General features: G+C 65.6%; 40 protein-coding genes, 3 pseudogenes and 1 riboswitch (1 of these 44 running past the window's edge). Of the genes and pseudogenes, 22 read left to right on the top strand and 21 right to left on the bottom strand.

What is annotated here, in order from left to right; genetic code table 11:
- Positions 1 to 551 precede the first annotated feature (551 nt).
- From ttcA to J7367_RS16695, 3 genes are all read left to right on the top strand, one after another.
- Complete coding sequence (ttcA, locus tag J7367_RS16685; RefSeq protein WP_022560380.1) at positions 552 to 1,472, top strand: tRNA 2-thiocytidine(32) synthetase TtcA; 921 nt, start codon at positions 552 to 554, stop codon at positions 1,470 to 1,472.
- A 63-nt stretch (positions 1,473 to 1,535) separates the two neighbouring features.
- On the top strand, positions 1,536 to 2,441 hold the full coding sequence (locus J7367_RS16690; RefSeq protein WP_057659274.1) for a recombination-associated protein RdgC: 906 nt from the start codon (positions 1,536 to 1,538) through the stop codon (positions 2,439 to 2,441).
- 191 nt (positions 2,442 to 2,632) lie between these two features.
- Positions 2,633 to 3,418: a SprT family zinc-dependent metalloprotease gene (locus J7367_RS16695; RefSeq protein WP_007963323.1), complete on the top strand. Its 786-nt coding sequence runs from the start codon at positions 2,633 to 2,635 to the stop codon at positions 3,416 to 3,418.
- A 448-nt stretch (positions 3,419 to 3,866) separates the two neighbouring features.
- Here the strand turns inward: J7367_RS16695 and J7367_RS16700 are convergent, their stop codons facing one another.
- Together J7367_RS16700 and hemH are read right to left on the bottom strand one after the other, a co-directional pair.
- The gene (locus J7367_RS16700) at positions 3,867 to 4,727 is read right to left on the bottom strand and encodes an alpha/beta hydrolase (RefSeq protein WP_042806195.1); all 861 of its coding nucleotides are present in this window, start codon (positions 4,725 to 4,727) and stop codon (positions 3,867 to 3,869) included.
- Positions 4,728 to 4,729: 2 nt separating this feature from the next.
- Positions 4,730 to 5,695 carry a ferrochelatase gene (gene hemH / locus J7367_RS16705; RefSeq protein WP_057659271.1) on the bottom strand — a complete coding sequence of 322 codons (966 nt, stop codon included), beginning with the start codon at positions 5,693 to 5,695 and terminating at the stop codon, positions 4,730 to 4,732.
- Between the two features lie 153 nt (positions 5,696 to 5,848).
- Between hemH and J7367_RS16710 the strand changes: the two genes are divergently transcribed.
- From J7367_RS16710 to tatC, 4 genes are all read left to right on the top strand, one after another.
- Positions 5,849 to 6,757 carry a YSC84-related protein gene (locus J7367_RS16710; protein ID WP_057659269.1) on the top strand — a complete coding sequence of 303 codons (909 nt, stop codon included), beginning with the start codon at positions 5,849 to 5,851 and terminating at the stop codon, positions 6,755 to 6,757.
- Positions 6,758 to 6,829: 72 nt separating this feature from the next.
- Positions 6,830 to 7,057: a Sec-independent protein translocase subunit TatA gene (gene tatA, locus J7367_RS16715; RefSeq protein WP_023905698.1), complete on the top strand. Its 228-nt coding sequence runs from the start codon at positions 6,830 to 6,832 to the stop codon at positions 7,055 to 7,057.
- Positions 7,058 to 7,072: 15 nt separating this feature from the next.
- On the top strand, positions 7,073 to 7,699 hold the full coding sequence (tatB, locus tag J7367_RS16720; RefSeq protein ID WP_007963317.1) for a Sec-independent protein translocase protein TatB: 627 nt from the start codon (positions 7,073 to 7,075) through the stop codon (positions 7,697 to 7,699).
- Positions 7,696 to 8,433: a twin-arginine translocase subunit TatC gene (gene tatC / locus J7367_RS16725; RefSeq protein WP_007963315.1), complete on the top strand. Its 738-nt coding sequence runs from the start codon at positions 7,696 to 7,698 to the stop codon at positions 8,431 to 8,433. The genes tatB and tatC overlap by 4 nt, the downstream gene beginning before the upstream one ends.
- A gap of 243 nt (positions 8,434 to 8,676) precedes the next feature.
- Here the strand turns inward: tatC and J7367_RS16730 are convergent, their stop codons facing one another.
- The 3 genes from J7367_RS16730 to J7367_RS16740 all read right to left on the bottom strand — a co-directional run bounded on the left by J7367_RS16730 (position 8,677) and on the right by J7367_RS16740 (position 13,147).
- Positions 8,677 to 9,576 carry a BPSS1780 family membrane protein gene (locus J7367_RS16730; protein WP_057659267.1) on the bottom strand — a complete coding sequence of 300 codons (900 nt, stop codon included), beginning with the start codon at positions 9,574 to 9,576 and terminating at the stop codon, positions 8,677 to 8,679.
- Positions 9,577 to 9,635: 59 nt separating this feature from the next.
- Complete coding sequence (locus J7367_RS16735) at positions 9,636 to 10,388, bottom strand: glutamine amidotransferase (RefSeq protein WP_003484963.1); 753 nt, start codon at positions 10,386 to 10,388, stop codon at positions 9,636 to 9,638.
- A gap of 944 nt (positions 10,389 to 11,332) precedes the next feature.
- Positions 11,333 to 13,147 carry a GspE/PulE family protein gene (locus J7367_RS16740; RefSeq protein ID WP_057659265.1) on the bottom strand — a complete coding sequence of 605 codons (1,815 nt, stop codon included), beginning with the start codon at positions 13,145 to 13,147 and terminating at the stop codon, positions 11,333 to 11,335.
- A 90-nt stretch (positions 13,148 to 13,237) separates the two neighbouring features.
- Between J7367_RS16740 and glyQ the strand changes: the two genes are divergently transcribed.
- From glyQ to J7367_RS16755, 3 genes are all read left to right on the top strand, one after another.
- Positions 13,238 to 14,146 (top strand): glycine--tRNA ligase subunit alpha, encoded by a 909-nt coding sequence (glyQ, locus tag J7367_RS16745; protein WP_057659262.1) that lies wholly within the window; start codon positions 13,238 to 13,240, stop codon positions 14,144 to 14,146.
- Positions 14,147 to 14,327: 181 nt separating this feature from the next.
- Positions 14,328 to 16,523 (top strand): glycine--tRNA ligase subunit beta, encoded by a 2,196-nt coding sequence (gene glyS / locus J7367_RS16750; RefSeq protein ID WP_057659261.1) that lies wholly within the window; start codon positions 14,328 to 14,330, stop codon positions 16,521 to 16,523.
- Positions 16,523 to 18,112, top strand: a complete 1,590-nt coding sequence (locus J7367_RS16755; RefSeq protein ID WP_057659259.1) for a sulfotransferase — start codon at positions 16,523 to 16,525, stop codon at positions 18,110 to 18,112. The genes glyS and J7367_RS16755 overlap by 1 nt, the downstream gene beginning before the upstream one ends.
- 224 nt (positions 18,113 to 18,336) lie before the next feature.
- On the opposite strand, the pseudogene J7367_RS16760 reads toward J7367_RS16755, so the two are convergent.
- A pseudogene (locus tag J7367_RS16760) lies at positions 18,337 to 20,677 on the bottom strand (TonB-dependent receptor).
- Between the two features lie 235 nt (positions 20,678 to 20,912).
- Between J7367_RS16760 and J7367_RS16765 the strand changes: the two are divergent.
- The 5 genes from J7367_RS16765 to J7367_RS16785 all read left to right on the top strand — a co-directional run bounded on the left by J7367_RS16765 (position 20,913) and on the right by J7367_RS16785 (position 27,902).
- Positions 20,913 to 22,694 carry an autotransporter assembly complex family protein gene (locus J7367_RS16765; protein ID WP_017156060.1) on the top strand — a complete coding sequence of 594 codons (1,782 nt, stop codon included), beginning with the start codon at positions 20,913 to 20,915 and terminating at the stop codon, positions 22,692 to 22,694.
- Positions 22,691 to 26,545 (top strand): translocation/assembly module TamB domain-containing protein, encoded by a 3,855-nt coding sequence (locus J7367_RS16770; RefSeq protein ID WP_057659256.1) that lies wholly within the window; start codon positions 22,691 to 22,693, stop codon positions 26,543 to 26,545. Before J7367_RS16765 ends, J7367_RS16770 begins: the two co-directional genes overlap by 4 nt.
- A 260-nt stretch (positions 26,546 to 26,805) precedes the next feature.
- Entirely contained in the window at positions 26,806 to 27,234 is a 429-nt protein-coding gene (locus tag J7367_RS16775) for a hypothetical protein (protein WP_057659254.1), read from the top strand.
- A gap of 10 nt (positions 27,235 to 27,244) precedes the next feature.
- Positions 27,245 to 27,694, top strand: a complete 450-nt coding sequence (locus J7367_RS16780; protein ID WP_057659252.1) for a 3-dehydroquinate dehydratase — start codon at positions 27,245 to 27,247, stop codon at positions 27,692 to 27,694.
- Positions 27,675 to 27,902: a hypothetical protein gene (locus tag J7367_RS16785; protein ID WP_005914565.1), complete on the top strand. Its 228-nt coding sequence runs from the start codon at positions 27,675 to 27,677 to the stop codon at positions 27,900 to 27,902. The genes J7367_RS16780 and J7367_RS16785 overlap by 20 nt, the downstream gene beginning before the upstream one ends.
- Before the next feature lie 387 nt (positions 27,903 to 28,289).
- On the opposite strand, the pseudogene J7367_RS16790 reads toward J7367_RS16785, so the two are convergent.
- Both J7367_RS16790 and J7367_RS16795 read right to left on the bottom strand, forming a co-directional pair.
- Positions 28,290 to 30,020: pseudogene (locus J7367_RS16790) on the bottom strand (PQQ-binding-like beta-propeller repeat protein).
- A gap of 835 nt (positions 30,021 to 30,855) precedes the next feature.
- A complete protein-coding gene (locus tag J7367_RS16795; RefSeq protein WP_057659250.1) occupies positions 30,856 to 31,440 on the bottom strand; it encodes a gluconokinase, GntK/IdnK-type in 585 nt (194 codons plus the stop codon).
- 157 nt (positions 31,441 to 31,597) lie between these two features.
- On the opposite strand from J7367_RS16795, the gene J7367_RS16800 reads away from it, so the two are divergent.
- Positions 31,598 to 32,980, top strand: a complete 1,383-nt coding sequence (locus J7367_RS16800; protein ID WP_057659248.1) for an MFS transporter — start codon at positions 31,598 to 31,600, stop codon at positions 32,978 to 32,980.
- 2 nt (positions 32,981 to 32,982) lie between these two features.
- Complete coding sequence (locus tag J7367_RS16805; RefSeq protein WP_057659246.1) at positions 32,983 to 35,382, top strand: NdvB protein; 2,400 nt, start codon at positions 32,983 to 32,985, stop codon at positions 35,380 to 35,382.
- Between the two features lie 91 nt (positions 35,383 to 35,473).
- On the opposite strand, the gene J7367_RS16810 is transcribed toward J7367_RS16805, so the two are convergent.
- Positions 35,474 to 38,116: a glycosyl hydrolase 115 family protein gene (locus J7367_RS16810; RefSeq protein WP_057659244.1), complete on the bottom strand. Its 2,643-nt coding sequence runs from the start codon at positions 38,114 to 38,116 to the stop codon at positions 35,474 to 35,476.
- Between the two features lie 724 nt (positions 38,117 to 38,840).
- Between J7367_RS16810 and J7367_RS16815 the strand changes: the two genes are divergently transcribed.
- Positions 38,841 to 42,293, top strand: coding sequence for a PAS domain-containing hybrid sensor histidine kinase/response regulator (locus J7367_RS16815; RefSeq protein WP_176214956.1), 3,453 nt, complete (start codon positions 38,841 to 38,843; stop codon positions 42,291 to 42,293).
- Between the two features lie 166 nt (positions 42,294 to 42,459).
- Here the strand turns inward: J7367_RS16815 and J7367_RS16820 are convergent, their stop codons facing one another.
- The gene (locus J7367_RS16820; protein ID WP_057659275.1) at positions 42,460 to 43,044 is read right to left on the bottom strand and encodes a manganese efflux pump MntP family protein; all 585 of its coding nucleotides are present in this window, start codon (positions 43,042 to 43,044) and stop codon (positions 42,460 to 42,462) included.
- Between the two features lie 12 nt (positions 43,045 to 43,056).
- Positions 43,057 to 43,217: riboswitch (yybP-ykoY riboswitch) on the bottom strand.
- Between the two features lie 270 nt (positions 43,218 to 43,487).
- The gene (locus tag J7367_RS16825) at positions 43,488 to 44,237 is read right to left on the bottom strand and encodes a helix-turn-helix domain-containing protein (protein WP_022560352.1); all 750 of its coding nucleotides are present in this window, start codon (positions 44,235 to 44,237) and stop codon (positions 43,488 to 43,490) included.
- Positions 44,238 to 44,417: 180 nt separating this feature from the next.
- Here J7367_RS16825 and J7367_RS16830 point away from each other — a divergent pair.
- Positions 44,418 to 45,592: pseudogene (locus tag J7367_RS16830) on the top strand (sugar MFS transporter).
- Positions 45,593 to 45,594: 2 nt separating this feature from the next.
- On the top strand, positions 45,595 to 45,954 hold the full coding sequence (locus tag J7367_RS16835) for an L-fucose mutarotase (RefSeq protein WP_057659242.1): 360 nt from the start codon (positions 45,595 to 45,597) through the stop codon (positions 45,952 to 45,954).
- Positions 45,955 to 46,219: 265 nt separating this feature from the next.
- On the opposite strand, the gene J7367_RS16840 is transcribed toward J7367_RS16835, so the two are convergent.
- The 6 genes from J7367_RS16840 to J7367_RS16865 form a co-directional block, all read right to left on the bottom strand.
- Complete coding sequence (locus J7367_RS16840) at positions 46,220 to 47,542, bottom strand: L-fuconate dehydratase (protein ID WP_057659240.1); 1,323 nt, start codon at positions 47,540 to 47,542, stop codon at positions 46,220 to 46,222.
- Between the two features lie 209 nt (positions 47,543 to 47,751).
- Positions 47,752 to 48,609: a fumarylacetoacetate hydrolase family protein gene (locus J7367_RS16845; protein ID WP_007966483.1), complete on the bottom strand. Its 858-nt coding sequence runs from the start codon at positions 48,607 to 48,609 to the stop codon at positions 47,752 to 47,754.
- A 128-nt stretch (positions 48,610 to 48,737) separates the two neighbouring features.
- Entirely contained in the window at positions 48,738 to 49,508 is a 771-nt protein-coding gene (locus J7367_RS16850) for an SDR family oxidoreductase (RefSeq protein WP_057659238.1), read from the bottom strand.
- Positions 49,505 to 50,377: an amidohydrolase family protein gene (locus J7367_RS16855; protein WP_022560348.1), complete on the bottom strand. Its 873-nt coding sequence runs from the start codon at positions 50,375 to 50,377 to the stop codon at positions 49,505 to 49,507. Before J7367_RS16855 ends, J7367_RS16850 begins: the two co-directional genes overlap by 4 nt.
- Positions 50,374 to 51,381, bottom strand: a complete 1,008-nt coding sequence (locus J7367_RS16860; RefSeq protein WP_057659236.1) for an aldo/keto reductase — start codon at positions 51,379 to 51,381, stop codon at positions 50,374 to 50,376. The genes J7367_RS16855 and J7367_RS16860 overlap by 4 nt, the downstream gene beginning before the upstream one ends.
- Positions 51,378 to 51,599, bottom strand: a complete 222-nt coding sequence (locus J7367_RS16865) for a hypothetical protein (protein WP_057659234.1) — start codon at positions 51,597 to 51,599, stop codon at positions 51,378 to 51,380. The genes J7367_RS16860 and J7367_RS16865 overlap by 4 nt, the downstream gene beginning before the upstream one ends.
- A gap of 90 nt (positions 51,600 to 51,689) precedes the next feature.
- Between J7367_RS16865 and J7367_RS16870 the strand changes: the two genes are divergently transcribed.
- Positions 51,690 to 53,309, top strand: a complete 1,620-nt coding sequence (locus J7367_RS16870; RefSeq protein WP_057659233.1) for a family 43 glycosylhydrolase — start codon at positions 51,690 to 51,692, stop codon at positions 53,307 to 53,309.
- A 205-nt stretch (positions 53,310 to 53,514) separates the two neighbouring features.
- On the opposite strand, the gene J7367_RS16875 is transcribed toward J7367_RS16870, so the two are convergent.
- Together J7367_RS16875 and J7367_RS16880 are read right to left on the bottom strand one after the other, a co-directional pair.
- Positions 53,515 to 53,718 (bottom strand): hypothetical protein, encoded by a 204-nt coding sequence (locus J7367_RS16875; protein WP_005922076.1) that lies wholly within the window; start codon positions 53,716 to 53,718, stop codon positions 53,515 to 53,517.
- Between the two features lie 3 nt (positions 53,719 to 53,721).
- Complete coding sequence (locus J7367_RS16880) at positions 53,722 to 54,285, bottom strand: TlpA disulfide reductase family protein (RefSeq protein ID WP_176214957.1); 564 nt, start codon at positions 54,283 to 54,285, stop codon at positions 53,722 to 53,724.
- Positions 54,286 to 54,846: 561 nt separating this feature from the next.
- On the opposite strand from J7367_RS16880, the gene J7367_RS16885 reads away from it, so the two are divergent.
- A complete protein-coding gene (locus J7367_RS16885; protein ID WP_176214955.1) occupies positions 54,847 to 55,755 on the top strand; it encodes a DUF4424 domain-containing protein in 909 nt (302 codons plus the stop codon).
- Between the two features lie 301 nt (positions 55,756 to 56,056).
- Here the strand turns inward: J7367_RS16885 and J7367_RS16890 are convergent, their stop codons facing one another.
- On the bottom strand, positions 56,057 to 56,725 hold the full coding sequence (locus J7367_RS16890) for a response regulator transcription factor (RefSeq protein WP_005914583.1): 669 nt from the start codon (positions 56,723 to 56,725) through the stop codon (positions 56,057 to 56,059).
- Between the two features lie 174 nt (positions 56,726 to 56,899).
- On the bottom strand, positions 56,900 to 57,671 hold the end of the coding sequence (gene acs / locus J7367_RS16895; RefSeq protein ID WP_057659227.1) for an acetate--CoA ligase. 1,172 nt of this gene lie beyond the right edge of the window; 772 of the gene's 1,944 nt are visible here — the last part of the coding sequence; the start codon falls outside the window, past its right edge — the gene reads right to left on this strand; it ends in the stop codon at positions 56,900 to 56,902.

Genomic DNA, 57,671 nt, shown 5'->3' on the forward strand with positions numbered 1-57,671 from the left:
ACACGGTGTTGCTCATGGGGTGAAGCTCCTGCGTCAAGGGGAGGGGAACAGTGGAAGGCGTCGCCACCGAGCGCCTGCAGCCACGCACTGCGGCGCGCGCGCAACCAGCACAGGCGGCATGCTTGCGCGCTGTACCGCACGCGCGCGACGGGAAATGTTAGCGCTACCACAATTGCGGCCGAAAAAAGTCACGCCATGGAGCGAAGCTGGAGATGCCATGCCTATCCGAGGGAACACTGTCTTTGCGACTTTACCCAGCCCGGCGCGGAAAGGCTTGCTGCGCTGCGAGATACGAACTGGTCTGTGGTCGCCGGATGGCGGGATGCCGGTGATGCGCCTGGCGTGCTGCCTTCTCCCGCCCTTCGGACACCTTCCCAGCGTGCGGGAGAGGGAACTGCGTGGAATAGGCGCGCGCGCTTCCCGTCAACAGGGCTTGCTCTCTTCTCCCGTTCACGGGGGAAGGTGCCCGAAGGGCGGATGGGGGAGGGGCCGCGCCGTCACACCGCACCCCCCCTCATCGCACCGGCCACGGCAGCTACAATGGAGGGCTTATGACCGCTGTCCTGCCGCTGCCGCAACCCCTGTCCGACCCCGCGCCGCGCGACCCGCGTCAGCGGTTGCAGCGCGAACAGCTGCGCCTGGGCAAACGCCTGCAGCGCCAGGTAGGCCAGGCGATTGCCGATTTCGGCATGATCGCGCCCGGCGACAAGATCATGGTCTGCCTGTCCGGCGGCAAGGACAGCTATACCTTGCTGGATATGCTGCTGCGGTTGCAGCGCAAGGCGCCGGTGCCGTTCAGCCTGGTGGCGGTCAATCTGGACCAGAAACAGCCCGACTTTCCCGCCCATGTGCTGCCGGCCTACCTGCGCGGGCTGGGTGTGCCGTTCGATATCGTCGAGCAGGACACCTATTCGGTGGTCAGCCGGGTGATTCCGGCCGGCAAGACGATGTGTTCGCTGTGCTCGCGGCTGCGGCGCGGCGCGCTGTATGCCTATGCCCAGACGCATGGCGTGACCAAGATCGCGCTCGGCCACCATCGCGACGACATCGTGGCCACCTTCTTCATGAACCTGTTTCACCACGCGCGGCTGGCGGCGATGGCGCCCAAGCTGCGCAGCGACGACGGCGCGCATGTGGTGATCCGCCCGCTGGCCTACGTGCGCGAGGCCGACATCGCGGCGTACGCGCAGGCGCGGCAGTTTCCGATCATTCCGTGCAATTTGTGCGGCAGCCAGGAAAACCTGCAGCGCCAGCAGGTTGGCAAGATGTTGCAGCAATGGGACCGCGAGCAGCCTGGGCGCGTGGAGCAGATCGCCCGCGCCTTGGGCGACGTCCGCCCCGAACAACTGGCCGACCGCACACTGTTCGATTTCCTGGCGCTGGGCCGTAACGGCGACGCAGCGCCGGCCGGTCTTGCGCCTGATCCCAGCGCGTGGCTGTCGGCCAGCGACGCCACCCACGATAGCGACTGACGCTGCCTCTCCGGCTGCCGGCAGTCTTCCACCCTCCACGTTTTTCTTCATTCGGTCCAACGCATGTTCTTTCGCAACCTCACCCTGTTCCGCTTTCCCACCACCCTGGATCTCTCCGAGATCGACACATTGCTGCCGCAAGTGCAGCTCAAGCCGGTCGGCCCGCTGGAAATGAGCTCGCGCGGTTTCATCTCTCCGTTCGGCCGCGACGAGCAGGAAGTGCTCTCGCATCGCCTGGAAGATTTTCTGTGGCTCACCGTCGGCGGCGAGGACAAGATCCTGCCCGGCGCGGTGGTCAACGACCTGCTCGAGCGCAAGGTGGCCGAAATCGAGGAAAAGGAAGGCCGTCGCCCCGGTGGCAAGGCACGCAAGCGCCTCAAGGACGACCTGATCCATGAGCTGCTGCCGCGCGCCTTCGTCAAGAGTTCGCGCACCGACTCCATCCTGGACCTGCAGCACGGCTACATCGCGGTCAACAGCTCCAGCCGCAAGAGCGGCGAGAACGTGATGAGCGAGATCCGTGGCGCGCTCGGCAGCTTCCCGGCGCTGCCGCTCAATGCCGAAGTGGCTCCGCGCGCCATCCTCACCGGCTGGATCGCCGGCGAGCCCTTGCCCGAAGGCCTCAGCCTGGGCGAAGAGTGCGAAATGAAGGACCCGATCGAAGGCGGCGCGGTGGTCAAGTGCCAGCACCAGGAACTGCGCGGCGACGAGATCGACAAGCACCTGGAGGCCGGCAAGCAGGTCACCAAGCTGGCGCTGGTGCTGGACGACAATCTGTCGTTCGTGCTCGGCGACGATCTGGTGATCCGCAAGCTCAAGTTCCTCGACGGCGCCCTGGATCAGCTCGAACACAGCGAGGACGACGGCGCACGCGCCGAACTCGACGCACGCTTTGCGTTGATGAGCGCCGAGATCCGCCGCTTGTTCCTGTTGCTGGAAACCGCGCTGAAGTTGAGCAAGGCCGAGTAACCGGAACGTCGAACGGTGGCGTCGTTGAGGCGCGATTTGAGGCGAGCAACGCCGCAGATCAGCCGCTCTACAACTGCCCCATCGGGTGTCCAATCGCTTCCTGGGACGACACCGATCACGGTCTGGCAGTCACCGAGTGCGGCAATCAACGCGTCTCACCGGCTGACACATCGTGGCGGTATCCTGTGCGCATGTTCAAGCCCGTCCGCCGCCTGATTGCACCGCCCTCGCAGGTTGTCGAACGCGACTGCGTGCGCGTGCAGCTGGACGGCCGCGACATCGCGGTGCTGCGCGTGCGCGACCCGCGCGCGCGACGCATCAAGCTGAGCGTCGACGAACGTGGCGCACGGCTGACCTTGCCGCTGCGCGCGAGCCTGATTTCCGGCGAACGGTTTCTGCATGCGCATCTGGACTGGCTGACCACGCAGCTGTCGCGGTATCAGCAGGTCGATGCGTTTCCTGCCCTCGAGCGTGGCGTGCCCGGGCAACTGCCGTTGCGCGGTGCGTTGCTGCCGTTGAGCTGGCACGAAGGGCGCTATGCACGCATCGATATCACCGACGACGGGGCGCAGTTCCATGTGCCTACCCGCCTGGGCGATGCCGGCCTACGTCGCACCCTGAAGGAATTCTACGAAGCACAGGCGCGCGCCGATGTCGGCCGCTGGTTGCCGAGTTATCTGCCCGGCCTGCCGCGCGCACCGGCACGACTGCGGCTGAAGGTGATGTCCTCGCAGTGGGGCTCGCTCGCACCGGATGGCTCGATGGCGTTGGACCTGGCGCTGGTGCTTGGTCGCCCTTCCGCGTTCGAATACGTGCTGGTGCACGAGCTCTGCCATCTGGTGCAGGCCAACCACTCGCCCGCATTCTGGGCCGAAGTGGAGCAACGTTTTCCTGCCTGGCGCGAGGAGCGCAGTTACTTCCACGAACATGGCCGCCAGCTCAAGGCGCAGCTGCGTCGGTTGCTGCACGCGCAGTGACGCAGGCGTAGCGCGCACGGCTGCGGTGAGGCCCCGTTCGCGACAGTGATACGGATGCGGCAACAGCACCAGGCGATCGGTACGGCCAGCGCCAGCGAGTGGTCAGAGCTGCAGCGAAGAGGCCGCTAGCGCCACGCGTAGGAGGCAGCCCGGGCAAGGTGCCGGCAGGCCAGCAGCGACAACCAGGCAAAGCGTGTTGACAGGGCGTGTTCTGCAGCCGCAGCGCCCGCGTCCAGGGTGCGCGCCGACATTCAGTGGTCGGCGTGACACGCCGCTGCCCACGCCTGGTCCAACAGGACGCGATCGCCTGCATCCAAGTGGTCGGCGGTGCGCACCGCCTGGATGAAGGTCCACGGCCCATGCCACCGATCGAAGGATTCAAGTGCGCCTACGAGGCGGGCGGCATCTGCCATGGATCTAGTTCACCTGCGCGATTCGCATCTGCCCATCACGCGTGACGCACACCATCCAAAAAGGCGTTGATCACCGCCGCGACTGCTTCCGGTGCTTCCATATGCACGTGGTGCGTGCCGGGCAGCAGCTGCAGGCGTGCATCGCGCATCATCGCCACGCGGTGGTCGCGCAATGCGTCCGGGAAATACGGCTGTGCGGGCGTGGCGAAGATCGCCTGGGTGGGGCAGACGATGGAGGCCAGCAGCACGTCGATCTGCGCTTCGGTCATGCGGACGGCCGTGGGCAGGGTCAGGCGCGGATCGCTGCACCAGCTGTAGCCACCTTCCACCACGCGCACGCCGCGTTCGACCAGCAGCCGTGCTGCCGGTTCGGTGAGCTGATTGACCATCATGCGTGCGCGTATCGGCATCTCCATCGACGGAAACACCCGCAGTGGCCGCTCTGCCAGGGTGCGTGCCGACGCGACTGCATCGCGCAGGCGTGCCGCGGTGTTTTCCACGGGCTCGGCCAGGGCGCCCAGCGCTTCGATGGCGATCAAGGCTTCCACGCGCTCGGGCGCAGCGGCAGCCAGCAGGCTGGCAACGCCGCCGCCCAGCGAGTGGCCGAGCAGGGTGAAGCGCTCCCAGCCCAGAGCGTCGGCAACCTGCAACAGCTGCTGGATGGTGGTGCTCAGCGTGTACTCGGCGCCGATCGGCAGCCATCCACTGTGGCCGTGGCCGGGCAGATCCAGCAGCACCAGATCCAACTCCTGCGCGTGCAGATGCGCGCTCAGCGGCACGAAGCTGGCCGCGTTATCCAGCCAGCCATGCAAGGCCATCACCCGACGCGGGCCGCGCTCCGGGTTGCGTAATCCGGTGATGCTGCCAATGGCCACCTCGCACGCAAACGGCTCCAACCTCACGCGCGGCGCGCCAGTGCGGCCAATGCCTGCGCATGCGCATCGCTGGCGTTGAGGCAGGGGATATAGCTCAGCGTGGCACCACGCTCGGCCAGCGTTTCGGCAAAGCCCAGCGCGACTTCTTCCAGCGTTTCCAGACAGTCGGTGGCAAAGCCCGGGCAGACCAGGTCGAAGCTGCGCACGCCGCCTTCAGCCAGTTTCCACAGCGTGGGTTCGGCGTACGGCTGCAGCCAGCGCTCGGAGCCGAAGCGCGACTGGTAGCCCATCTGCCACTCGTCCGCGCCCAGCCCCAGCGCTGCCACGATTGCCTGCGCGCTGCGTTCGCACTGCTGCGGATACGGGTCGCCGGCATTGGCCACGCGCTGCGGCAGGCCGTGGAAGGAGAACATCAGCTTTTCGCTGCGCCCATGCACCTGCCAGTGCGCGCGGATCGACTCGGCGATCGCTGCCACCCAGCCGGTGTCCTCGCAGTAGTCCTGGATCACCTCCACCGCAATCTCCGGCGCGCTAGTGCGCCATGCATCCACCACGTCCTGGATCGAAGCGGTGGTGGTGGTGGAATACTGCGGATACAGCGGCAGCACCACGATGCGCTTGATGCCGCGTGCGCGCAGCCGGTCCAGCGTCTTGCGCAACGCCGGCTCGCCGTAGCGCATGGCCCATTCCACATGCCAGTCGGGCATGACCGCTTGCAGGCCGCCGGCCAGGCGGCGCGTGTAGACCGCCAGCGGCGAGCCCTCCGGCAACCACACCTTGGCGTATTTTTCGGCCGACTTCGGCCCGCGGATCGGCAGGATCACCCCGTACAGCAGCGGCTTCCAGAACAACGGTGGAATCGCGACCACGCGGCGGTCGCTCAGGAACTCGGCCAGGTAGCGGCGCACGGCCGGGGCGGTCGGCGATTCGGGGGTGCCGAGGTTGACGACCAGCAGGGCGGTATCGGGTGTCGTGTTCATGCGCACCATTCTGGCAGAGCCGGGCACCGCTGCCGACAACAGCGCGACGATCGCTGCGATCGGCCGCCTCTTCCATGCCGGTTGCGCTCACCACCGATTCATTGCGCCGGCACTAACGTCGCGGCATTGCTATCTTTAACGGATTCTTCCTTGGAGCTTGTCATGCCTCGTTTGTCGCGCCTGGCCCTGTTGTTGTCGCTGACGTTGGCCGCCGGCCATGCCGTCGCCGGCCCGGAAGAAGACCAGCGCGCACGCAATGCGGTGCGTGTGCTCACCGAGATCATGAAGATCCCCGAGCAGGCCATTCCGGACAAACTGCTCGACGAGGCGCGCGCCATCGTGGTCATTCCCGACACGCTGAAGGCCGGCCTGGTGATCGGCGGCCGGCGCGGCCATGGACTGATGTCGATGAAGAATGCCGATGGCAGCTGGTCGCAACCGGTGTTCGTCAAGCTCACCGGCGGCAGCATCGGCTTCCAGGCCGGCGTGCAGTCGTCCGACGTGGTGCTGGTGTTCCGCAACGACCGCAGCCTGGACAACATCGTCAACGGCAAGTTCACCCTTGGCGCCGACGCCGGCGTGGCCGCAGGCCCGGTCGGGCGCAATGCCGCTGCAGCCACCGATGGTCAGCTCAAGGCCGAAATCTGGTCCTGGTCGCGTGCCCGTGGCCTGTTCGCCGGGGTCGCGCTGGACGGTGCGGTCCTGCAGATCGACGATGCCGCCGATCTCAATGCCTATGGCGGTGGCGCGACCCCGCGCATGATTTTCGAAGGCCGCACCAGCGAACGCCCGTCCACCGATGTGATCGCCTTCCGCGACCGGCTGGAAGAGGCCACCTACACCGCGCGCGCCAATCGCGGCACCGATGCCGCCGCCGATGACGCGCCGCCGGCACCGCGTCCGCAAACCCCGCCGCCGGCGCAGGCACGGCAACCGGCCACTGTGCCGCCGCCGGCCAGCGAAGCCAGCACCGTGCCGATGCAGCCCAGCGCCACGCCGCCGGCCCAGCAAGGTTTCCAGCCGGTATCGGAAGGCGAAATCCGCACCGAATCACTAGACGGCAACCGCTAACGCACTGTCATCCCCCTGCGCGGTGCGCTGGGGTATCCTGCGTCTTCCTTCTTTTCAGCAAGCGAGCAGATCATGGGCGGTTTCAGCATTTGGCACTGGCTGATCGTGCTGGTGATCGTGTTGCTGGTGTTCGGTACCAAGCGGCTCACCAGCGGTGCCAAGGATCTCGGCAGCGCGGTCAAGGAATTCAAGAAAGGCATGCACGACGACGACAAGCCGGCCGGCAAGCTCGGCGACGACGCCCGCACTGCCGAGCAGGCGCGTGAGGCGCAGGCCGAACGCGACCGCGACGCGCGCTGATCCGGAGCGGCGTCGGTGTTTGACATAGGTGTTGGCGAACTGACGCTCATTGCGGTCGTCGCCCTGGTGGTGCTCGGCCCCGAGCGTTTGCCCAAGGCGGCCCGATTTGCCGGATTGTGGGTGCGCCGTGCGCGCATGCAGTGGGACTCGGTCAAGCAGGAACTCGAACGCGAACTCGAGGCCGAAGAGCTCAAGCGCAGCCTGCAGGACGTGCAAGCCTCGCTGCGCGAGGCCGAAGACCAGCTGCGCAACAAGCAACAGCAAGTCGAGCAGGGTGCCCGCGCGCTGCACGACGACGTCAGCCGCGATATCGACATCCGCGCCAGCGCCACGCCGGTGGCAACGCCGCTGGAACTGGCGCATGCGGATTTGTCTGCCGGCCCCGATGTCGATACGGCAGCAGGCGCAACCGATACGGCTGGAGCTGCACACACCGCGCCGGTCATTGCGCAAGCTCAACCCATTGCGCCAGCGCCGCATCACACCCTGGTTCCGGCTCCCCACGACACGAGAGTGCCAGCGCCGCACGCCGCGCATCTGGCCAGCGCGCCTGAGCCGGTCGCCGTCGCGCCAGTCGATGCGGGCACACCGGACGCGTCGATGCCGAGCGCGCCCGCCAGGATCCAGGAGAAACAGCCGTGAGCCTGTTCGACGACGCACAGGCCGAAAGCAGTCTGATCGAGCATCTGGTCGAATTACGCGCCCGCCTGGTCCGCGCGCTGATCGGGCTGGGCGTGGTGTTGCTGGCCCTGCTGCCGTTTTCGCGGGCGATCTATTCGTGGCTGGCCGCACCGCTGATCTCGCAGCTGCCGCTGGGGCAGACGATGATCGCGATGAACCCGGCCGGCGCGTTCTTCGCCCCGCTCAAGCTGACCTTCTTCGTGGCGGTGTTCTTCAGCGTGCCGTGGCTGCTGTATCAGGCCTGGGCCTTCGTGGCGCCGGGGTTGTACCAGCGCGAAAAGAAACTGGCATTTCCGCTGCTGGCGTCTGCGGTGGCACTGTTCTATATCGGCTGCGCGTTCGCCTATTTCCTGGTGTTGCCGGCGGTGTTCCACTTCCTGACCACGTTCAAGCCGGACGTGATCGCCATTACCCCGGACGCCAATTCCTATCTGGATTTCGTACTGGCGATCTTCTTCGCCTTCGGTGCCAGTTTCGAACTGCCGGTGGCGCTGGTGATCTTGGTGCTGCTGGGCTGGGTCACGCCGAAACAGCTCAGCGAAGGCCGCGGCTACGCCATCGTCGGCATCTTCATCCTGGCCGCCGTGCTGACCCCGCCAGACGTGGTGTCGCAGCTGATGCTGGCCATCCCCATGTGCCTGCTCTACGAGCTGGGCATCATGGCCTCGCGTGCTGTGGCTCCAAAGCCGGCTTAGTGCCGTCGCTGCACCGAGGCGCGCGCGGCAGTGATCGAACGGGCCGATCAGGGCATCGAAGCGGCGCCGTCGCATGCAGGTGGGCGGTTCGGTCGTCTTCGGGCACACACCAGGTCGCTGCGCAGCATTGCCCCGGATGCCATCGTCCACGTAGGAGCGCACCCGGGCGCGACGAAGCCTACGCCGAGAACGCCCAGGCCGCGCCCAGGCCGCGCCCAGGTGCGCTCCTACGGCTGCGCGACCTCAAGCAACAAAGACATCCGGCCGCGATGGCGGAGCTGGCCGGGCGACAGCGCCTTCGTGGGTAAACATCTGCTTCCATGCCGCATACACCGAGCCGGCGAACACCGGCATCAGCACCGCCATCAGCAGCAGCTGGGCCAGCCACGCCGCCGCGACCTGGCCGGCGACCAGGCCGACGATCAGCGCCACGATCATCACCGCGAAATAGATCGCAAAGATGGCGATGAAGGCCAGCACGAAGAACACCAGCATCGCCGGCAGGTTGTGCAGGCTGGCGCGCAGGCTTTCGCGCAGCGCGTGACCGCCGGTGCTGCGGTCGAACATGACCTGCGGCGGCATCACGAACAGCGCCAGCGTCATCGCGGCGAAGGTGGCGATGGTCAGCAGCAGCCACAGCAGGATGCGCCCGGCCGGCAGGCTGGCCGCCAGTTGCTCGATCTGCACCGGATCCGGCTGCGCGCCGGACTGGCTGATCTGGTTGATCTTGACCATCACCTCGGACAACTGCTGCAGCCCACTGGCGCCGATCATCGCCAGCAGCAGCACACCCAGCAGCAGGCCGGCAATCAGCTGCGGCAGCAGCGACACCAGCAGATGCGGCGCACGACCGTCCTGCAGGCCATGCAGCAAATGCGACGGTTTGGCGATGCGGCCTTCGTCCACTTCGCGGATGGCCCACAGCAGGCCGCCCATGAACAACGGGCCGGCCAGCACCAGCAGGAACTGCAGAGCCGGGCCCAACAGCGGCACCAGGACCGACAGCGACACCACCAACGAGGCGGCCACGCTCCAGATCACCCCCAGCGAGCCAAGCGCCAGCGGCGCCCGCTTCAACAGCGAGAAACCGGTCAACAGCCATTCTGCGCCGGCAGATGCCGGCACCTTACGAATTTCGCTCATTCCCATTCCGGATCGATACGCGCGCCGGACCATCCGGCGTCGCGCGATTATCGCTGCTTTTACGTGTGCGCGGCGGGACGAGCGCTCACTGTCTGCAGCCGGCGTGCGTGATGCACGAAGCGGCGCAACAGCTTGCGGGCGATGGGGGCGGCGGTGACCTCGCGGGCGACCGTGCGGGCGCAACGTCCGTGGCGGGCGATGCAGTCGGCACGCGCCTGCACATAGCCGCGCATGTGGTGGGTGGCGAATTCGGGGTGGAACTGGACGCCCCAGGTGGCCCGGCCCCAGCGGAAGGCATGGCAGCGGTCCTGCCGGGAGTGCGCCAGCACGATGGCGCCGTCGGGGGCACGCACGACTGTCTGCAGATGGGTGGCATGGGCCGGGAACTGCGGCGGAAGGCCTGCGAATAAAGGATCCTGCTCGGCCGGCGGATGCAGCTCCAGCGCGATGGTGCCGGATTCGCGCCCGGCCGGGTTGTAGTCGACCTCGCCGCCCAGCGCGTGCGCCAGCAACTGGTGCCCGTAGCAGATGCCCAGCAGCGGCATGCCTTGATGGGCGGCATGGCGCAGCCATTCGGCACTGCGTTCGCTCCAGTCGGCACGGTCGGTGACGAAGGCAGCCGAACCGCTGACGATGATGCCGGCAAAGTCGGCCGGGTCGGGCAGCGCGTCGCCATTGGCGACGTCGATGGCCACCGTTTCCTGCTCGGCCAGCCCGGCCGCCACGCGGATCCAGTGCGGAAAACGGCCGTATCGCTTCATCTCCGGCACGGGCTGCCCGGTTTCGATGATCAGGAACGGCAAAACGGACATGCGCGAAGATCCGGACACAACAGATGCACCCGATTGTAGGCGGCAGCGACGCGTTTTTTTCAAGCGGCACTCCAGGACGCGCGCTGCGGGTCATTGCCGAATGACATGTCCTGATTCCCTCCAAGCGGGATTGACGGGGTAACCACGGCGGTGGCACGCCATGGATATCGGCAGCGATCCACGCGACTGGACTGCCCGCGCGTGGGTTGCGTTGCGGTCTGAGAATGCCGCTGCCTGCTTGAACGGGAGCAGGCAGGGCTGGAGTGACCAGTTGCCCGCGTGTGGCTTTGGCTGCCGAGCCGTGGGTCTGGGCATCTAGGGGTGTCGGGTGCTGCGCTTTGCTGGCGTTGGACTTGGCTCGGCTGACAGCACTTAGCGAGCTGCCGTCGTTTTGGCAGCCGCCCTTAGCGCGGCAAACAAAAAGTCTTCAAGTCCTGTCTATTGCAGAACGGCTGATCTGGGGCTTTGTTGCAGGGCCCTTGCCCGCCCACCATCGCAGGACACGCTGCAAGTACGTCCCTGTCAGCTCCTTGGCGGCATCCATGCCGCCAAGGGTCCTGCGATGGCGAGCGGACAAGGACCAATCGAGATGGTCGGTGTGTCAGTGCAGGCCACAGGCGATGTTCGCTGGCTATATGAGTTGGACGCGACCAGCTTGCAGCGCCCGAGCGCTAAGCCGCACCTCCTTCGCACCATGAGCTGCTTTTATAAAACCGCCGACCGGCGATCCGGTGCGGTGTCCTTGCCGCTTGCTGGGCCGTTGGCGGCATGCATGCCGCCATCGAGCCCCAGCGGCGAGCTCACGCTGTGTCCCGCGAGCGGTGAGGGCGCAGCGTACTCGACCTCTTTGCGCAGGCTTCTGTTTGCCTTCAAGCGGATGCGGCGAATACAGCCGCTGCGCTCCCCAAGCCGGACGCGCGCTGCGTTGTGTCAGCTGCTCTGGGCTACTCGCGCGGCGGCAACACCGACAGCACTTCTTCGATGGTGGTCAACCCCGCGGCGACCTTCTCCAGGCCGGTGCGGCGCAGCGTGCGGAGGCCTTCGCCGCGGGCAGCCTGGCTGAAGCCGGCAAGTTCGGTGTCGGGGCGGATGAGGGTGCGCAGGCGCGGGGTGACCGGCAGCAGTTCGTACAGGCCCACCCGGCCCAGGTAACCGGTGCGGCGGCATTCCAGGCAACCGACCGGGGCGTGCACGTTGAGCGGTTCCGGCAGCGCCTCGCCTGGCTCGCGGATGGCCGCCCAGTCGGCATCGCTGAGCGTGTGCGGGCGCTTGCAATGCACGCACAGCGTGCGCACCAGCCGCTGCGCCAGCACGCCGTTGAGGGTGGAGGCCACCAGGTAATGCGGCACGCCCAGGTCGAGCAGGCGGGTGATCGCCGAGGCGGCATCGTTGGTGTGCAGCGTGGACAGCACCAGATGCCCGGTGAGCGAAGCCTGCACCGCCATCTGCGCGGTTTCCAGGTCGCGGATTTCGCCGATCATGATGATGTCCGGGTCCTGGCGCAGCAGCGTGCGCACGCCGCTGGCGAAATCCAGGTCGATGTTCTGCTGCACCTGCATCTGGTTGAATTCCGGAGCGATCATCTCGATCGGGTCTTCCACGCTGCACACGTTCACATCCGGCGTGGCCAGGCGCTTGAGCGTGGAATACAGCGTGGTGGTCTTACCCGAGCCGGTGGGGCCGGTGACCAGCACGATGCCGTGCGGGCGCTCGACCAGCGCGCTCCAGCCGGTGGCTTCTTCGGGGCTGAAACCCAGCTGTTCGATGCTCTTGAACGCCGAATCCGGGTCGAAGATGCGCATCACGCACTTCTCGCCGAAGGCGGTGGGCATCGTGGACAGGCGCATTTCCACCTCGCGCCCACCCGGCGAGCGGGTCTTGATGCGGCCATCCTGCGGGCGGCGGCGTTCGGCCAGGTCCATGCGCCCGAGCACCTTGATGCGGCTGACCACTGCGGTCATCACCGACGGCGGCACTTCCAGCACCTTGTGCAGCACCCCGTCGATGCGGAAGCGCATGCGCCCGGCCTCGCGCCGCGGTTCCAGATGGATGTCGCTGGCCCGCTGTTCGTAGGCGTACTGCAGCAGCCAGTCGACGATATGCACGATGTGGTGGTCGTCGGCATTGACGTCGCCGGCACGGCCCAGTTCCACCAGCTGTTCGAAGCTGGGCAGGCCGGCATTGGGTTCGGTGCTGCGCGCATCGCTGCGCGCGCCGCGCACCGATTGGGTCACGCCGAAGAACTCCATCGTGTAGCGATGCAGGTCCAGCGGGTTGATCAGCGCCAGCTCGATACGGCGCCGGCTCAGGTGTTGCACGTCGGCCAGCCACTCCAGCGCCAGCGGCTCGCTGGTGGCGATCAGCACGCGCTCGGCATCCAGCGCCAGCGGCAGGATGCGATGGCGTCGCGCATACGCATGCGAGACCACGCCGGTGACCGCGGCCACATCGATGCGGGTGGGGTCGATGCGCAGATAGCGCAGCCCGGTGCGGGTGGCCAGCCATTCGGTCAGCCGTTCCAGGCCCAGCTCGCCGGCCGGCGGCTGGGCGGCATGCAGTTTCAGATTGGCCAGCAGCACCAGCGGATGCACATCGCTGGCGGTGCGCGCGCCGCCAGCGGAGAACTGCACGCGCTCGTGTTCGTGCGGTACCACCATGCCGTCGGCCAGCAGGGCCGCGGCCACCGGGTCGAACATCAGCCGACCGCGCGGCAGCAGTGCCACGGCGTTGTCCGGATCGGCGGTGCGCCGCTGTTCCATGCGTGTTCTTCCCCAGCAGCGGTGCTGCGCGGCAAAGCGCCGCGGGTCGGCCGGTATACTAGCGCACCCCTCCCGTACGGCCCTTGCTGCATGTCCGATTCCCGGCGCGTCCCAATCACTTTCCAGGGCCTGATCCAGACCCTCAACCAGTACTGGGCCGAGCAAGGCTGCGTGCTGATCCAGCCGCTGGACCTGGAAGTGGGCGCGGGCACGTTCCACCCGGCCACCTTCCTGCGCGCGCTGGGGCCGGAGCCGTGGAATGCCGCCTATGTGCAGCCCTCGCGCCGCCCCACCGACGGCCGCTACGGCGAAAATCCCAACCGCCTGCAGCGTTATTACCAGTACCAGGTGGCGATGAAGCCCAACCCGGACAACATCCAGGACCTGTACCTGGGCTCGCTCAAGGCGCTGGGCATCGACCCGTTGGTGCACGACCTGCGCTTTGTCGAAGACAACTGGGAATCGCCCACGCTCGGCGCCTGGGGCCTGGGCTGGGAGGTCTGGCTCAACGGCATGGAAGTCACCCAGTTCACCTACTTCCAGCAGGCCGGCGGGCTGGAGTGCAAGCCGGTGCTGGGCGAGATCACCTACGGGCTGGAACGGCTGTGCATGTATCTGCAGAGCTGCGACAACGTCTACGAGCTGGTGTGGACCTACGGCCCGGACGGCGCCGCAGTGACCTACGGCGATGTGTACCACCAGAACGAGGTGGAGCAGAGCACCTACAACTTCGAACATGCCAATGTGGCCGAGCTGTTCCATCGCTTCGATGCCTGCGAAGCCGAAGCCAGGCACCTGGTCGAGGTCGGCCTGCCGCTGCCGGCGTACGAGCAGGTCACCAAGGCCAGCCACGCCTTCAACCTGCTGGATGCGCGCCGCGCGATCAGCGTGACCGAGCGCCAGCGCTACATCCTGCGCGTGCGCGCGCTGGCCCAGGGCGTGGCGCAGGCGTACTACGCCCAGCGCGAGAGGTTGGGATTTCCCGGGGTCAAACGCTGATGCTGTTGCCTTCTCCCGCTGGCGGGGGAAGGTGCCTGCAGGGCGGATGGGGGCCGCATGCCGTCGCCGCCGCGCAACCCTATCCGGCGCATCGCGCCACCTTCTCCCGCAAGCGGGAGAAGGACATCATCAAGCCACCTTCGTCGGTTGACGAACCAAGCGAAAACCAAGGTCCTACGCAATGACTCAGATGCACCCCCTGCTGATCGAACTGGGCACCGAAGAGCTGCCGGTCAAGGCGCTGCCGGGTCTGGCGCGGGCGTTCTTCGATGGCGTGCTGAGCGGTCTGGAAAAGCGCGGCGTTGCCATCACCCGCGGCGATGCCAAGCCGCTGTCCACCCCGCGTCGTCTGGCGGTATTGCTGCCGGGTGTGGCCACCGAGCAGCCGGAGCAGCGCTCCGAAGTGCTGGGGCCGTATCTCAACATCGCCCTCGACGCCGAGGGCAAGCCGACCAAGGCGCTGGCCGGTTTCGCCGCCAAGGCCGGCATCGACTGGACCGCGCTGGAACGCACCAGCGATGCCAAGGGCGAGCGTTTCGTGCATCGCGCAGTGACGCCGGGGGCGCGCACGGCCGACTTGTTGCCGGAGATCCTGCGCGAGGCCATCGCCGCGATGCCGATCCCCAAGCCGATGCGCTGGGGCGCGCACGAATACGCCTTCGCACGGCCGGTGCAATGGTTGGTGCTGTTGTTCGGCACCGCGGTGATTCCGGCCGAATTGCTGGGCGTGCGCGGCGACCGCATCACGCGCGGGCACCGCTTCATGCATGAGGGCGCGGTGTCGCTGGCGGCGCCCGGCGACTACGTCGATGCGCTGCGTGCGGCGCATGTGCTGGTGGATCCGGACGCGCGCCGTGCCCGCATCGTCGACGAAGTGCAGGCGGCGGCCAGGCAGGCCGGCGGCAGCGCACGCATCAGCGACGATAACCTGGAGCAGGTGGTCAACCTGGTCGAATGGCCGGCGGCGGTGCTGTGCAGTTTCGAGCGCGACTTCCTGGCGGTGCCGCAGGAAGCGTTGATCGAAACCATGGAGATCAACCAGAAATTCTTCCCGGTGCTGGATGACGGCGGCACCTTGACCGAGCAGTTCATCGGCATCGCCAATATCCAATCCAAGGACGTGGCCGAAGTCGCCAAAGGCTACGAGCGGGTCATCCGTCCGCGTTTTGCCGACGCCAAGTTCTTCTTCGACGAAGACCTGAAGCAAGGCTTGGAGGCGATGGGCGCGGGTCTTGCCAGCGTGACCTACCAGGCCAAGCTGGGCACGGTGGCCGACAAGGTCGCGCGCGTGGCGGCGCTGGCCGAAGTCATCGCCCCGCAGGTGGGCGCCGACCCGGTGCAGGCGCGCCGCGCTGCGCAGTTGGCCAAGAACGACCTGCAATCGCGCATGGTCAACGAATTCCCGGAATTGCAGGGCATTGCCGGCCGCCATTACGCCAAGGCCGCCGATGAGCCCGGCGAGATTGCGCTGGCCATCGACGAGGCCTACCAACCGCGTTTTGCCGGCGACGACATCGCACTCTCGCCGCTGGGCAAGGTGCTGGCGATTGCCGAACGCCTGGACACCTTGGCCGGTGGATTTGCGGCCGGGTTGAAGCCGACCGGGAACAAGGACCCGTTTGCGCTGCGGCGTAATGCGTTGGGGTTGGCGCGGACGGTGATTGAGTCGGGGTTTGATCTGAATCTGAAGGCAATGCTAGTAGCGGCCTCCAACTTGCTGCCATGGGATAGGCTCGTCAGAAAGGCCACGTTGACGAACGAAGAAACGATTTCTGAAATTGACACCGCGCAGCACACACAGTTGGCCGGAGAAATCTTCGACTTCATCCTCGACCGCCTACGCGGCTACTACGCCGACAAGGGCGTACCGGCCACGCATTTCAATGCAGTCGCCGCATTGTTCTCGGTCACGTCCGAGGCCGTGCCGACACCGACCAGCGTAGGAGCGCACCCGGGCGCGACCCCCGGCTCCCTCTACGACTTCGACTGCCGCATCGATGCCATCGGCATCTTCGCCACGCTGCCCGAAGCCGCCGCGTTGGCCGCGGCGAACAAGCGCATCCGCAATATCCTGCGCAAGGTCGAGGGCGAGATCCCCGGCGACATCGACACCAGCCTGCTGCGAGAACCGGCCGAAGAGGCCCTGGCCGAAGCGGTGGAAGCGGCCATCGGCGACACCGGCGATGCCTTGCATCGTCACGACTACGTTGCCGTGCTCGCACGCCTGGCGCGCCTGCGCCCACAGGTGGATGCGTTCTTCGACGGCGTGATGGTCAATGCCGAAGACCCGCAGCTGCGCGCCAACCGGCTCGCATTGTTGAACAAGCTCGGCGACCGCCTCGGCAGCGTTGCCGCCATCGAGCATCTGTCCAGCTGATGTCCAGCTCGGCGGGCGCGCTGCATTTGCAGACCGCCCAGGCCGCGTTGGCGCGGCGCGATCTGGGTGTGGCAGCGTCTGCATTGCAGGCGCTGCTGGAGGTGGAACCGACGCATGTCTCTGCACGCGTGCTGCTGGCCGGCACCGTGTTGGCCAACGGCCGCATGCGCGAAGCGGTGACTCAGCTGCAGCTGGCCGCACGCGATGTGGGCGAGGATGTGGCGATGCGCTGCCGTGTGGCGCAGGCCCTGTTGCGCGTTGGCGAACATCGCGAACTGCACGCGCTGCTGCGGCATCCCTCGGTGATGCAGTGCCGCGACGGCGCGACCTTGGCTTTGCTTGCACACGTGCACCAATCCTTGGGCGAACACGTCCAGGCATTGGCGATGATGCAGCGCGCACAGGCCTGCGGATTCGATGGACCGGACTTCCGTTTTTTTCTTGCGGTGCAACTGCAGTTCAATGGGCGCCTGGATGAGGCGGCGCAGGCGTTGGAGCAGACCCTGGCGCTGTCGCCCGGCTACGGCCGTGCAGCGCTCACGCGTGCGCGGCTGCGCCGTCAGACCACCGGCAGCAACCATGTCGCGCAACTACGTCAGCAATTGCAGCTCGCCAAACCCGAAAGCGAAGATCGTGCCGGGCTGGCGTTTGCGTTGTACAAGGAGCTGGAGGACCTGGGCGACACCGCTGCCGCCTGGGACGCGCTGCAGCACGGCAATGCAGTGATGCATGCACGTCTGCGCCACGATGCCGATGCCGAAGCTGCGCTGTACGCGCAACTGGGCGCGTTGGCTGCGCGGGGCGTGTTCGCAGCGCAGGATACCGGTACCGTACAAGGTCCGCAGCCGATCTTCGTGCTCGGCCTGCCGCGCTCGGGCACCACGGTGCTGGAGCGGATGCTGGGCAATCATTCGCAGATCGTTTCGGCCGGCGAGTTGAACGACTTCGGTCATCAGTTGCGCTGGGGCGCCGATCAGGCCGGGCGCAGTCTGCTGGACGCGCCGTTGCTGCAGGCGCTGCCCACGCTGGATTATGCGCAGATTGGCACGCGGTATCTGCAACAAACGCAGTGGCGTGCCGGGTCGGCGCGCTGGTATATCGATAAATTGCCGGCCAATGCGGTGGCGATCGGCGCGATTGCGCGCGCACTGCCGGGTGCACTGATCATGCACCTGGTGCGCGAGCCGTTGGCGGTATGTTTTTCCAATTACCGCGCGCTGTTCGGCGACTCGTATGCCTACAGCTACGACCTGCACACACTGGCGCGTCACTATCAGGCGTATCACGGATTGATGGCGCAATGGCGCGCCGCATTGCCGGGCCGGGTGATCGATGTGGACTACGCACAGATGGTGCGTGATCCATCCACGGTGCTGCAGCAATTGATGGCGCATTGCGGGCTGGACATCGAGCCGGGGCAGATCGACATCACGCGCAATGCGGCAGCGTCGGCCACGTTGAGCAGCGTGCAGGTGCGCGAGGGCGTGCACAGCCGCAGCGTGGAGGAATGGCGCCGCTATGCAATCCGGTTGGAGCCTTTGCGGCAGGCGTTGTCAGAGGCTGGTCTGATCGATGCTGGCTTGCATTAACGCACTCTAGGCGGCACACCAGATGCGTTGGGAGCACGTTTCATAGGCCTCCAATCCGGTGCACACCGATGCAGTCGCGCTAGCCGAGTCCGCTCGTGCAACGTCATCACTGCATGCGCTGGCATGCAAGCGAGCAGCAGTGCCGCAGCTGCGTCGCAAGCCCAAAAACGCCAGCGGCAGCCGTCCTGGCTGCCGCTGGAGGTGCGCAGGCACAGTGCAGTGAATCAATGCGCGCCGAAGCGCCAGTTCAATTCCAGCATGTAGGAACGGCCATAGCCGGTGTAGTTGAAGATGTTGTAGTACGGGTAGCTGGTGTAGGTGCGGTCGCGTGGCGGGCGGGTATTGGCGATATTGTTGACCGTTGCCGTGAGCGAGATATCGTCGCTGACCGCGTAGTCCAGGGTTGCATTGAACTGATGCGAATGCTACTCAGGCGATTGGGTACTGGTGCATCGGGCCCGGTACGATCGATCCGCGAAAGCGCATCCACGCACGTGGGCGAGTTGATGTCCAGGCTGCCCAGGCGGCACGCCGATTCGGTTTGCAGCAGATTGTCGGTGCTCAGATCGCTGACCTTCTGGTCGATCTTGATATTGTAGTAGTCGGCATTGACGCTGAAGCGTGCGCTTGGCGACCACACCACGCCGGCGCCCCAGGACTTGGCCGTGATCGACTTCAGATCGCGATTGCCGGCGCGGCGTCCTGAAATCGTGGTGCCAGCGTAGGTGCAATCGGCGATCGGCACGCCCGGTTCTTCCACCGCGCAACGGTAGTAATCGTTGACGCCCTGGAAGAAGCCGCTGTCGCCGGCAAAGCTGAAGGCCATGTCCGGCGCCTTGAAGGCGGTGGCGTAGTTACCGCGGAACAACAGCGAGTCGATCGGGCGGAATTCCAGTGCAGCCTTGTAGGTGAATTTGGAATCCCCACCGCCTCCCTGGTTCTTGTAGTCGTCGTAGCGACCAGACAGGTTGGCGGTCAACGTGCTCAGGATCGGGATCCGCGTTTCGAAGGCTGCCGCCCAGTTGTCGCGCTTGCCGCTGCCTTGGGTGCCGGTCAGCTGGTAGAAGTCGCCGGCGATGACGCGCGGGTCGGTCGGGTTGGTCCAGTACTGATTGCCTGCCTGCAACACGCCGGCGATGCCCACAGCGCCGGCAGGCAGGTTGAACAATTCGGTATTGGTCAGCTGCAGGTTGACGTTCTGGGTCCAGGTTCTGGACTTGGTACGGATTTCGTCGTTGAAGCTGCGGTACTGCGCCGGCGTCAATGCGCGATAGAAGTTGGCATCGTTGGGCGAGTAGATCGGGTAGCCGTAATACTCGCCTTGCGGTGCGCCAAGGAATTGTTCGCGGAAGAAGTCTTCGATGCGATCGGCCAGCGGCCATTGCTGGCGACTGTCGATGCGGTATTCCGAACGGGCGTAATAGGCGTCGTAGGTCCAGTTGCTGGCGCCCAGGCCGCCCTTCAGGCCAATTGCGATGTTGTAGGAATCGGCGGTCTGGCGCTGATTGTTGAAATTCAGATTGCCGGTTTCTTCCGGCGCAAAGATGCGCTGATAGCTTTCCAGCTGCTGGCTGTCCTGGTTGTAGAACAGACCGCCGGTGTCAGAAGAGGACTGCCAGAACTGCGAGCCACTGTTGACTTCGACCTTGGTGCGGTTGAGCAGCAGGGTCGAATACAGTTCGGCGTTGTCGTTGAATGCATAGCTCAGGTTGGCATAGCCGCTGGCGCTGCGCTCCTTGTTGAGGATGCTGGCATAGCCAGGCTCGGCACGGCTGCTGCAGAAATTGCCACGGTTGGCACGGTTGTCGTATTGCACCGAACCGTTGAACAGCGCGCCCAGCGCGGCGCAGTTGTCGGCACCGGGGTCGATGTAGGTGCGCGGTGTGTTGTGCAGCGCGATGCGCGAGCCGTAGCGCAGGGTCGGGTCCGGGTTGTCTTTGGTGGAATCGAAATCGCGCCGCTGAAAACCGTAGATCGGGTCCTGATTATTGAGCTGCAGCCCCACAAGATATTGGCGCCGCCGATCTCGTTGCCGCCAGTGAGCTGAAAGCGCTGGTTGTTGCCGCCGCCACCATCGTAGGTGCCCATGCGGTAGTTCATCTGCACGCCGTCCATGCGCTTTTTCAGGATGATGTTGACCACCCCGGCGATGGCGCTGGAACCGTAGATCGAGGACTGGTTGCCGGGCGCCACATCGATACGCTCGACCATGCCGACCGGCACGCTGGCCAGATCGAAGTTGCTTTGGCCGTTGTAGAGCAGCGGGTAGTCGGCCATGGGCCGGCCATCGATGAGTACCAGGGTGAAGCCCGGATCCAGCCCGAGCAGGCTCAATGACTTGGCGCCCGGAGTAAAGCCGCCACTGAACTGACTGTCCTGCACGGAGCCAGTGGCCATCGGCTGCGAGCGCAGCACGTCGTAGACGTCCTTGAAGCCGCGGCGCTGGATGTCCTGGGCAGTGATCGAAAACACCGGGGTCGCGGTTTCGATCTGGGAGCGGGGGATCAACGAACCTGTCACGGTGACCTTGTCCAATTGGGTCACGTCACCTTGGTCCTGCGCCATCGCAAGCGATGGCATCGTTAAGGCGGTGCATACGGCGGTAACCAGCAGACGACGCTTCATGAAACGAACCTCTCTCTCAAGGTAAACGGGCAAGCAGCAATTGGGGGGCCGCTCGCAATCAGTGCCAACGAAACGTTAACAACACGCCGAATGTGACCACGTCACTCGGTCCCCGTATAGTCGGGTTTGCTTAGATTTTTTGTCCCTTCACGCCGAGGCTGGGTATCCTTTGACGATGCTTAAAGTCGCGTTTGCTCTTTCCTTGCTGTGCACCCTGTTCGTTCCGCTGCAAGCGGTTGCTCGGGCAACCATCGACAAGATCGAAATCAAGGGCTTGGATGGCGGCGACGACGCCGAGATGATCGAGAACATCCAGGTCTCCCTGTCTCTGTATGAGGCCGTGGGCAAGGAGCAGGGCGAGTCGCGTCTGGAATATCTGTTGGCACAGGCCGAGCGGCAAACGCGTGAGGCGTTGGAGCCGTTTGGCTACTACTCACCGACCATTACGCTGGCTGCACCGCGCGCCGGCGACAAGGTGACCGTGGTGATCACGGTGGATCGCGGCGAGCCGGTGCGGGTACGCACCTCGCATATCTCGATCACCGGCTGGGCCGAGCAGGACCGCTACCTGGGCCAGGACCTCAAGCAGTTCGAGCCGCGCGAGGGCCAGGTCTTCAGTCATCCGCAATACGAAGCCAGCAAGGTGCGCATCACCCGGCGCCTGGCCGAGCGTGGTTACTTCGATGCCGACTTCACCCAGCGCCGCGTTGCGATCACGCGTGCCGAGCATGCGGCCGACATCGATCTGAACTGGGACAGCGGCCGCCGCTACGACATGGGCAAGGTGCGCTTCGACTACGACTACTTCCGCGACGGCCTGTTCGACCCGCTGGTGTACTGGGAAGAGGGCAGCTACTACCACGAAGGCAAGCTTGACCGATTGCGCGAGTCGCTGACCAAGCTGGATTACTTCAGCACCATCGACATCCAGCCCAAGCCCGAAGAGGCAGACGACCAAGGCCGCGTGCCGGTGGACGTCAAACTTACCCGCGCCAAGCGCACGGTCTACACCGCCGGCTTGAGCTACGGCAGCGAAAGCGGCGCCGGTGTACGCGGTGGCGTGGAGCGGCGTTATGTGAACTCGCGCGGCCACAAGATGGACACGCAGCTGGATTACGCGCAGAACCGCAAGAGCCTGACCACCAGCTACCGCGTGCCGGCGTTCCGTTGGCTGGATGGCTGGTACACCGCCTCGGCGCGGCTGTACGACGAGCAGACCGAGTACATCGACCTGCGCAACGTCAAACTCACCGGCAGCCGCAGTGGCCAGATCAACGAGCGCTGGAGCGCGATCGCCTCGATCAACGCCTTGCGCGAGCGGTGGCGTTTCAGCAGCGGCGACGATTTCGAAGGCGCGGTGTACGAGACTTCCACCTTGATCTATCCGCAGTTGCAGGCCAACTACGTCAATGTCGACGACCGGCTGTTTCCGCGCAGCGGCGTGTCGGCGCAGATGTTCATTCGCGGCGGCGCCGAAGGTGCCGGCTCGGACACCAACTTCGGCCAGCTGTATGGCCAGCTGCGCTGGTTCCTGGGCGCCGGCGACAACAGCCGGTTGATCCTGCGCGGCGAAGGTGGCACCACCTGGACCAGCGACCTGGTGGCGATGCCGCCGAGCCTGCGCTTCTTCGCCGGCGGCGCGAACAGCATCCGTGGTTATGCGTTCCGCGAAGTCGGCCCGCGCACGCCCAAGCCCGACGAATTCGCGCTGGGTGCCAAGAACGTGGTCACCGCCAGTGCCGAATACGAGCATTATCTCAAGGGCGGCCCCTGGGGCGGCGCGGTGTTCGTCGATGGCGGCAGCGCCTTCGATGACCGGCCCGACTGGCATACCGGTGTCGGCTTCGGCCTGCGTTGGCGCTCGCCGGTGGGCCCGGTGCGGGTGGATATCGCGCATGGCTTGAACGACCCCGACTCGCAGTTTCAGCTCTACATCGATATCGGGGCCAACCTGTGAGCACGCCCACGCCGCCCTCCGCGCCGCGCCGCGCACGCTTCTATCGCCGGCGCCGCTTCTGGGTGGGCTCGGGCCTGACCGTGCTCGGGCTGGTGCTGCTGGCCTTGATCGCGATCTACTGGCTGCTGCAGACCGTGGCCGGGCGCGATGTGTTGCTGGCGCAGGTCACCGCGCGCCTGCCGGTGGGCGCCACCTTTACCTACCGCGCCGTCGAAGGCCCGGTGGCCGGCCCGCTGACCCTGCGCAATGTCGACTTCAAGTATCAGGACATCCACTTCACCGCCGAGCGCGTGTATCTGGAGCCGGACCTGCGCCCGTTGCTGGGGCGCAAGCTGCAGCTGGACGCGGTGCAAGTGAGCAATGCCACGTTGAACCTGGGCAAGAGCGAGGAACCGTTCACCCTGCCCAGCTGGCCCGAGTCGCTACCGCAGATCAACGTGCCGCTGGCGATCCAGGCCGACAAGATCGATGTGCAGAACCTGCGCATCACCCAGCTGCAGCAGCCGATGATCGTGCTGCACACCGTGCAGGGCGGGCTCGAGGTCGCCACCGGCGAGCTGCGCACGCGCGATCTGGTGATCGACACCGACATGGGCGACTTCCGCCTGCACGGCGATTACCTGCCCAACGACGACTACCGCGCCGACCTGACCGCCACTGCCGTGCTACCGGCCGCACGCGGGCGCACCCCGGCCAGCCTGGGGCTGGTGGCCCGCGGGGATCTGGACAAGATGGAAGTGGCCATTGCCGGCCGGGCGCCGGCGCCGCTGCAGGCCAGCCTGGTGTTCACCGGTCGCGACGACCCGACCTGGGCGTTCAAGGCGGTGACCGAGGCGCTGGATACCTCGCTGTTGATTCCGGCCGCGCAGGGGCAAGCCAATCCGCCTGCCACGCCGATCGCGCTGAACCTGGAAGCCTCCGGCAAGGGCGGCAACGCCGATCTGCACGGCAGCATCAAGCAAGGCGAACTGAGCGCTACGCTGCAACCCTCGCATGTCCGCCTGGCCGAGCAGGTCCTCACCTTCGAACCGTTGGTGATCGACACCTTCGAAGGCCGCACGCAACTGCGCGGCACCGCCGATTTCCGCGATACCCAGAATCCGAGTTTCCGCTTTGCGGTCAACGCCAGCGGCCTGCGCTTCACTCCGGCCGCGGATCCGGCCACACCGGACGCGCCGCTGGTGCCGGTGGAGCTGAAAGACGCACGCCTGGGCGTGGCCGGCACCTTGAAAGCCTGGGCTGCGATCGGCCACGCCGCACTGGAGCGCGATGGCCAGCAGGCCGAGCTGGTCTTCGACAGCCGTGGCAACGACCAACGTGCACAGCTCAAGCAGGTGCAGGCGAAAACGCCGGGCGGTGCGCTGGATCTCACCGGTGAAGTGGCCTGGGCGCCGGAGCTGCAATGGGATGTCAGCGCGCAACTGGCCAAGTTCGACCCGGGCTATTTCGCGCCGGGCTGGAACGGCAACCTGTCCGGCAAGATCGCCTCCAAGGGGCGGCAATTGCCGGCTCCTGCCGGCGGTGTCTCGCCGGGGTTCGAGGCCACTGCGGACATTCCCAGCCTGGCCGGCCAGCTGCGTCAACGCGCGCTGTCGGGCAACGGCAAGTTCGCGTTGCGCGGCGAACAGGGCGAAGGCGAGCTGCAACTGGCGCTGGGCAATAGCCGCATCACCGCCAAGGGCAAGGTGGGCGACCAGCTCGATATCGCCGCGCAGCTGCAGCCGTTGCAGCTGGACGATGTCTTGCCTGGTGCCACCGGCGTCGTGCGTGGGCAGCTGCAGGTCAGCGGTACGCGCGACGCACCCGACATCACCGCCGACATTGCCGGCAACGGCCTGCGCTGGGACACCTATAGCGCCCAGAGCATCAGCCTGCGCGGCCGGCTGCCGTGGCGCGGCAGCGATGGCCAACTGGCCTTCCAAGGTACCGCCATCGAAGCCGGTTTGGTGCTCGACAGCGTGCGCGTGCAAGCGCGCGGCGCGGTGGAGGCCCTGCGGCTGGATTCGGACATCGCCAACAGCATGGCGACTGTCGCCCTGCAGGGCGATGTGCGTCGCAACGGCGAGCGGTGGCAGGGTCAGCTCGCGACCTTGCGCATTGCCCCAGCCAAGGGCGATGCCTGGGCACTGCGCCAACCGGCGCAGTTCGGCACCGATGGCGCGGCGTTTACCTTGTCCGACACCTGCCTGGGTGCGGCCACCGGTGGCGCACTGTGCGCCAGCGCCAACTGGCCGCGCGAGGGCATGGTGGTGCATGGCGACGCGCTGCCGCTGTCGCTGGTGCAGCCGTGGCTGCCCAAGCAGGAAGGTCGGCAGATCTATCTGCGTGGCGAGCTGTCGCTGGACGGTAGCTTCAAGCCGCGCGGCAACGCCTGGGAAGGCAGCCTGCGCATCGCATCGCCCGAAGGCGGCATTCGTTTGGGCGAAAGCCGCTACGCTGCAGTGGCCGGCAATCCCAATCGCGGCGAGTTGCTGCGCTACGACCAATTCAGCGTGCAGGCCGATTTCAGCCAGCAACAGATCCAGGGCAAGCTCGGTATCGGCTTCCAGGGCGCCGGCTTTGTCGATGCCAAGTTCAATACTGGTTGGGATGCGTACGCGCCGCTCAACGGCGAGCTGTATCTGAACATGTCGCGGCTGTATTGGCTGGAGCTGGTGATTGCCGACGTGGTGCGGCCGAAAGGGCTGGTCGAAGGCCACGTGAGCCTGCGCGGCACCCGCGACAAACCGCTGCTCGGCGGCGATGCGACCCTGAGCGATTTCACCGCCGAATATCCATCGATGGGTTTGACGCTGAGCGAGGGCAAGGGCCGCTTCGACGCGTTGCCGGATGGTTCGGCCAAGATCACCGCCTCGGCCAAGTCCGGGCCCGGCACGCTCACCGTCGATGGCGGATTGTCGTGGTTCGGGACCAGCACGCCGCTGCTGCTCAATATCCGCGGCGACAACGTGCTGGCCTACAACACCAGCGAGCTGCGCATCATCGCCAATCCGGACATGCAGTTCGGCATTACCGATAACACCATGCAGTTGCGTGGCAAGGTCACCGTGCCCGAAGCGGATATCGACCTGGAACGCCTGGACCGTGGCACCTCGGTGTCCGAAGACGTGGTGGTGCTGGACCCGGTGGACCCGGAACAGACGCCCGCATCGCCATTGGATATGGACCTGGCGATCGTGCTCGGCGACAAGGTCAACATGAGCGGCTTCGGCCTCAAGGGCGGACTGAGCGGGCAGATGCAGATCCGTGCGCGCCCTGGCCGCGAAATGACCGCCAACGGCGGGCTGGATGTGCGTGGTCGCTACAAGGCCTATGGCCAGGATCTGACCATTACTCGTGGTCAGCTGACCTGGAACAACAACATCGTCTCCGACCCGCGCGTGAGCCTGCGCGCCGAACGCAAGATCGGCGATGTCACCGCCGGCATCGACGTCAGCGGCCGCGCCGAATCGCCGCGTGCCGATGTGTGGTCCGAACCGGCGATGTCGCAATCCGAAGCGCTCTCGTACCTGGTCCTGGGCCGCGGCCTGTCCACCGCCAGCAGCGACGAAACCCAGCAGGTCAGCGCCGCCTCGGCGGCATTGTCGGCCGGCAGCAGCCTGATCGCCTCGCAGATCGGCGCCAAGCTCGGCCTGGACGAAGCCGGCGTCAGTCAATCCAGCACGTTGGGCTCGGTGGTGGGTTTCGGCAAATATCTCTCGCCCAAACTCTACGTCGGCTACGGCGTGTCGATGGTCGGCGGCGGCTCGGTACTGACGCTCAAATACCTGCTCAGCCGCGGCTTCGATATCGAAGCCGAATCCAGCACCATCGAGACCAAGGGGTCGGTGAATTGGCGGCGGGAGAAGTAGGCGACGGTGAGCTGGTAGGAACTGCTGGTCCTTCTGCGGCGTCTGCTGGCGTTGGTGTGCAGCTCTTGTTGCATTGATGGGGGATCACACCGGTTGCATCTGCTTTACCTGCGCTGCGCATCGGCATCAATGGCGCGTTGAACTGTTTCAACGTGCCATTACGCACTCTTTATGCTCGCGCACCGGCGCGCGCATAGCCTCTTTATGCCCGTCAGGCCTACCTTGGCACTCCCGCACTGTGGTGCGTTGAGCCGAACACGATGTGTATCCTGATTTTGCGCGGTCCTCAGGCCGATCCGGCGCCGTTGGTGCCGATGCAACTGCCTGAGTGCGCTGGGCGTGCGTTGCGTACGCTGGCGTGTGCCGATGTGGATCGCTTGATTGCCGAACTGCATGCGGCCGGGGGCGATGCCGAGGTGGAGCTGGTGTTGCTGGATTCGGGCGATCTGCCGTTGTCCGAGCGCAGTTGCGCGCGCGCCTTGCGCGCTGCCGTGGACGCGTTGCCCACGCCGTATATCGAGCTGCATACCGATGCCGATCAGGAACTGGAGCCGTGGCTGCATGCGCAACACGCGCCGTTGGCGGTGGTGATCACGCCGCACGATGCGCCGCGCGCGTATGCGATGTCGCTCGGCATTGCCGCTCGGTGTCTGCCGTCGCTGCACGCGCCACTGCGCGTTGCTGCCTGAGGAGGTCGCCATGTCGATCATGATCCTGCGTGGGCCGGAAGCGGCGATGCCGCTGGTGCGTGGGCCGCAGCCGTTGCCGCCCGCCGTCGTTCGCCAATTGGTGGCGTGTGCCGGGGACGCGGGCAAGACGGTGGCATTGCGTGCCTGTGGCTCGGAACAGGAACTGCTGGATGCGCTACGTGTGGCCGGTCAGGCGCGGATGGAGATCGCGCTGATCGATCCGGGCAGTTGCGTGGACAGTGCGCGGCTACATCGCGTGCTCAGAGACCTGCCTTACCCCTATGTCGAAACGCACGACGACAGCGTGGACCGTCCGGAGCGCTGCCTGCCGCACGGTCTGGGGCAGTGCATCGCCACGGTGCGTGGCTACTGCGCGCAGAGCTATCTGTTGGGGCTGGAGATCGCGCTGGAACATCTGGGCTGCACGGAGATCCAAGGCGATGTCCACGTCGGGACCTGAGCGGCGCCAGCTGCATTACTTCGCCGATTACGAGGGCTACTGCGATGGCCGGCCGGTGCTGTGGGGGCAACTGGCGCATAGCGTGGACGTGCCGGCCGATGGCGAACTGGACGCAGCCGCGCTGGTGCGTGCGCTGCGCCGGCGTGCGGCCGAGGCGCATGGGTTGGAGGCCGGACAGATTCGCCTATGCCAGGTCACGCGGCTGTAGTTGCGAGATTGGACCAAAAAAAAGCGCGCCGACAGGCGTGCGTGCGTCGTGCTCGGCCGGCATGTACCACGCGGACACGCGGGAATGCGGGATCGCGCGCCATCAATGGCTTTTTCGTCGTCAATAGCGCTGAAGCCTGACGGCCATGCCAAGCGCGCTATCCGCGCCGGCCAGACGACGGTTCGCTGTCTATTGGTCGCCACGTGCTGCGTTCAGTGCGAGGACGTCTCTTGATCGCTGTAGACGATGCGTTGCCGTGTTGCCGCCTCCTTCGTGGCACGCCCGCGGTCACACCTGGGCAAACGGCAACCGCCACAAAGACACCGCCGCCCGAAGGCGGCGGTGTCGTTCTGACAGGACCGGGCCATGGACCCCTGCAGATCCTGCTTACTTGGCTGCTGCGTTATCCGGCACGAACTTGGTCAGCTGGTTGGCCGTTGCTGCGACACCGAAGTTGTTGCGTGCATAGCCGGAGCCCCAGTACAGCGCACCGTTCACGATTGCCGGCGCGCTCATCACCGAGCCACTGGCCTTGTAGTTCCACAAGGTGGCGCCGGTATCGCTGTCCAGGGCAACCATATTGCCTGCCATCGATCCGGCAAACAGCAGGTTAGGTGAGACGGTGATCGGACCCTGCGCGCCGGCCGGCACCGTCGGATTGACGGGGTTGATTCCCGGTGCCTTCACTTGCCACAGGATCTTGCCGGTAGCCGCATCCAGTGCCGCCCACGAACCGGCGTTGTGGCTGACGGTGTTGTCTGGGCCCAGCGTGTAGGGGGTGTTGAGGTTATTGTTGATGCCGACATAGATGCGCGACTTGTAGGGATCAAACGCGGCGCCCCACTCGATACCACCGGTGGTGCCGCCCGGACCAACTTGGGTGGACCACACCTTGGCGCCGGTCTTGGCGTCGAAGGCCCAATAGATGCCACTCTTCTGTCCGGCGCCGACCAGTTGTTGCAGCTTGCCGTTGCGCGGCACCGCAAACAGTTGCACGCCCGCACCGCCAAAGTCGTAATCCGGGCCGGTCAGGTTGGTTGCCTGGGTGTTCGGGCACAGGCCATTGGTCGGGGCGAGGATGCACGACAGATTCCAGGCGTCGTAGCCCTGGTTGCGGTTGGCCCAGACCAGCTTGCCGGTATCCAGATTGAGCGAAATCACCGAATCGACGTAGTTGTCCGGTGCCATGCAGTTGAGTTCATCCTGGACGGTCAGGTCGCCGCCGCGATAGGAGCGCGCATTGGACACGCAGTTACCGACGCTGGCGGGAATGTTGTAGTTGTTGCCTGTGCCGAAATAGATGCGGCGCGCGATCGGGTCCACGGCGACCTGGCCCCAAGTCGATGCACCCGTATAGCCTTCGGGCGCGTTGTAGAACTGCCAGACCTTCTTGCCGGTGTTCACATCCAGCGCCACCACACTGCCGCGGAATGAGAACCGGTGGGTGGGATCGAGACTTTCATAATCCCTGGAGGATACCCCCAGGTACACGCGGTTGCCGTACACCACCGGGGACGAGGTGATCTGTGCCTGTGGATTGGTCTCTACCTCGCTCTTCCACAGCAACTTGCCGGTCTTCTTGTCCAAGGCCAGCACGGTGCCGCCGGCCATGTCGCCCAGGATGATGCTCTTGGGGGTGATGGCAGGTGTGGTGCGCGAGAGCGAATTGCTCTTGTTCGTGTAGTCCGACAGCTTGGCCTGCCAGTTCGGCTTGCCGGTTTGCGTGTCCACGCTGTACAGCGTGCCGCCCCAGTCGGGCACGTATAGGGTGCCGCCTTAGATGCTGGGCGTGGCCGAGATGTCGCCGGTGGTGGTCAGCGTCCACGCCGGCTTGAGGGTCTTGACCGTGGTGCGATTGATCTTCCATTCGCCCGGTGCGAAACGCGAATTCAAGTAGCCCCCGCCGGCCACGGTCCAGTTGCTGGGGCTGGCGAAGGGAAGGTCTTGACCGAAGCTGCGCCAGACCTGGCCGGAGCGGGCGAATGCCTCGGTATCCAGGGACGATACCGGCTGCTGCGCGGTGGTGGCGCCAGACTGCGCCAAAGCCACGGCACTGACGAGCAGGCAAGGAACGAGCGTCAAACTGTGGAGTCGCAAACGGCGTTTGGGGTTGGTCATCACGGCATGTCCTAGATGGAAGGAAGCGCTGGATCCCCCCGGATCGGCTGACCGAACGATGGACGATTGACGTGACCGCGCAACACCTGCGCGGCGCTGCATTCAGACAATGGTCGGGTCCGTTTGCATCTGGTGCGACCAACTTGAAAAATTTGCGTTCAATCGGTTCGTTATTCGCACCAATCGTGATGATTCATCACCATTTTCTGTGTTGCGATAGAAAAAATGATTGATGCGGTCTTGGCCGAAGATGCGTCGATGACGGCGGTTTGCAAGAAGTAACCAGGAAATGTTGCGCAACCTTGGGTGTGGGCCTTTGCAACGGATGGACGCGATGGGAAGGGTGCGACGAACCCGGTGCGCGATGTCGGCGGTCGATTGCAGCGTTCTGCGGTATGCAGCGAATGGGGCATCGGCTCGGCACTGCGGCTGATTGCGCTGCGCGTTGCCTGTCGTACGGCGTGCGGAAGTGGAGAGATGAGCGATGCGGGTGGCCGTCCCCTCATCCGCCCCTTCGGGGCACCTTCTCCCGGCGGGAGAAGGGAATGGCGCGTTGCTGATGCGGTACTTTTCTGCGGCATGCGGCCGCGTGGATGCGCGCTGGATGCGCAAGCTAGCGCGACAGCAGACGTTGGGCGCTGCGCCGTTACGTGCATTGTCTCCCTGCGCTGCAGCCAGGCTGCGCGTCGCGATATCGCTACAGGTTGGCCATCGGCACGGAAGCGGTAGCCTCGTGACGCACAACGCACAACGCACAACGCACAACGCACAACGCACAACGCACAACGCCTAGGCGGCACTCACCGCAGGCACCACGCACGTCGTGTGCGTCCGCTTACACCCGCTCCGATGCGCGTGAGGCATGTTGCACTGCAGCGGGATCGATCGCTGCCAGCTGTGCGATCGCATCCTGCACCACCGCAGGCACGCTGGCATCCACGTCCACCGACACCACGTCCGCTTCGTCCAGCGGCAGCTCCAACGTCTGCAGCTGGCTGTCGAGCAATGTGGCTGTCATGAAGTGGCCCGCGCGGTTGCTCAGGCGGGCGGCGATCACGTGCGGAGCTGCGTGCAGGAACACGAAGCGCATCGGCACGCCGCTGTTGCGCAGCAATTGGCGATGCGCGCTGCGCAAACCGGAGAAGGCCAGCACCACCGATTCGCCGGCCTGCACGAAATCGCGCAGCGTGGCCGATAGCAGTTCTACCCACGGCAGACGCATCGCGTCGGTGAGCGGTTGGCCGGCCGCCATCTGCGCGCGTGCTGCCACGCTGTGGTAGTCGTCTGCGTCCAGAAAACGGAAGCGGTAATGCGCTGCCAGCGCTTGTGCAATGGTGGTCTTGCCGCTGCCGGACACGCCCATCACCACGATGGCAAGCGGCGAAGCGGACGCGGGCGTGGCATGTGGGGCGGTGTCCATCACGTCAGGTTATATCTCTGGATCGATTCGGCATTCGAATGGATTTCACGTTGGCGGCAGCCGATGCGTGGTGTAGCGTCGGCGCTCCTCGCCAGGTGCGCGGGCACTCAGCGTAACGGCGTGCTCGGCCGGGTACAACGCATTTGAAGGTGTGTCGATGCCGTCATCGCCCGCAACGTCTCCTGCATCGGCGCGCCTGCGCTGGCGCGAAAAGCTGGGCTATGGCGCCGGCGATCTGGGTCTGAATCTGTACTGGGCCAACATCTCGGCGTTCTTGCTGATCTTCTACACCGACACCATGCACCTGCCGGCTGCTGCGGTCGGCACGATGATCCTCTTGACCAAGATCGCCGATGCGATCGCCGACCCCGCGATGGGCGCATTGGCCGACCGCACGCGTAGCCGGCTTGGCAAGTTCCGCCCGTATCTGCTGTGGGGCGCGCTGCCGATGGCCGCTGCTGGCGTGCTTGCCTACACCACGCCGGATCTGGACCAACATGGGCGCATGTGGTGGGCCACGATCACCTTCCTGGTGATGATGCTGGCCTACACGGTGGTGAGCATTCCGTACTCGGCATTATCCGGCGTGATCACCGCCGACAGCCAGCAGCGTACCGGCCTGATCAGCCTGCGATTCATCGGTGCGTTTGCAGGGACCACGTTGGTCAATTACTTCACGATGGACCTGGTGCGCTGGTTCGGCGCAGGCGACGATGCGCTGGGATGGCAACGTACGATGATGCTGTACGGCGCGGTGGCGCTTGCGTTGTTCGTCGCCGTGGCGCTGACCACGCGCGAACGCGTGCAGCCGCCGCCGCAACAACGCACACCGATTCGTCGCGACATCGCCGATCTGCTGCAGAACAAACCGTGGTGCGTACTGTTCGTGCTGTCGTTGATCATCATGATCACGATCACCATGCGCGGTGGTGCGGGCGTGTACTACCTCAAGTACTACGTACAACGCCCGGATCTGGTTGGCCTGTTTCTGGGTAGCTATTCGGTCGCCCTGGGGGTGGGTGCGGCCATCACGCCGCTGCTGACGCGGCGCTGGGACAAGCGCCAGCTGATGTTCTGGCTGATGGTGCTCGTCGGCCTGCTGAGCTGCGCGATGTTTTTCGTGCCGGCCCATGCGGTGTGGGCGGTGTTTGTCTTGAACATGCTGATCGGTCTGGCGCTGGGGCCGAAATCGCCGTTGGCGTTTTCGATGTATGCCGATAGCGCCGACTACACCGAATGGCGCACCGGCCGCCGTGCCACGGCGATGACGTTCGCCGCGGCGACGTTTTCGCAAAAGCTCGGCGGGGCGTTGGCCTCGGCCGGCATTGCCTGGGTGCTGGCTGCAATGGGCTATGTCGCCAACACCGCGCAGTCCACCGGGTCGTTGACCGGCATCGTGCTGCTGCTGACCGTGATTCCGGGCGCGGTTGCGCTGCTGGCGGCCTGGACCATGCGTTTTTATCCGCTGGACGACGGGCTGTTGAACCGCATCCAGCACGAACTGGCCGCGCGCAAGCGCGACGAACCGGAGCACCCCTGACCGTGTCTGCAACGCCCCCCTCAACGTCCGATGCGCTGTCCAGCTTGATGGCGCCCAGTGCCGATGGTGCGCGCTACGCACTCTACAGCCCCACGGCGATGCCCAATGCCGGCGGCTTCCTGTGGAACCGCCGCATGATGGTGCAGCTGACCTGCCGCGGTTATGCCACCGGACAGTTCATGCAGCCGGAGCCATCGAAATACGCGCATGCGCCAATGCTGGAAGCGCGCAACTTCATGATGCCGGAGCAGCCGTACTACGCGCATCACCCCGGTCGGTTCTTTTATCTCAAGGACGAAGACACCGGCGCGTTGTATTCGGTGCCGCACGAGCCGGTGCGCGCGCAGCCGCAAGCGTTCGAGTTCTCTGCCGGCAAGCACGATGTGCGCTGGCGGGTGCGCCATGACGACATCGTGGTGGAATTGTGCGTTTCCCTCCCCACCGACGATGCGGTGGAGCTGTGGGAATGTCGTGTGCACAACGGGTCCGGTCGCGGGCGCAGGCTGAGCCTGTATGCGTATTTCCCGGTCGGCTACATGTCGTGGATGCATCAATCCGGCGGGTACGAGCCGGCCTTGGGCGGGATCGTCTGCCGGAGCGTGGCGCCGTATCAAAAGGTGGACGATTACTTCCGCCAGCGCGATTTCAAGGATTGCACCTTTCTGCTGCACGAGCAGACGCCGGTGGCCTGGGACGCGCAGCAGATGGCATTCGAAGGCGAGGGTGGTTTGCACGCGCCATCGGCCGTGCAGGCCGAGCAGCTGGGCAACCACGAGGCGCATTACGAAACGCCAGCCGCCGCGTTGCAATACCGGCTGACCCTGGAGGCCGATGCGGCCAGCGTGTATCGCTTCGCATTCGGGCCGGCCAAGGACGATGCCGAAATTGCCGCGCTGCGTGCGCGCTATCTCTCGGAAGAAGGATTTGCTGCGGCCGCGCGCGACTACGCGCAGTACCTGCAGGCCGGCAATGGCTGCGTGCAGATCACAACACCCGATGCGGCGCTGGACAATCTGGTCAACCACTGGTTGCCGCGTCAGGTGTTCTATCACGGCGACGTCAATCGCCTGACCACCGATCCGCAGACGCGCAATTATCTGCAGGACCATATGGGCATGGCCTACCTGCAGCCTGCCACCGCACGCGCAGCGCTGTTGCATGCCTTGTCGCAGCAGGAGCCCAGCGGCGCAATGCCGGACGGCATCCTGTTGGTGGAAGGCGCCGAGCTCAAATACATCAACCAGGTGCCGCATACCGATCACTGCGTGTGGTTGCCGATCTTCCTCAGCGCATATCTGGCCGAAACCGGCGATACCAGCATCCTGGACGCGCGCGTGGAAACCCATGACGGGCAGCGCCTGAGCGTGGCCGAGCGCCTGGATGCAGCGATGCAATGGCTGCTGGATGCGCGCGATGCACGTGGGTTGAGCTTCATTGCGCAGGGCGACTGGTGCGACCCGATGAACATGGTCGGCTGGCGCGGCAGGGGCGTGTCCGGCTGGCTCACCGTGGCCACTGCGTATGCAGTGCGCCTGTGGTCGGAGATCTGCACCGCGCAAGGGCGCAGCGCACAGGCGCAGGCATTCGGTGAGGCGGTTGCCGTCATCAACGCCGATGCCAACCGTGAGCTGTGGGACGGCAACTGGTACGCGCGCGGCATCACCGACGACGGGGTGCGCTTCGGCATCGCCGACGATGTGGAGGGGCGCATCTATCTCAATCCGCAGAGTTTCGCGCTGCTGGCCGGCACTGCCGATGCGCAGCAACGTGCGGCGCTGCTGGAGGCGGTACGCGAGCAGCTGCACACACCGTATGGCCCGGTGATGCTGGCGCCGGCGTACACGCACATGCGCGACGACGTGGGCCGGCTGACCCAGAAGTGGCCGGGCGCGGCGGAAAACGGTGCGGTGTACAACCACGCGGCGGCATTCTATCTGTACAGCCTGTACCAGATTGGCGAGGCCGACCGCGCCTGGGAGATCCTGCGCGCCCTGCTGCCAGGGCCGACACGCGAGGATGTGCTGCAACGCGGCCACCTGCCGGTGTCGCTGCCCAATTACTACCGTGGCGCGTGGCATCAATACCCGCGTACGGCGGGGCGTTCGAGCCAGCTGTTCAACACCGGCACGGTGGCGTGGGTGTATCGCTGCGTGCTGGAAGGCCTGTTCGGGCTGGTGGGCGAGGGCGACGCGCTGGCGATCCGTCCGCAGCTGCCCTCGCATTGGCCGCAGGCGCGTGCGAGGCGCCAGTTCCGCGGCGCGGACTTCGACCTCACGCTGACGCGCGAGCCGGGCCGCACCGCGATGGAGGTGCTGGTGGATGGCGAGCTCTGTCCGGAGCAGCGCATCGGCAACATCGCACGCGGGAAGGTGTATCGGGTCCAGGTAAGGCTGCCCGGTTGATGGCGGGTCGCTCGCCGTGTCAGCAGTGGCGGCGGCAATGGGTGGCTGAAGCAGCGCGAGCGCGCTTGCGACGCCCTCCTGCTGGCTCGCATCAGCGCGTCGGCGCTGGCCCCAGATAGGACGCAGGCACCGGCACGGTGCTCAGCACGAGCTTCTCCAGGACGATGTTGTCGTCGATCCTGAAGACCTTGATCGTGTGCCGACCCTTCGCCAGCGCGCCCATCTGCGCCGAGACGAACACCGCATTGTCCCGTACCGCGGTTGCCCAGGCTTTTTCGGCGGGCGTGTTCTGCGCCCCGCCGGTCGGGTGCAGCTCCCAGTTGACGGTGGTCACCGGACCGTCGTCGATGGAGACGCCGAGGCGCAGCGGCCCGCGGTTGGACGTCTCCAGTGTGGGCGCAAGATACAGGCCGAGCGTTGCAGGGCCCGGCGTGGTGACCACCACGTCGTACTCCACTGCGACACGGTCTTCGGCCGTGGTGGCAGGCTGCCCCTGTGGCAGCGCGACCAGGGCGCCCTGGGTGCGTCCCAGCGCGGGGATCGCCCTCCATTGCAGCCCCTTGTTGGCGATGACCCGCGAGAACATGGGCGCTTCGAGCGAGAGTACCCCTGGCGTTTGCGGGGCAGGCGGCGCGAACGCGATGGAGCGTGCGATCCGGTCGGGCGGCGTATCGCCGCCAACGCGGCTGATCGAGGGCATGGACTGCTGGGTGGGGTCGTTCCAGATCACATAGCTCATGTGGACCTGATTCATCATGCCGTCCCATTTGCCGCCGTTGATCGCGTGGTAGCGCTGTGTCAGTGCCCTATCGCGCTCGAAGGTGGTTTCGACCATGTCGGCGAAGTAATTGGCACGTGCATCGTTGCGTGCGGCCAGGCGCTTGTTCCATGCGGCCGCGTAATAGAGCTGGTAGAGATTGGAGACGGCCGCGATTGGGTATTCGACCAGCTGGTAATAGGCGTCTTGCTGGTCGGCGGGCAAACTCGCCTTGACGCCGAGCATGCGCTGCTCAAGCGCCTGCCATTGCGCAACGATGGCGCCGAACTCGCCGCCATCCAGCTTGGCCGGCGCACCTTCGCCCAGGGCGAAGCTGTCCTGATCGACCAGTTCCGGCTTTCTCCTTGCAACCAGCATGCTGTAGCGGGTGATCAGCTCTCCGATGCGTGCGGCATGCGCCGCGTCGAACGATTCCTGCGCCCACTGCTGCGGATGCGCCGCAAGTGCGCCGGGCGTCATCGCTTCCGGATTCCAGGCCATCTTCAGGAAAAAACTCAGTGGATATTCCATCGGCTTGATATCGCCGACGTTGACCACCCACAGTTGCCGTGCGCCGCGCTGATAGGCCAGATCCATCTGCTGCCAGATCTTTTCGATCTGATTGGTATTGATCCATTTGTAGTTGCGCGGCACGCCCACATAATCGAAGTGGTAGTACACGCCATACCCGCCGGCGCGCTGCAGGTCGGTGACCGGAAGGCGGCGGATCTGGCCCCAGTTGTCGTCGGAAAACAGCAGCGTGACATCGTCGGGCACCTGCATTCCGTGGTCGTAGTAGTCCTGCACTTCCTTGTAGAGCGCCCAGACCTGCGGCGTTTGCGCGGCCGGTGCCTTCGTCACATCGGCGATGATGGCGCGCTGGTCGGCCACAACCTTTTCCAGCAAATGGCTGGCCGTACTCTCGGCCATCGGTTCGTCGCCATCGCCGCGCATGCCGACGGTCACCAGGCTGTCGTAGCGTTGGCCACCGCCCTTGGACATCATCCGCGCAATGCCGCCCTGCCAGAAGGCGCGCAGGTTGGCGGCATTGCTGGTGTAGTCCCAGGCGCCGCCGCTGTTGGGAATGCTCTTGAGGTGCCACTCCTTCTGCGCACGCATCATCGGCTCATGATGGGAGGTGCCCATGACGATGCCCATCTGATCGGCCAGCACCATGTTGTCGGGATCATCGACATTGAATGCCTTGCCCCACATCGCCGGCCACAGATAGTTGGCCTTCATGCGCAGGCCCAGCTCGAAGACATGCGCGTACATCTTCGCATTGACGCCACCGAATTTCTTCGTCGCCCAGCCCTTCAAGGCAGGGTCTTCGTCGTTGATGAAGAATCCGCGGTAGCGCACCTTCGGCGCATCGGACACGCTGCCGCGGGTGACGAACAGGTTGGATCGATGCGCCGTCGCGACGTCGGCGAACCAGTACCACGGCGACACGCCAATCTTCTCCGAGACATCGTAGGTACCGAATACCGCGCCACGGCGATCGGCGCCGACGATGACGAGCGCCCGATCGATCTGCGGCGTGGGGCGATCGACGACAATTTGCGTGTACGCCTCCCAGCGCTGCAGCAAGGCGCGCCTGTCGATTTTCCCGGCGGCGATGAGCACATCGATGATCGGACTCTGGCCGAGCGTGCCAACGATCACGGCCGTTCCGCGAACGCTTGCCAGATCGGTGCCCACGCCACTGGTGCGGCCGGCAACCCGTTGCAGGTCGGCTGCGAAATTGCCGGCCGCCGATCGCACCGCGGAATCGGCCGAGGCATCGACCACGACCGTGGCAGGTACCTCCGAGCGGATCAGTGCAAACGCACCGGCGCTGTCGCGTTCGCACACCGACACTGGCGTGGTACAGGCCCAGGCACCGTCGGCAGCGAAAAGGCCGGCCGCGATGATCAGCAGGAATCGCATGCCCGACGGCGCAATTGACGAGATCTGGCTTCTTGCTTGAACGGACATGGGCTCTCCCACACATGCGGTGCTGGTTTCTGGATGGGTGCGACACGCGTATCGACGGCACTGCCAAGCGGCGGGCGCGGCCGATGCACCACCGGTATGCGCCGCGCCTGCACGAGAGGGCGCGTTCCATCGCGTTGTGATGAACGCGCATCGCGATACGGTGACTGCCGTCGCTGCACTGCAGCAGTCATCGGATCACGCGGTGGCGCAAGATGGCGTTGCGTGGCGGGCATTGCTGTCATGCAAGACGACATCGAGCAACGAAGGGCTTTGGCACATCGTCCGATTCGAGGTGGTCAGACAGTATGTCGTGTTAGCGCTAACATCAAGCCGGCTGGCAAGCGCGGCTGCGGGGTGGAGGTCTCACTTCCCTGCGCAGGCAGTGTCTCTCGCGGCCCTGTTTTCGCCGATCGCGGCGATGGCGGCGGCGCGGTTCAACCGTGCTGGCATGCGTGAGCAGGCCATGGGGGCCGCACCGGTGGCGGCAAACCAACTACAGACATGCCCGCAGTCGGCGCGGGCATGTCTGCGCGTCTGCGATGCCAATGCCCGGCAGAGGCGGCGTCAGCGCTTTCCACCACGGCCTTGAGCAGCCCGGCAGGGCGAGCGCGCATGCCGATGCAAACCGCACGGCAGGCCCCGCCCGGCCCGGCTGCCGCGCTTGTAACGCCAATGTGCGCGACTGCGTAAACTCCACCGCTGGCGCTGCGCCACGTCGGAGGACATGTTGGTCTCGAACTGGATCCTGCTGTTGGTGTCCCTTGGTTACGCGGCGCTGCTGTTCGGGGTGGCGTGGTGGGGCGACCGCCGTCCGCTCTATCCGGAGCGGCCGTGGCTGCGGCCGGCGGTCTACAGCCTGGCGCTGGCGGTGTATTGCTCGTCGTGGACCTTCTACGGCGCGGTCGGCTCGGCGGTGCGCAATGGCATCGGCTACCTGCCGATCTATCTGGGCCCGCTGCTGTTGCTGCTGTTCGGCTGGCGCATCATCGAGCGCCTGGCACTGATCGCGCGCGCCGAAAACACCGTCTCCATCGCCGATTTCATCTCCTCGCGCTACGGCCGTTCGCGCCGGCTGGCCGCGTTGGTGGCGGTGATCGCGCTGATCGGCATCGTTCCGTATCTGGCCCTGCAATACAAAGCGGTGGCGATGAGCCTGGAAGTGTTGACCGGGCATAGCAGCGCCGGGCGCGGCATCTTCGCCGACCCGGCGTTGTATGTGGCATTGCTGATGGCCTTGTTCGCCACCTTGTTCGGCACCCGCCAGGTGGATGCCACCGAACACCACCGCGGCATGATGCTGGCGATCGCGCTGGAGTCGGTGATCAAGCTGGTCGCCATCGTGGCGGTGGGGCTGTTCGCGTGGCTGTGGTTGAGCGAGCACCAACTGCATATCGCCGATTCGGCGCGCACGCTGTTCGAGCACACGCCGTCGGTGGGCTTCATTTCGCAGACACTGCTGAGTTTTCTGGCCGTGATCTGCCTGCCGCGCCAGTTTCATGTGGCGGTGGTCGAATGCAGCGACGTTGGCGATATCCGCCGGGCGCGTTGGTTCTTCGGCGCCTATCTGGTGATCATCTCGGCGATGGTGGTGCCGATCGCCTCGGCCGGCATCGCACTGTTCGGCAAGGGCAGTGCGGTGGTGGACGATGCGGTGGTGCTGGCATTGCCGCTCAGCCAGGGCAATACGGTGCTGGCGCTGGTGGCGTATGTGGGCGGGTTTTCGGCGGCCACCGGCATGGTGATCGTGGCCAGCATCGCGCTGGCCACCATGGTCAGCAACGACCTGGTGATGCCGGTGCTGCTGCGTCGCCGCGGCAGCGCCGATGCGCGCGCGGCGGTGGCCTCGCGCGTGTTGTGGATCCGACGTGTTGCCATCCTGCTGCTGGCGCTCATTGCCTACGGATATCACCGCAGCGTCGCCAACGACACCACGTTGGCTGCGTACGGGCTGATGGCATTTGCCGCAGTGGCGCAGTTCGCGCCCGGTGTGATCGGCGGGCTGTATTGGCGTGGTGCCAGCCGCAAGGGCGTGGAGACCGGCATGGCGCTCGGCTTCATGACCTGGATCTACACGCTGCTGCTGCCGGCGGCCACGCGCGCCGGCTGGCTACAGACGGACTGGCTGGTGGACGGGCCGTTCGGCATCGCCTGGCTGCAGCCGCAGCAGCTGTTCGGCATGCGCGGCTGGGACCCGCTGGCGCATGGCACGTTCTGGTCGCTGCTGATCAACGTGGGCGCGATGATGCTGGTCTCCGCGCGCTGGCGTCCCGGCGTGGACGAGCGGCTGCGTGCAGCGCCGTTCCTGGACCCGTACGCGCAGCGCCCGGCGGTGGCCGGCGACTGGCCGGGGCATGTGCGCGTGGCCGATCTGCAGGCGCTGGCCGAGCGTGTGGTGGGCGAACGGCACGCGCATCGCGCTTTCGTCGACCAGGCCTCGCTGCTGGAACGCGAGCTGCAGCCCACCGTGGTGGCCGACCGCGCCTGGGTGCAGTTCACCGAACGCCTGCTCGCCGCCTCCATCGGCGCCGCCTCCGCGCGCCTGGTGCTGACCAGCCTGTTGCGCGGTTCGGGCATGGAACTGGGCGAAGTGGTGGCGGTGCTGGACGAAGCCGGCCAGGAGCTGCGCTTCAATCGCGAGATTTTGTCCACCACGCTGGAAAACATCAGCGCCGCGGTCAGCGTGGTCGACCCGGACATGCGCTTGACCGCCTGGAACCGGCGTTATCAGCAGTTGTTCGGCTATCCCGATGGCATGTTGTATGTGGGCCGGCCGGTGGCCGATCTGATCCGCTACAACGCCGAGCGCGGCGAACTGGGCGAGGGCGATATCGAAGACCAGATCGATCGGCGTATCCGGCATATGCGCGCCGGCTCGCCGCATGTGTTCGAACGCACCCGCAGCGACGGCAAGGTGATCGAGATGCGCGGCCAGGCGCTGCCGGGCGGTGGCTACGTCACCAGCTACAACGACATCACCGACTACAAGCGCGCCGAACGCGCGTTGCTGGACGCCAACGAAAATCTGGAGCAGCGCGTCGCCGATCGTTCGCGCGAAGCCGAGCTGGCGCAACAATCCAAGACCCGCTTTCTGGCGGCGATCAGCCACGACGTGTTGCAGCCGCTCAACGCCGCGCGTCTGTTCGCCTCGGCCTTGCGCGAGAGCCATCAGAACAACGAAGAGCAACGGCATCTGGCCGAACGCGTGGACGCCTCGCTGCGTGCGGCCGAAGAACTGCTGGACGGCCTGCTCGACGTCTCGCGCCTGGATGCCGGCGGGTTGCGTCCCACGGTCGAGGATTTCGACGCCAGCGCGCTGATGCACGAGCTGGCCGCGCAATACGCGCCGGTGGCGGCCAGCCGCGGTCTTCAGCTACAGGTTCATGTGCGCGCGATCTGGGTGCGCAGCGACCGCCGTCTGCTGCGCCGGGTGATGCAGAACTTCCTGGCCAATGCGCTGCGCTACACGCGTCAGGGCCGCATCGTGCTGGGCATGCGCGGGCGCGGGCAGCAGGTGGAGCTGCAGGTGTGGGACACCGGCCCGGGCATTCCCGAACACCACATGCGGCAGATCTTCGAAGAATTTCGCCGCTATCAGCAGCCCTTCGATTGGGGCGAGCAGGGTCTGGGGTTGGGTCTGTCGATTTGCCAACGCATCTCGCGCCTGCTCGATCACGACCTGAGCGCGCGCAGCCAGGTCGGCCGCGGCAGCATGTTCTCGATCCTGTTGCCGCGTGTGGCGCCGGTTCCGGTGGCACCGCTGTTGCCGGTGACGGCTGCACGTGCATCGCGCAGTGGCGATTCGCTGGCCGGCCTGCGCGTGCTGTGCGTGGATAACGACCGCGAAATTCTCGATGGCATGCGCGCGCTGCTCGGCCGCTGGCAGGTGGAGGTGATCACCGCCAGCACCGTGGACCAGGCACTGGAACGTGCGCGCGAACAGCCGGACCTGATGCTGGTGGATTACCACTTGCACGACCGCATGGATGGCCTGGACACGCTCGATGCGGTGCAGGCCGCCGCACCCGCACCGATCGCCGGCGCCTTGCTCACCGCCGATGGCCGCGACGAACTCAAGCAGCTTGCGCGCGAACGCGGTTATCGGCTGCTGACCAAGCCGGTGAAGCCGGCCTCGCTGCGCGCGTTCCTGAGCGCGCATCACGATGCAAAGACACGCTGACAGGTGCACCTGTGCATCGCGACATGCGGGGATGCACGCCGCAGCGATCACGCATTCCATGATGCCGATCGCGTGCGGTTCGCACGCCCACGCAGCGTAGGAGCGCACCCGGGCGCGATGGCGGCTTTACCAAGAAAACCCGCCGCGCCCAGGTGCGCTCCTACGGCTACGCCGCACCGCCCAGGTGCTCGTAAAGAATCACGCTGCCGACGATCACCAGGATCAATCCACCCAGGATTTCGGCGCGCTTGCCGATCAGATTGCCGAGCGCGCGGCCCAGCATCACGCCGGCAGTGACCATGCTGAAGGTGCACAGGCCCACCACCACCGCCACCACGCCGATGTGCACATCCAGAAACGCCAGGCTGACGCCGACCGCCATCGCATCGATGCTGGTGGCAAAACCCGTCGTGGCCAAGCCCAGCAAGCCGTGCCGTTTCGGCGTGTCGGAGGCTGCATCGTCGGCATCCTCCGGCCCGTTGCGCAGGCCGGCCACGATCATGTGCGTGCCCAATGCGCCCAGCAGCACGAAGGCGATCCAGTGATCGTAGGCAGACACATAACTGGATGCGGCACGGCCCAGCAGCCAGCCGATCACCGGGGTGATGGCTTCGATGCAGCCGAAGATCAGGCCGGCGCGTAGCGCGTCGCGCCACTGCGGCTTGCGCATCGCCGCGCCCTTGCCGATCGCCGCGGCAAACGCATCGGTCGACATCGCAAAACCGATCAACACAATGGAAAAAGGAGACATCGACACTCTCGGGTTGGGCACGGTCACAACGACATGCGCCCGCGCCAACCGTCGTCGTGCACGCATGCCGTTGGTCTCGCCAAACCGAAACTGGTTGCCTGCACCACGGCGCACTGGCCGAGTATGTTGATGCAGGCGCTTTCGATGACGAAAGCAGGCTACTCCCCAAGGGGCGCGCAGTGTATCAACGCATTGCCGCGTTCGGTGCGTTTGCACTGCACGCGAAGGTCGGTCTGATCTTTATAGCCGTGGCTATGCGGGCGCCGTGCGTGCTGCCTGCCCGCTTCTTCAAGCTGCCCAATACGGGGTGTATTCCTTTACATCGCAGGCATCGACGTGCGGCGCGCAGTGGCAGGCAACAGGCGATGCGGCGTCGCGCAGGAGTGTGCCGCCTGGAAACGCGCGGGTAGGCGATGGCGCGCATGCGCCGGTCGCGCACGTCGCTAATGCAGCGCGCTGGAAATCTCGGCGGTTGCCGCGCACAGGGCCTGCAACGCCGCTTGCGGACTCACCAGCGCAGGGCGCCGTTCGATGAAGGGCACCGTGAGCGTGTAGGTGGCGCTGCCGCGCTGCAGGATCGGTGCAGTCAGATCGACCACGCCCACCACCGCTTCGCTGGGCTGCATGGCATAGCCATCGCGGCGCGCCTGCGCGGCGGCGGCCAGGAACTGCGCGCGCTCGAATGGCACGTCGCTGGCCTCGAGCATGTCCAGCCAGCGCGCCTGCACCTCCGGCTGCTGGAACGCGAACAGCACCAGTCCGGAGCTGGAATGCGTCAACGGGCGACGATGCCCCGGGCGTACCACCAGGCCCAGGTCGCTGGGCACGTCCATTTGCGCGATCACCACGATCTGGTCGCCGGATGGCGCGACCAGGTGGCACGGCTGATAGATCGTATCGGACAAGCGCCGCATCACCGGCAAAGCGGCTTCGCTGATGCTTTGCACCTGCGGCTGCTGCATGCCGAGCATGAACAGGCGGTTGGTCAGCACGTAGTCGCCCTCGCCATCGCGCGTGAGGTAACCGCGTTCTTCCAGCACCTGCAGCATGCGAAAGATTTCCCCGCGCGAACGCCCGATACCCTGCGAGATCGCCCCCATGCTCATCGGCTGCGCCTGACGGGCGAGCAATTCCAGGATGTCCAGCCCCTTGTCCAGGGCGGGTGCGCGGTACTTGGCGGGTTCGGTGCTCATCCGTTTGCGGGTCCATGCAAGGTGCGGCGCGCCAGGGTACAGGCATCGCAGGCACGGCGGCGGTGGAGGTCTCTTGGTGCAAATATAAACAAAGATTTTATATTTGCATGGCGCTGGCCTGCGCAGTACGCTCGCTCGATTGCAACGCAAGCGCCACAGCCTTGGGAGGGGAACGGTCGCATGCATCACAGTGACATTGCCGCGTCGCCGCGCGGCAACCTGGCGCGCACCGCCATGGTTCCCCTGTTGTTGATCGTCAGCCTGTTCTTTCTATGGGGCATGGCCAACAACCTCAACGACATCCTGATCAAGCAGTTCAAGAAGGCGTTCGAACTGACCGACCTGCAGGCCGGGCTGGTGCAAAGCGCGTTCTACATGGGCTATTTCGTGTTTGCGATGCCGGCGGCGATGTTCATGCGCCGGCACAGCTACAAGGCCGCGGTGGTGCTGGGCCTGCTGCTGTACGCCTGCGGCGCCTTCCTGTTCTATCCGGCCGCGCAGGTGCACACCTACTGGCTGTTCCTGCTGGCGCTGTTTGTGATCGCCAGCGGCCTGGCGTTCCTGGAAACCACGGCCAACCCGCTGGTGACCGTCCTCGGTCCGGCCGATGGCGCGGCGCGGCGCTTGAACCTTGCGCAGGCGTTCAACCCGCTGGGCTCGATTACCGGCGTGCTGGTCGGCCAGCACTTCATCTTCTCCGGCGTGGAGCACACCCCGGCCGAACTGGCCGCGATGGCGCCGGCCGCGCGCGAGGCGTTCTTCGCCACTGAATCGGCGGCCGTGCAGATGCCATACCTGATCATCGGTGCGGTGGTGGTGCTGTGGGCGATCCTGATCGCGCTGGTGCGTTTTCCCAGCGGCGCGGCGGACGCAGACACCGGCGGTGCGCCCAGGCGCGCACGCTTCAGCGAACCGCTGCGACCTATCTGACCATCTCGCTGGTGCTGTTCATGGCCGGCCGCTTCATCGGCACCGCGCTGTTGCGTTACCTGGCGCCTGCCAAGCTGTTGGCGAGTTTTGCCGTGATCAATCTGATCTTGTGCGCGGTGGCCATCGCACTACCCGGGTGGATCGGGTTGTATGCGCTGGTGGCGGCGAGCGTGTTCATGTCGGTGATGTTCCCGACCATTTTTGCGCTGGGCCTGGACGGCATGCACGACGATGCACGCAAGCTGGGCTCGTCCATGCTGGTGATGTCCATCATCGGCGGTGCCTTGCTCACGGCGGTGATGGGCGCGGTGTCGGACATGGCCGGCATCCACTGGGCGATGGTGGTGCCGGGTGCGTGCTTTGCGGTGATTTTGTCGTTCGCATTGCGCGCCCGCCGCGCGGCGCCCGTCGTTGCAGGAGCCTGAGCATGCCGCGTCTTTGTTATGTGCTGGATCTACACGACGATGCGGCGCTGATGGCCGAATACGAGCGCTGGCATCAGCCCACCGAGGTATGGCCGGAAGTGGTGGCCTCCCTGCAGCAGGCCGGCATTCTGGAATTGGAGATCTTTCGCAGCGGCGATCGGCTGGTGATGCTGATGCAGGTGCGCGAGGACTACGATCCGGCCGCCAAGGCGGCGCGCGATGCAGCCGACCCGCGCATTCAGGCGTGGGAGCAGTTGATGTGGCGGTTTCAGAAGCCGCTGCCTGGCAGTGTCCCAGGCGAGAAATGGCGGCAGGCCGGGCGGATCTTTGCGCTGAGTGAGGCGATCGACGCGCAGCGCTAGGCCGCGCCCTCATCCGCCCTGCGGGCACCTTCTCCCGCAGGCGGGAGAAGGACGTGATCTGGCACAGGCCGGAGAGGTGCGTGGTTCGGTTTGGCTCGGGCGTGGTGGGATGGACCCTCCGGCCGGGCATCTGCAGTGCGCTGTGGCCAGCGGTTGGCGTTGCGCGACCTCGTAGACCTATGACCCCGCTATCCCGGGCGACCGACGACTTCCTTCTCCCGCGCGCGGGAGAAGGTGCCCGAAGGGCGGATGAGGGAACGCGGACTCAGGTCTTGGCGCTGGCCGCCAGATCCTCCACCCAGAACCGCCCGCACGGATAGCTGAACTCCGCAATCGAGGCGGCGTGCATTTCTGCGGAGAAACCAGCGGCTTCCGGGGCGAGATAGCGGCCGTGGCGGATGCGCACCGGATCCAGGAAGTGCTGGTGCAGATGGTCGACGAATTCGATCGCGCGGTCTTCCATCTTGCCGGTGATGGCCACGAAATCGGCCATCGCCAGATGCTGCACCAACTCGCATAGACCGACGCCGCCAGCGTGCGGGAATACGCGCACGTTGAACTTGGCGGCCAGCAGCAGGATGGCGAGATTTTCGTTGACCCCGCCCACGCGCGCGGCATCGATCTGGATCAGGTCCACCGCACCGGCCTGCAGCAACTGCTTGAACACCACCCGGTTCTGCGTGTGTTCGCCCGTGGAGACCGGCACCGGAGCGATGCCCTGACGGATGGCGGCATGGCCGAGCACGTCGTCCGGGCTGGTGGGTTCTTCGATCCAGGCGATGTCGAATTCGGCCAGCTGGCGCATCCAGTCGATCGCCGGGCCCACATCCCAGCGCTGATTGGCATCGACTGCCATGGCGATGTCCGGGCCAATGGCTGCGCGCGCGAGGCGGCAGCGACGAACGTCGTCGCGCACGTTGGCGCCGACCTTGAGCTTGATGGTGCGGAAGCCGTCGGCCACCGCTTCCTTGGCCAGCCGCACCAGCTTCTCGTCCGAGTAGCCGAGCCAGCCGGGCGAGGTGGTGTAGGCGGGGTAGCCTTGCTCGATCAGCGTGGCGATGCGTTGCGCGCGCTGCGGCTGCGCAGCGCGCAGGATCGCCAGCGCCTCGTCGCGGGTGAGCGCGTCGGTGAGGTAGCGGAAGTCGATGGTGTCGACCAACTGCTCGGGCGTGAGTTCGGCGATGAAGCGCCACAGCGGCTTTTTCGCAACGCGTGCAGCCAGATCCCACGCGGCGTTGATCACCGCGCCGATGGCCATGTGCATCACGCCCTTCTTCGGGCCGAGCCAGCGCAGCTGCGAGTCGTTGGTGAGCCGGCGCGCGAATGCGCCCAGATCGGCGATGACATCTTCTACGCGCAGGCCGACCACATGCTCGGCCAGTGCCGCCACCGCAGCGGTCTGCACGTCGTTGCCGCGGCCGATGGTGAAAACCAGGCCGTAACCGGCCAGGTCATCGGCCGCATCGGTGCGCAGCACGACGTAGGCCGCCGAGTAATCGGGATCGGGATTCATCGCATCCGACCCATCCAGCTCACGCGAGGTGGGGAAGCGGACGTCGTGGGTATCGAGGGCGACGATGGTGCTCATGAAAGTCCTGGCGATGGAAGGCGGGAAATAAAACGGATGAAATAAAAATGCTGGAATTAAGCGATGACGAAAGACGACCACGGGGAGCTGCGCTGAAGCCCCTCTCCCGAGGGGAGAGGGGCTTCAGGTTGCGTCATGCGGAAAATAGCCACTCGCGTTAAGCGCAATGTTGCTCGTACGACGATCAAGGTCTTCGCCAGCAAACATCCTCAACCCGCATCGCGCGGATGCGCCACGACCGGCTGACGCTGACGACCCAGGCCTTCGATCTCCAGTTCCATCACATCGCCCGGTTTGAGGTAGACCGGCGGCTTCTGGCCCAGGCCCACGCCCGGTGGAGTGCCGGTGCTGATCACATCGCCCGGCATCAGCGTCATGTAGCGGCTGATGTGGCTGACCAGCTCGGCCACGCCGAACACCATCGTGCGCGTGCTGCCGTTCTGGTAGCGGTGGCCGTTGACCTCCAGCCACATCGACAGGTTCTGCGGGTCGGCGATTTCGTCGCGGGTGACCAGCCACGGGCCGATCGGACCGAACGTGTCCGCGCTCTTGCCCTTGACCCACTGGCCGCCATGTTCGAGCTGGAATTCGCGCTCGGACAGGTCGTTGATCACGGCGTAGCCAGCCACATGATTCAGCGCTTGGTCCACCGAGACATCGCGCGCCACATCGCCGATCACCACGCCCAGCTCCACTTCCCAGTCGCTCTTCACCGACCCGCGCGGGATGATCACCGTGTCATTGGGGCCGCACACCGCCGTGGTGGCCTTCATGAAAAGAATCGGCATCTTGGGCACTTCCATGCCCGATTCGGCGGCGTGGTCGGCGTAGTTCAAGCCAACGCAGATGAATTTACCGATGCGGCCCACCGCAGCGCCGTAACGCACCTCGCCTTCGATCAACGGCAGCGTGGCCACATCCAGTGCGCGCAGTTTTTCCAGGCCGGCGGCGGTGATGTGTTCGCCTGCCACATCGTCGATCACACCGCTGAGGTCGCGGATGCGGCCTTGGCTATCGATCAGGCCGGGGCGTTCGTGGCCTTCGGCGCCAATGCGTACGAGTTTCATGCGGTCTTCCTTTGCAGATGAGAAGGGGAGCGGCTAGCAAACCTAGCGCGCATGCATCGGGTGGGTAAGGACGGTGTGCTCATCTCGACGCGGGCACATGCGACAGATCGCAGCACGCGTTGCCGCACTCAGTTGGACCAGCCGCCATCGATGATGTGGGTCTGGCCGGTGGTGAAGGAGGATTCGTCCGAAGCCAGGTACATCACCAGCTGCGCAATCTCGCCTGGGTCGCCCAGGCGGCCCATCGGCTGGCGGTCGGTGAAGCTCTTCCACACCGCCTGTTCGTCGCCGCCCAGGGCCTTGACGCGCTCGCCCAGCGACGGCGTCTTGATGGTGCCCGGGCAGATCGCGTTGCAACGCACGCCCTGCGCCACGTAGTCGGCCGCGATCGCCTTGCTCAGGCCGATCACCGCGGCCTTGGTCACGCCGTAGACGAAGCGGTTCGGCACGCCCTTGATGCTGGAAGCCACCGAGGACATGTTGATGATGCTGCCGCGGCCGCGTTCGAGCATGCCCGGCAACACCGCCTTGCAGGTGTAGTACATCGCATCGACGTTGATCGAGAACGAGCGGCGCCACGCCGGCTCGTCGCAGTCGAGAATGCTGCCCTGATGCACGAAGCCGGCGCAGTTGAACAACACATCGAACGGGCCGTGTGCGGCGATCAACGCGTTGATCGCGGCAGCATCGGTGACGTCGAGCAGTTGGGTGGTGATGGCATCGGATTCGGCGGCCAGTGCCTGCAAGGCCCCGGCGTCGATGTCGGTGGCGATCACCTGTGCACCGGCGCGTGCGCAGGCCAGCGCACTTTCGCGACCGATGCCGGCGCCGGCGGCGGTGATCAGGCAACGCTTGCCCTGCAGGCGGTTATTGGAAGTGGTGGGAATCGAGACAGTCATACCGATGAAGTTCCGTGGGTGGGGGCCGCCGGCCGTGGCAGACGATAGAACGTGCGTGCGTTGTCGCCGAAGATGGCTGCCGCGTGCTCGGCGGCATGCCGGGTGACGAGTTGCTGGGCGAGCGCGAACCACTGCGCGTAATCGGCGCGCAGGCTCAGCACCGGCCAATCGCTGCCCCATAGCAGCCGCTGCGCGCCGAAGCGGGCGAACAGGTGCGCCACATACGGCTCCAGCGCGTCGATGCCAGCGCCGCGCGCGGCTTCGGTCAGCAGCCCGGAGAGTTTGCAATACACGTTGGGATGCTGGGCCAGGGCAGCCATGCCGGCGGCCCAGGCAACGAATTCGCCCGCCGCAATCTGCGGTTTGCCGCCGTGATCGACCACCACGCGCAATGCCGGATGGCGCTTCAAGCGCGCCTGCAGTGCCGGGACGTGCACGGCGCGGATCAATGCATCGAAGGCCAGGTCATGCGTCAGCAGCGCATCGAAGGCGGCATCCAATGCGGGGCTGGCCAGCCAGTGCACGTCGGCGATGTCCTGCACCATCGGGCGCAGGCCCTTGAGTACGCCGCCGCCGGCGCGCACCAGTGCGCCGATGCGTGCAGCGGCATCGGGCGCAGCGAAGTCCACCCAGCCCACCACGCCGGCAATGCGCGCATCGTCGCGGGCCAGCTCGAACAGGTAGCAGGTCTCCGCCTCGGTGGCGGCCGCCTGCACCACCACCACGTGATCGACAGCGGCCGCGTCCAGCGCAGCGCTGACGTCGTCGGGGCCGAAGTCGCGGTACAGCGGCGCCAGCTCGGGCGTCAGCCAGTGGTAATCGCCACGGGCCAAGTGCCAGAAATGCAGGTGCGCGTCGACCCGGCTCATGGCGTGGGCAACTCCGCAGCGAGCAGACCCTCATCGCGCAGGCGTTGCCACAGTGCCGATGGCACCGGGGCCGCAAGCCGCGTGGCAGCCGATCGCACTTCGGCCACGGTGCGCATGCCGGCCACCACCGTGGTCACTGCCGGGTGCGCCAGCGGGAACTGCAATGCGGCCGCACCGATATCCACCCCGAACGCCGCGCAGGCCGCGTACAGCCGCTGCGCATGCTGCAGCGTGGCGGTGTCGACCGGGGCGTAGTTATAGGTGGCGCCGGGGCCGCGTGCGTCGCTGAGCAGGCCGGAACTGTATGGGCCGGCCGACAGGATCGCCACATTGCGTTGCTGCGCCTGCTGCAGCAGCGCGCGCGCGCCGTGCTGTTCCAGCAGGGTGTAGCGGCCGGCCAGCATCACGCAGTCGAGCGGAAAGCGCGGCAGCACCTCCAGTGCCACGTCCTGCTCGTTGACGCCCAGCCCGATCGCCCCGCAGGCACCGGCCGCCTTCAGCTCCGCCATCGCCGGCAAGGCCTCCTCCAAGGCCTGGCGCAGGACGTTGGCGTGGTTGTCGCCGTGAGTCAGCGCACCGATGTCGTGCAGCAGCACGTCGATGTAGTCGGTGCCCAGGCGTTCCAGGCTGGAGGCGAACGCGCGCCGCACGCCGTCGGCGCTGTAGTCGAACTCGGCACGCCGCCCGGCCACCGCAAAACCATCGCGGCCGGCAGCGGCGTGGGCGTCGTCGTAGATGCAACGGCCAACCTTGGTCGACAACGTATAGTCCGCGCGCGGCACGCCGGCCAGCCCACGACCCAGGCGCGCTTCGCTCAGCCCGTAGCCGTAATAAGGCGCGGTATCGAAATGACGAATGCCGGCCTCGAACGCGCCTGCGACCGCTGCCAGTGCGTCCGCTTCATCCACTTCCGTATACAGGTTGCCGATCGGGGCAGCACCCAAGCCCAGTGCAGAAAGTTGCACGTCGGTGCCTCCCAGACGCTGCCGCGCCACGCCGCTCATGCGCACCGCTCCGCGAGCAGGACGCCAGCGCGGGTGGTTGGAGAATCCGTAGAACAGAAGCTGAGCATTGCAACGTCCACCATCCGGTAGGTGCCGGACTGTTCGCATATGAATATGGCAATCATCAATGAACAGATCACGCTGCAGTGCAGCATCGCCGTGGTCTGGGCGTGCGCATGGTCGTTTAGGTCGGGAGCGCTATGTCGGATGTCGCAGATGGCATGACCAGTTCCTATACCGCCCTGCCTGCGGTTGCGGCATGAAAGCCGGTGCGGCTAGATAGCTGCCTTCCTCGACGAAGCTGATGCATGGCAGACACGACACGGCGGGATTTGTTCAAGGGGCTGGCGGCCGGTGCACTGGTCGCGCCGCTGGCGGCGGCCCAGGCGTCGGCGACGCAGCGCGCAGGCACGCCGCAGTGGGCGCGCGGTGTGGAGGGGCAGCGCAAGGCGGATCTGGGCAACGGCACGTATCTCAATCCCATCGTGGCCGGCGATCACCCCGACCCCACCATCCTCAAGGATGGCGACGACTACTACATGACGTTTTCGTCGTTCTTCTCCTACCCGGGCATCGTGCTGTGGCATTCCACCGATCTGATCAACTGGACCCCGATCGGCCCGGCGCTGCATCAGGGGCTGGGCACGATCTGGGCGCTGGACCTGTGCAAGCACAACGACCGGTACTACATCTACATCCCGGCCAATCCGGACGACACCGGCTGGTCGATCTTCGTGATCTGGGCCGACGACATCCGCGGGCCGTGGAGCGCACCGATCGATCTGAAGATCGCCGGCTGCATCGATCCCGGTCACGTGGTCGGCGAAGACGGCAAGCGCTATCTGTTCGTCAACGGCATCCGCAAGATACGCCTGCGCGATGACGGCCTGGCCACCGACGGGCAGCTGGAACCGGCCTATGCGCCGTGGCGCTATCCCGACCACTGGGTCGTGGAGAATTTCGCGCCCGAAGGCCCCAAGCTGACCTGGCACGGTGGTTGGCTGTACCTGGTCACCGCCGTTGGCGGCACTGCCGGGCCGGTGACCGGGCACATGGTCATCGCCGCGCGTTCGCGCTCGGTGCACGGGCCGTGGGAGCATTGCCCGCGCAATCCGCTGGTGCGCACCCAATCGGACCAGGAGCCGTGGTGGTCGCGCGGGCATGCCACGCTGGTGGAAGGGCCGCGCGGCGACTGGTGGATGGTCTATCACGGCTACGAAAACGGCTTTCGCACGCTGGGGCGGCAGACCTTGCTGGAGCCCATCGAGTGGACGGCCGACGGCTGGTTTCGCGCCACTGGCGGCGATCTGTCCAAACCATTACGCACCCCGGCACGCGTGCCTGCCGGCAGCATGGCGCCGGCGACGGGGTTGGCGTTGTCCGACGATTTCTCCAGCGACAGGTTCGGTACCCAATGGAGCCTGCATGCGCCCAGGCCCGGCGAACAGGCGCGGGTGCGGCGCGCGAACAAGGCACTGACGCTGGCCTGTGCGGGCAGCTCGCCGATCGACAGTACGCCACTGACCTGCGGCGTGCCCGACCGCGCCTACATGGCAGAGGTGACGCTGGAACTGGTCGGCAATGCCGAAGGCGGCATCGTGTTGTTCTATAACCATAAGGCCTTCGTCGGCATCGGCTTCACTGCCGACACCATGAAAACCTACGAATACTCCGAGGAACTGGTGTGGGCACGCGCACCAAATACGCATCGGCGCATTCGCGTGCGGCTGACCAACGATCACCAGATCGTAGGGTTCGAGTATTCGGTCGATGCAGGCCAGCAGTGGACGCGGCACCCCACCCGCATGGAAGTGTCCGGATTCCATCACAACGTGTTCGGCGGTTTTTTGAGCCTGCAATTGGGCGTGTATGCCGCGCAGCAAGGCGAGGTGGTCTTGCGCGATTTCCGCTATCGCGCGCTGACGTAAGGACGCGGCGCGCCACGCAGCGCTGCAGTCAAACGGCGAGGCCCGGGGGGACCTCGCCGTCAAGCGTAACAGCGACCACCGACATCGCGCACCGCGTCAGCGGGTGCGGACGGCGCGAAGAATCGGAACGTGTACGTGCTACATGCCGATTCCGTACGCCTGCCTGCTGCATCCGATGGCGACGCAGTCGCTCCATCGATCGCAGTTAACCGCAGCAGTAGCAGACGTTGCCCTGGCCCAGGTCGCCGCCGAACTCCGGACACTCGGCTTTGCAGGCCCATGCACTACACGATTCGACTTTCGGCTGTGCGTTGTCGACCGCCATCACCTGGAAGGCGCCGAACCCGGTGCTGGCCAAAAAGGTCGCTGCCATCAACGCGCTACGCAAGCTTACCCAACGCTTCTTCATGCATTACTCCTTCACTGTTGCAAAAGCCGCTGGCGCGTCCGTGCGGCGCAAGGCGGCAACGAGGTCCTGCACCCGCTCCGTGGTATCGAAAACGCCAAGATGCGAATGACGCACGCGCCCCTCCCCATCGATGGCCATCAGCAGCGGCACGTTGCGTGCGCGGAACAGCATCAACGCGCGACGATCGGTCAACGTGACCACCGGGAAATCGAAACCGTGCACATGTGCGTAGCGCGCGGCCTGCGCGGCATCGCAATGGCCCACGCCCAACAGCTGCGGCCGGCCGGGAAGGTTGGCCTGCAGCTCCCGCGCCGCACGCAGCACGGTCGGTGCCGAGCGCTGGCAGTACGGGCAGGTAGTGGTGAAAAAGAACAGCACCTGCGCCGGCCCATGCGGCGCACCGAGCAGGTGCCGCCGGCCGTCGCCATCGGTCACTTCGATACGCGGCACGTACATGCCGTCATACGGCGCGCTGATGCGCGTCTGCAGCCACTGCTGCTGCACGCGCAGCTGCCGGTTCTGCCACGCCAGCACCGCAATCAATGCACAGGCCACCAGCAGGCCCATCCAGAGCCAGGGGAAACGTCGCGCCATGCCAGCTCCAAAGCGTCCTTGGTGCTCGAGCCTTGCCCAGGCATCAGCTCATGGTCAATGGTGATATCGACAATTGCGATGTCGCACGGGATGCGGTTGTGGATGCGATCACGCCCTCGCGCTTGGGCTTGTCACTGACGCGTGGTGTCGCGATTGGCATTTGCGCAATCAGCGTATCGTGGGAGCGTGCATGCAGCATCAGCGTGGATGCACAAGCGCACGCAGGGATGGGATGACGTTGTGAGCGCAGGCGCACGTCAAACCACCCAGGACGCTGAGCGGACCGCGCAGCAACACCGCCATCAAGGCGAGCGAGAGGATGTGCGGTCGAGACGCGTCGCCGCCTCGCGTGCGGGCTGATCTGTGGGCGAGGCGGACGCCACCGGCAAGCACGACAGAACCGCAAAGATGTCAGACGCAGCGCGATTGCCGCACGCGTTGCGCTACGTGCTGTCCAACATCCAGCCGTGCCCGCGCGTGGCATGCTGTATGGCCCGGTGCGTGCGTCCGTGCCGGCCTTACAAGGATCACCTAGTGCGCGCAATGGCGTTTTCCGTCCGGCTGTGTGTGCTGGCATTGCTTGCCTGCAGTGCTGCACAGGCCAATGACAGCAGTTTCGGCGACGACAACGGCACCATCCGCCTGCTGCATCAGCCCGACATCAGCATGGACCGCGAAGCGCTGTTGCTCAGCGAGGAACGCGTGCAAGTGGACTATGTGTTCACCAACACCAGCGAGCGCGACCTGAGCGTGCCGGTGGCCTTCCCGATGCCGCCGATGTACTTCGGCATGGCCGACCACAATGCGCTGACCGATTTCAAGCTCTGGGCCGACGGCAAACCGGTTGCCACCACGCGCAAGCTGGTGGTGCTGCTGGATGACGGCAGCGACATCTCCACGGCGTTCGCCGCCACCGGCTGGACCCAGGACGATGTCGCCGCGTTCACCGAATCGGCCACGCCGCCGAAGGGACGCAAGCCGCTACCCGCGCGCTGGGTCGATGGCGATGGGCAGCCGCGTTTCACGCTCAACGCCTACTTCGTCTGGCAGCAGAAGTTTCCTGCCAAGGCAAGCGTGCAGATCCGTCACACCTACACACCCAGCCTGTCTACCGGCGTCCCGCAGCCCAGCAGTTACTTGCTGGAGTCGTATGCAAAAGACACCTGCATCGAACCGGCGACCAAAGCCAGCATGCAGCGTCGCGAAGGCAACTACGGGTTGGGATGGGCCAACCTGCGTTATGTGCTCACTACCGGCAAAAACTGGAACGGCCCGATCAAGGACTTCCAGCTGACCATCCGCAAGCAGGCGGCCAGCGACATCCTGAGCCTGTGCTTCGATGGCGAACTGAAAAAGATCGACCCGCTGACCTTCCAGTTCAAGCAGGCCAACTTCGTGCCGGTGCGCGATTTGAACATCCTGTTCGTGCGCGCACCGGAATAAATCCGACAAGCAGCAAGCGTGGGAGCGCACCCGGGCGCGACGAAGCGTTACCTGCGATGCCCACCACGATCGTAGGCGCCAACGCGCATCGTTTGTCCTCTGCAAATGAAGCGTTGCCCAGAACGCGCATCGCGCCCAGGTGCGCTCCGACGCTGGTGCCACGCTGCGTTGCATGGCACGTCTGCCGATTGCCCACCACCGATGACGGCCGCGGTAGCGGGATCACAGACAGGAGCGCAGCCGGACGCGACCAAGCGTCACCCGATCGACCCCAACGCACGCAGACCTACACCTGCGCGCGTTAGTCTTCTTCCGGCGGCGGCAGCACGATACCGTCGGCATCGATGGCGAGCTTGCCGGCCATCAGCACTGCCTGGGTGCGATTGGTGACGCCGAGCTTGCGCAGGATCGCGGTGACGTGCGCCTTGATGGTGGCTTCGGACACGCCCAGGTCGTAGGCGATCTGTTTGTTGAGGCGTCCAGCGCCCAGCATCTGCAGCACGCGAAATTGCTGTGGCGTGAGATCGCGCAGACGCTGGCCAACCTCGCGTTCCTCGCTGTCGGTGGGCGGCAGGTTTTGCGCCTCGGCCGGGATCCAGCGCTCGCCATCGAGCACGGTGGCCAGTGCCCGCCCGATGGTGTCCGAATCGGCGGATTTGGGAATGAAGCCGAACGCGCCGTGGTCGATGGCGCGCCGCATCACGGTGGGTTCTTCGCGTGCGGAGACCACTACCACCGGCAACTGAGGATGCAGCGAGCGCATGTGCACCAATGCGCTGAACCCCTGTGCACCGGGCATGTTGAGATCCATCAGCAACAGATCGGCGTCCGGTTGCGCATCGGCCAGGCTATACAGCGCATCCACGTTATCGGCTTCGAACAGTTCTACCCCCGGCATCACACGCTGCACCGCCCCGCGCAAGGCTTCACGGAACAAGGGATGGTCGTCGGCGATTAGCAGGGTGGTCATGGTGGGGCCGGGATTGGGGATTGGGGGTTCGCAAAGAAGGGATGTCGGGGATTCCTAACTGCCCGCACGCATCGCTGTTCGACATTGCAGATCCGGAGAGGACAATGGAAAAGATTGGAAACCCGCTTGTGCGAATCCCCAATCCCGAATGCCTAATCCCGGCCCTTCAGCGCGTCAGCGCGCCAGACGCTCATTGACCAGCGAATCCACCACCGACGGATCTGCCAGCGTGGAGGTATCGCCCAACTGGTCAGGGGCGTTTTCGGCGATCTTGCGCAGGATGCGGCGCATGATCTTGCCCGAGCGGGTCTTGGGTAGGCCGGGCGCCCACTGCAGATGATCGGGTGAGGCGATCGGGCCGATCTCCTTGCGCACCCAGCTGACCAATTCCTTGTGTAGGTCCTCGCTCGGGGTCTCGCCCGCGATCAGGGTGACGTAGGCATAGATGCCCTGGCCCTTGACGTCGTGCGGGAAGCCCACCACGGCCGCTTCGGCGACCTTGGGGTGCGAGACCAGCGCGCTTTCCACTTCGGCGGTGCCGATGCGGTGCCCGGAGACATTGATCACATCGTCCACGCGGCCGGTGATCCAGTAGTAACCGTCGGCATCGCGGCGGCAGCCGTCGCCGGTGAAGTAGCTGCCCGGATAGGTGCGGAAGTAGGTGTCGATGAAACGCTGGTGGTCGCCATATACGCTACGCATCTGGCCCGGCCAGGAATCGAGCAGCACCAGGTTGCCTTCGGTGGCGCCTTCCAGAATCTTGCCTTCGGCATCGACCAGCGCCGGCAGCACGCCGAAGAAGGGCAAGGTGGCCGAGCCCGGCTTGAGATCGACCGCGCCGGCCAGCGGCGAGATCAGGATGCCGCCGGTTTCGGTCTGCCACCACGTATCCACGATCGGGCAACGGCTGTCGCCGACCACCTCGTAATACCAGCGCCAGGCTTCC

It is taken from the genome of Xanthomonas sp. D-36-1 (genome assembly GCF_017746155.1).
Lineage (GTDB): Bacteria > Pseudomonadota > Gammaproteobacteria > Xanthomonadales > Xanthomonadaceae > Xanthomonas > Xanthomonas cissicola.

Coding starts and splice junctions, on each gene's coding strand:
- J7367_RS16785 (WP_005914565.1), top strand. CDS start 27,675: ATGTCCACGTCGGGACCTGAGCGGCGCCAGCTGCATTACTTCGCCGAT.
- J7367_RS16795 (WP_057659250.1), bottom strand. CDS start 31,440: ATGGACACCGCCCCACATGCCACGCCCGCGTCCGCTTCGCCGCTTGCC.
- J7367_RS16710 (WP_057659269.1), top strand. CDS start 5,849: ATGCCTCGTTTGTCGCGCCTGGCCCTGTTGTTGTCGCTGACGTTGGCC.
- hemH (WP_057659271.1), bottom strand. CDS start 5,695: ATGGTGCGCATGAACACGACACCCGATACCGCCCTGCTGGTCGTCAAC.
- J7367_RS16880 (WP_176214957.1), bottom strand. CDS start 54,285: ATGGGCCTGCTGGTGGCCTGTGCATTGATTGCGGTGCTGGCGTGGCAG.
- J7367_RS16695 (WP_007963323.1), top strand. CDS start 2,633: ATGTTCAAGCCCGTCCGCCGCCTGATTGCACCGCCCTCGCAGGTTGTC.
- J7367_RS16740 (WP_057659265.1), bottom strand. CDS start 13,147: ATGGAACAGCGGCGCACCGCCGATCCGGACAACGCCGTGGCACTGCTG.
- J7367_RS16800 (WP_057659248.1), top strand. CDS start 31,598: ATGCCGTCATCGCCCGCAACGTCTCCTGCATCGGCGCGCCTGCGCTGG.
- J7367_RS16855 (WP_022560348.1), bottom strand. CDS start 50,377: ATGAGCCGGGTCGACGCGCACCTGCATTTCTGGCACTTGGCCCGTGGC.
- J7367_RS16690 (WP_057659274.1), top strand. CDS start 1,536: ATGTTCTTTCGCAACCTCACCCTGTTCCGCTTTCCCACCACCCTGGAT.
- J7367_RS16850 (WP_057659238.1), bottom strand. CDS start 49,508: ATGACTGTCTCGATTCCCACCACTTCCAATAACCGCCTGCAGGGCAAG.
- J7367_RS16875 (WP_005922076.1), bottom strand. CDS start 53,718: ATGAAGAAGCGTTGGGTAAGCTTGCGTAGCGCGTTGATGGCAGCGACC.
- J7367_RS16815 (WP_176214956.1), top strand. CDS start 38,841: ATGTTGGTCTCGAACTGGATCCTGCTGTTGGTGTCCCTTGGTTACGCG.
- J7367_RS16810 (WP_057659244.1), bottom strand. CDS start 38,116: ATGTCCGTTCAAGCAAGAAGCCAGATCTCGTCAATTGCGCCGTCGGGC.
- J7367_RS16755 (WP_057659259.1), top strand. CDS start 16,523: ATGTCCAGCTCGGCGGGCGCGCTGCATTTGCAGACCGCCCAGGCCGCG.
- J7367_RS16730 (WP_057659267.1), bottom strand. CDS start 9,576: ATGAGCGAAATTCGTAAGGTGCCGGCATCTGCCGGCGCAGAATGGCTG.
- J7367_RS16870 (WP_057659233.1), top strand. CDS start 51,690: ATGGCAGACACGACACGGCGGGATTTGTTCAAGGGGCTGGCGGCCGGT.
- J7367_RS16890 (WP_005914583.1), bottom strand. CDS start 56,725: ATGACCACCCTGCTAATCGCCGACGACCATCCCTTGTTCCGTGAAGCC.
- glyS (WP_057659261.1), top strand. CDS start 14,328: ATGACTCAGATGCACCCCCTGCTGATCGAACTGGGCACCGAAGAGCTG.
- J7367_RS16845 (WP_007966483.1), bottom strand. CDS start 48,609: ATGAAACTCGTACGCATTGGCGCCGAAGGCCACGAACGCCCCGGCCTG.
- ttcA (WP_022560380.1), top strand. CDS start 552: ATGACCGCTGTCCTGCCGCTGCCGCAACCCCTGTCCGACCCCGCGCCG.
- J7367_RS16860 (WP_057659236.1), bottom strand. CDS start 51,381: ATGAGCGGCGTGGCGCGGCAGCGTCTGGGAGGCACCGACGTGCAACTT.
- J7367_RS16820 (WP_057659275.1), bottom strand. CDS start 43,044: ATGTCTCCTTTTTCCATTGTGTTGATCGGTTTTGCGATGTCGACCGAT.
- J7367_RS16780 (WP_057659252.1), top strand. CDS start 27,245: ATGTCGATCATGATCCTGCGTGGGCCGGAAGCGGCGATGCCGCTGGTG.
- J7367_RS16840 (WP_057659240.1), bottom strand. CDS start 47,542: ATGAGCACCATCGTCGCCCTCGATACCCACGACGTCCGCTTCCCCACC.
- J7367_RS16825 (WP_022560352.1), bottom strand. CDS start 44,237: ATGAGCACCGAACCCGCCAAGTACCGCGCACCCGCCCTGGACAAGGGG.
- J7367_RS16775 (WP_057659254.1), top strand. CDS start 26,806: ATGTGTATCCTGATTTTGCGCGGTCCTCAGGCCGATCCGGCGCCGTTG.
- J7367_RS16765 (WP_017156060.1), top strand. CDS start 20,913: ATGCTTAAAGTCGCGTTTGCTCTTTCCTTGCTGTGCACCCTGTTCGTT.
- tatA (WP_023905698.1), top strand. CDS start 6,830: ATGGGCGGTTTCAGCATTTGGCACTGGCTGATCGTGCTGGTGATCGTG.
- glyQ (WP_057659262.1), top strand. CDS start 13,238: ATGTCCGATTCCCGGCGCGTCCCAATCACTTTCCAGGGCCTGATCCAG.
- J7367_RS16735 (WP_003484963.1), bottom strand. CDS start 10,388: ATGTCCGTTTTGCCGTTCCTGATCATCGAAACCGGGCAGCCCGTGCCG.
- J7367_RS16835 (WP_057659242.1), top strand. CDS start 45,595: ATGCCGCGTCTTTGTTATGTGCTGGATCTACACGACGATGCGGCGCTG.